At 45.4% G+C, this 57671-nt stretch carries 54 protein-coding genes and 1 pseudogene (1 of these 55 running past the window's edge); 5 read left to right on the top strand and 50 right to left on the bottom strand.

Features of this window, described 5'->3' with window-relative positions:
- The 17 genes from T504_RS13570 to T504_RS0101730 all read right to left on the bottom strand — a co-directional run.
- On the bottom strand, positions 1-192 hold the beginning of the coding sequence (locus T504_RS13570; protein ID WP_197018662.1) for a class I SAM-dependent methyltransferase. Its footprint begins 354 nt before the window's first position; the window shows 192 of its 546 coding nt (coding positions 1-192); it begins with the start codon at positions 190-192; the stop codon falls past the left edge of the window.
- Positions 193-549: 357 nt separating this feature from the next.
- A complete protein-coding gene (locus T504_RS0101810) occupies positions 550-1281 on the bottom strand; it encodes a 7-carboxy-7-deazaguanine synthase QueE (protein WP_033169354.1) in 732 nt (243 codons plus the stop codon).
- A 3-nt stretch (positions 1282-1284) separates the two neighbouring features.
- A complete protein-coding gene (gene queD / locus T504_RS0101805) occupies positions 1285-1662 on the bottom strand; it encodes a 6-carboxytetrahydropterin synthase QueD (protein WP_033169353.1) in 378 nt (125 codons plus the stop codon).
- 55 nt (positions 1663-1717) lie between these two features.
- The gene (locus T504_RS0101800; protein WP_051635174.1) at positions 1718-2953 is read right to left on the bottom strand and encodes a glycosyltransferase family 2 protein; all 1236 of its coding nucleotides are present in this window, start codon (positions 2951-2953) and stop codon (positions 1718-1720) included.
- A gap of 33 nt (positions 2954-2986) precedes the next feature.
- Complete coding sequence (pssA, locus tag T504_RS0101795) at positions 2987-3697, bottom strand: CDP-diacylglycerol--serine O-phosphatidyltransferase (protein ID WP_033169351.1); 711 nt, start codon at positions 3695-3697, stop codon at positions 2987-2989.
- Positions 3697-4329 carry a phosphatidylserine decarboxylase family protein gene (locus T504_RS0101790; protein ID WP_033169350.1) on the bottom strand — a complete coding sequence of 211 codons (633 nt, stop codon included), beginning with the start codon at positions 4327-4329 and terminating at the stop codon, positions 3697-3699. The genes pssA and T504_RS0101790 overlap by 1 nt, the downstream gene beginning before the upstream one ends.
- A gap of 77 nt (positions 4330-4406) precedes the next feature.
- Positions 4407-5084 (bottom strand): WecB/TagA/CpsF family glycosyltransferase, encoded by a 678-nt coding sequence (locus T504_RS0101785; protein ID WP_051635173.1) that lies wholly within the window; start codon positions 5082-5084, stop codon positions 4407-4409.
- 159 nt (positions 5085-5243) lie between these two features.
- Entirely contained in the window at positions 5244-7652 is a 2409-nt protein-coding gene (locus tag T504_RS13730) for a hybrid sensor histidine kinase/response regulator (RefSeq protein WP_051635141.1), read from the bottom strand.
- A gap of 150 nt (positions 7653-7802) precedes the next feature.
- The gene (gene aspS, locus T504_RS0101775) at positions 7803-9608 is read right to left on the bottom strand and encodes an aspartate--tRNA ligase (protein WP_033169348.1); all 1806 of its coding nucleotides are present in this window, start codon (positions 9606-9608) and stop codon (positions 7803-7805) included.
- A complete protein-coding gene (gene hisS, locus T504_RS0101770; RefSeq protein WP_033169347.1) occupies positions 9608-10873 on the bottom strand; it encodes a histidine--tRNA ligase in 1266 nt (421 codons plus the stop codon). Before hisS ends, aspS begins: the two co-directional genes overlap by 1 nt.
- On the bottom strand, positions 10867-12408 hold the full coding sequence (gene hemZ / locus T504_RS0101765) for a coproporphyrinogen dehydrogenase HemZ (RefSeq protein ID WP_033169346.1): 1542 nt from the start codon (positions 12406-12408) through the stop codon (positions 10867-10869). Before hemZ ends, hisS begins: the two co-directional genes overlap by 7 nt.
- On the bottom strand, positions 12405-12854 hold the full coding sequence (locus T504_RS0101760) for a Fur family transcriptional regulator (protein WP_033169345.1): 450 nt from the start codon (positions 12852-12854) through the stop codon (positions 12405-12407). The genes hemZ and T504_RS0101760 overlap by 4 nt, the downstream gene beginning before the upstream one ends.
- Before the next feature lie 184 nt (positions 12855-13038).
- Positions 13039-15261 carry a RelA/SpoT family protein gene (locus tag T504_RS0101755; RefSeq protein WP_033169344.1) on the bottom strand — a complete coding sequence of 741 codons (2223 nt, stop codon included), beginning with the start codon at positions 15259-15261 and terminating at the stop codon, positions 13039-13041.
- A gap of 13 nt (positions 15262-15274) precedes the next feature.
- Entirely contained in the window at positions 15275-17245 is a 1971-nt protein-coding gene (gene recJ / locus T504_RS0101750; RefSeq protein WP_033169343.1) for a single-stranded-DNA-specific exonuclease RecJ, read from the bottom strand.
- A gap of 150 nt (positions 17246-17395) precedes the next feature.
- Positions 17396-23956 (bottom strand): EAL domain-containing protein, encoded by a 6561-nt coding sequence (locus tag T504_RS13725; protein WP_051635140.1) that lies wholly within the window; start codon positions 23954-23956, stop codon positions 17396-17398.
- A gap of 255 nt (positions 23957-24211) precedes the next feature.
- On the bottom strand, positions 24212-25084 hold the full coding sequence (locus T504_RS0101735; RefSeq protein ID WP_072022687.1) for a DUF5131 family protein: 873 nt from the start codon (positions 25082-25084) through the stop codon (positions 24212-24214).
- Positions 25085-25088: 4 nt separating this feature from the next.
- Positions 25089-25517, bottom strand: coding sequence for an Rrf2 family transcriptional regulator (locus tag T504_RS0101730; RefSeq protein WP_033169342.1), 429 nt, complete (start codon positions 25515-25517; stop codon positions 25089-25091).
- A 207-nt stretch (positions 25518-25724) separates the two neighbouring features.
- Here T504_RS0101730 and T504_RS0101725 point away from each other — a divergent pair, with 207 nt between their 5' ends.
- From T504_RS0101725 to T504_RS0101715, 3 genes are all read left to right on the top strand, one after another.
- Entirely contained in the window at positions 25725-26081 is a 357-nt protein-coding gene (locus T504_RS0101725; RefSeq protein ID WP_033169341.1) for a cupin domain-containing protein, read from the top strand.
- Between the two features lie 164 nt (positions 26082-26245).
- Entirely contained in the window at positions 26246-26806 is a 561-nt protein-coding gene (locus tag T504_RS0101720; protein ID WP_173662996.1) for a DUF5662 family protein, read from the top strand.
- On the top strand, positions 26806-27141 hold the full coding sequence (locus T504_RS0101715; protein ID WP_033169340.1) for an arsenate reductase family protein: 336 nt from the start codon (positions 26806-26808) through the stop codon (positions 27139-27141). The genes T504_RS0101720 and T504_RS0101715 overlap by 1 nt, the downstream gene beginning before the upstream one ends.
- A 5-nt stretch (positions 27142-27146) precedes the next feature.
- On the opposite strand, the gene T504_RS0101710 is transcribed toward T504_RS0101715, so the two are convergent.
- The 23 genes from T504_RS0101710 to T504_RS0101595 form a co-directional block, all read right to left on the bottom strand.
- A complete protein-coding gene (locus tag T504_RS0101710; protein WP_033169339.1) occupies positions 27147-27908 on the bottom strand; it encodes a C39 family peptidase in 762 nt (253 codons plus the stop codon).
- Positions 27909-28053: 145 nt separating this feature from the next.
- On the bottom strand, positions 28054-28530 hold the full coding sequence (locus T504_RS0101705) for a flavodoxin (RefSeq protein WP_033169338.1): 477 nt from the start codon (positions 28528-28530) through the stop codon (positions 28054-28056).
- Positions 28531-28554: 24 nt separating this feature from the next.
- Positions 28555-29229, bottom strand: a complete 675-nt coding sequence (locus T504_RS0101700; protein WP_033169337.1) for a hypothetical protein — start codon at positions 29227-29229, stop codon at positions 28555-28557.
- Between the two features lie 14 nt (positions 29230-29243).
- On the bottom strand, positions 29244-29543 hold the full coding sequence (locus tag T504_RS0101695; RefSeq protein WP_033169336.1) for a DUF3737 family protein: 300 nt from the start codon (positions 29541-29543) through the stop codon (positions 29244-29246).
- A 75-nt stretch (positions 29544-29618) separates the two neighbouring features.
- Entirely contained in the window at positions 29619-30752 is a 1134-nt protein-coding gene (locus tag T504_RS0101690; protein WP_033169335.1) for a DUF362 domain-containing protein, read from the bottom strand.
- A gap of 56 nt (positions 30753-30808) precedes the next feature.
- Positions 30809-31429, bottom strand: coding sequence for a flavodoxin (locus T504_RS0101685; RefSeq protein ID WP_033169510.1), 621 nt, complete (start codon positions 31427-31429; stop codon positions 30809-30811).
- 34 nt (positions 31430-31463) lie between these two features.
- The gene (locus tag T504_RS0101680; RefSeq protein WP_197018666.1) at positions 31464-32294 is read right to left on the bottom strand and encodes a carboxymuconolactone decarboxylase family protein; all 831 of its coding nucleotides are present in this window, start codon (positions 32292-32294) and stop codon (positions 31464-31466) included.
- Positions 32295-32478: 184 nt separating this feature from the next.
- On the bottom strand, positions 32479-32781 hold the full coding sequence (locus tag T504_RS0101675; protein WP_033169334.1) for a YciI family protein: 303 nt from the start codon (positions 32779-32781) through the stop codon (positions 32479-32481).
- A gap of 4 nt (positions 32782-32785) precedes the next feature.
- Positions 32786-32941, bottom strand: a complete 156-nt coding sequence (locus T504_RS14510; RefSeq protein WP_197018661.1) for a hypothetical protein — start codon at positions 32939-32941, stop codon at positions 32786-32788.
- 112 nt (positions 32942-33053) lie between these two features.
- Complete coding sequence (locus T504_RS0101670) at positions 33054-33410, bottom strand: amidohydrolase family protein (RefSeq protein WP_051635137.1); 357 nt, start codon at positions 33408-33410, stop codon at positions 33054-33056.
- A gap of 41 nt (positions 33411-33451) precedes the next feature.
- On the bottom strand, positions 33452-34009 hold the full coding sequence (locus T504_RS0101665) for a flavodoxin family protein (protein WP_033169333.1): 558 nt from the start codon (positions 34007-34009) through the stop codon (positions 33452-33454).
- 40 nt (positions 34010-34049) lie between these two features.
- Positions 34050-34685, bottom strand: coding sequence for a TetR/AcrR family transcriptional regulator (locus T504_RS0101660; RefSeq protein ID WP_033169332.1), 636 nt, complete (start codon positions 34683-34685; stop codon positions 34050-34052).
- Between the two features lie 177 nt (positions 34686-34862).
- The gene (locus tag T504_RS0101655; RefSeq protein ID WP_033169331.1) at positions 34863-36611 is read right to left on the bottom strand and encodes a 1-deoxy-D-xylulose-5-phosphate synthase; all 1749 of its coding nucleotides are present in this window, start codon (positions 36609-36611) and stop codon (positions 34863-34865) included.
- A 76-nt stretch (positions 36612-36687) separates the two neighbouring features.
- Positions 36688-37209 carry a hypothetical protein gene (locus T504_RS14725; RefSeq protein WP_033169330.1) on the bottom strand — a complete coding sequence of 174 codons (522 nt, stop codon included), beginning with the start codon at positions 37207-37209 and terminating at the stop codon, positions 36688-36690.
- A 414-nt stretch (positions 37210-37623) separates the two neighbouring features.
- Positions 37624-38484: a hypothetical protein gene (locus tag T504_RS0101645; protein WP_033169329.1), complete on the bottom strand. Its 861-nt coding sequence runs from the start codon at positions 38482-38484 to the stop codon at positions 37624-37626.
- Between the two features lie 302 nt (positions 38485-38786).
- Positions 38787-39029: a hypothetical protein gene (locus T504_RS0101635; RefSeq protein ID WP_033169327.1), complete on the bottom strand. Its 243-nt coding sequence runs from the start codon at positions 39027-39029 to the stop codon at positions 38787-38789.
- 10 nt (positions 39030-39039) lie between these two features.
- The gene (locus tag T504_RS0101630; RefSeq protein ID WP_033169326.1) at positions 39040-40254 is read right to left on the bottom strand and encodes a hypothetical protein; all 1215 of its coding nucleotides are present in this window, start codon (positions 40252-40254) and stop codon (positions 39040-39042) included.
- A 66-nt stretch (positions 40255-40320) separates the two neighbouring features.
- On the bottom strand, positions 40321-41343 hold the full coding sequence (locus T504_RS0101625) for a tetratricopeptide repeat protein (protein WP_033169325.1): 1023 nt from the start codon (positions 41341-41343) through the stop codon (positions 40321-40323).
- 14 nt (positions 41344-41357) lie between these two features.
- Positions 41358-42476, bottom strand: a complete 1119-nt coding sequence (locus tag T504_RS0101620) for a hypothetical protein (protein ID WP_033169324.1) — start codon at positions 42474-42476, stop codon at positions 41358-41360.
- 13 nt (positions 42477-42489) lie between these two features.
- Positions 42490-44439: a tetratricopeptide repeat protein gene (locus T504_RS0101615; RefSeq protein WP_033169323.1), complete on the bottom strand. Its 1950-nt coding sequence runs from the start codon at positions 44437-44439 to the stop codon at positions 42490-42492.
- 16 nt (positions 44440-44455) lie between these two features.
- Complete coding sequence (locus T504_RS0101610; protein WP_033169322.1) at positions 44456-45535, bottom strand: hypothetical protein; 1080 nt, start codon at positions 45533-45535, stop codon at positions 44456-44458.
- A gap of 4 nt (positions 45536-45539) precedes the next feature.
- Positions 45540-47042, bottom strand: coding sequence for an AAA family ATPase (locus T504_RS0101605; protein ID WP_051635136.1), 1503 nt, complete (start codon positions 47040-47042; stop codon positions 45540-45542).
- A gap of 423 nt (positions 47043-47465) precedes the next feature.
- A complete protein-coding gene (locus tag T504_RS0101595; RefSeq protein ID WP_033169320.1) occupies positions 47466-48062 on the bottom strand; it encodes a recombinase family protein in 597 nt (198 codons plus the stop codon).
- 182 nt (positions 48063-48244) lie between these two features.
- Here T504_RS0101595 and T504_RS0101590 point away from each other — a divergent pair, with 182 nt between their 5' ends.
- On the top strand, positions 48245-48505 hold the full coding sequence (locus tag T504_RS0101590; protein ID WP_033169319.1) for a helix-turn-helix domain-containing protein: 261 nt from the start codon (positions 48245-48247) through the stop codon (positions 48503-48505).
- A gap of 167 nt (positions 48506-48672) precedes the next feature.
- Here T504_RS0101590 and T504_RS0101585 read toward each other — a convergent pair whose 3' ends face one another.
- From T504_RS0101585 to T504_RS15055, 8 genes and pseudogenes are all read right to left on the bottom strand, one after another.
- Complete coding sequence (locus T504_RS0101585; protein ID WP_033169318.1) at positions 48673-49329, bottom strand: PBECR4 domain-containing protein; 657 nt, start codon at positions 49327-49329, stop codon at positions 48673-48675.
- Positions 49330-49894: 565 nt separating this feature from the next.
- The gene (locus T504_RS14720) at positions 49895-50137 is read right to left on the bottom strand and encodes a nucleoside 2-deoxyribosyltransferase (protein WP_197018659.1); all 243 of its coding nucleotides are present in this window, start codon (positions 50135-50137) and stop codon (positions 49895-49897) included.
- A gap of 10 nt (positions 50138-50147) precedes the next feature.
- Positions 50148-50558 (bottom strand): hypothetical protein, encoded by a 411-nt coding sequence (locus T504_RS13560; RefSeq protein ID WP_231473841.1) that lies wholly within the window; start codon positions 50556-50558, stop codon positions 50148-50150.
- Between the two features lie 26 nt (positions 50559-50584).
- On the bottom strand, positions 50585-50686 hold the full coding sequence (locus tag T504_RS15060) for an NB-ARC domain-containing protein (protein WP_369793595.1): 102 nt from the start codon (positions 50684-50686) through the stop codon (positions 50585-50587).
- A 357-nt stretch (positions 50687-51043) separates the two neighbouring features.
- On the bottom strand, positions 51044-51700 hold the full coding sequence (locus T504_RS0101570) for a pentapeptide repeat-containing protein (protein ID WP_197018658.1): 657 nt from the start codon (positions 51698-51700) through the stop codon (positions 51044-51046).
- A 282-nt stretch (positions 51701-51982) separates the two neighbouring features.
- Complete coding sequence (locus T504_RS0101565; protein ID WP_051635135.1) at positions 51983-52768, bottom strand: hypothetical protein; 786 nt, start codon at positions 52766-52768, stop codon at positions 51983-51985.
- A 165-nt stretch (positions 52769-52933) separates the two neighbouring features.
- A complete protein-coding gene (locus tag T504_RS13555; RefSeq protein ID WP_072022686.1) occupies positions 52934-53782 on the bottom strand; it encodes a PD-(D/E)XK nuclease family transposase in 849 nt (282 codons plus the stop codon).
- Positions 53783-54118: 336 nt separating this feature from the next.
- Positions 54119-54280: pseudogene (locus tag T504_RS15055) on the bottom strand (1-deoxy-D-xylulose-5-phosphate synthase N-terminal domain-containing protein); the annotation flags it as partial.
- Positions 54281-54458: 178 nt separating this feature from the next.
- Between T504_RS15055 and T504_RS0101550 the strand changes: the two are divergent.
- Complete coding sequence (locus T504_RS0101550) at positions 54459-54830, top strand: MerR family transcriptional regulator (protein ID WP_033169315.1); 372 nt, start codon at positions 54459-54461, stop codon at positions 54828-54830.
- A gap of 77 nt (positions 54831-54907) precedes the next feature.
- Here T504_RS0101550 and T504_RS0101545 read toward each other — a convergent pair whose 3' ends face one another.
- The gene (locus T504_RS0101545; RefSeq protein WP_033169314.1) at positions 54908-55384 is read right to left on the bottom strand and encodes a pyridoxamine 5'-phosphate oxidase family protein; all 477 of its coding nucleotides are present in this window, start codon (positions 55382-55384) and stop codon (positions 54908-54910) included.
- Between the two features lie 168 nt (positions 55385-55552).
- Entirely contained in the window at positions 55553-57346 is a 1794-nt protein-coding gene (locus T504_RS0101540; RefSeq protein ID WP_033169313.1) for a sensor domain-containing diguanylate cyclase, read from the bottom strand.
- Positions 57347-57671 lie beyond the last annotated feature (325 nt).

Below are 57671 nucleotides of genomic sequence, written 5' to 3'. Positions count from 1 at the left end.
ACCCGTAAGATTTTTCTTCCGGGCAATCTCTATCATTTTAGGCGTCAAATCCAGGCCCACATAATGTTTAGAACTGTCTTTTGCGTGTAAAAGAGAAATCATCGGGCCGGTTCCGCACCCACAATCCAATAAATCCTGATAGTTTAGGTGCTCTAGCTCTGACTCAATATAGGGATAGTCTTCCTTACACATCTCATAAATCCCTGCATGATTCGACTCATATATGCCAGCGGCCTTTGTAATTCATCGATTGTCAATTTCTTATACTGCTCTTTGTTTTTCACGCTATCGCCTCTATTCCTACCGACATTATACATCATCTAGCCACTGTCCGTCACCAGTTAATCAGCCAATGGCTCAAGGAAGACATTTCCAACCTCATGACTCCACAGGAAAAAACCAAAGCCAAACACTCTTAAAATCGCTGGTTGCAGTACATTTGCTATACAACCACCCAAAAACACAACACAAAAGGCACCACGGAAAACTCCATGGTGCCTTTGCTGACAAGGATTCGTGCGATTTTGGATTTTTTCGCCAGACGGAAAATCACAGTTGCGCGATCATTTTGTGCGTCTGCGGGATTACGCGGACGTCCTGCAGTTTGGTTAAAGCATAATTCTGGCAAATCAGTATTTTCTCCGGGCTGGCGGCCTCACAGCCACCATATGGGGTTACTGGCTGAATGATGAACAAGGTCTCCGGAGCCGTTTCCGCGACGAGGTCGATTGCCTGCCGGAATTCTTCCTCGGTAGTTTCTGCCCCCACTACCAGTTTGATATAGAGGTCTTTTGCCTTGGCCACTTCGATGAAGCGCTTGTGCGCTTCCCACTGCGGTTTGCGGATGATGCTCGGCAGTTTGATATCCATGCTGATGATATCAACCACATCGAGGATATCTGCGAGCTGCTCCGGCAAGGTGCCATTTGTTTCCAGGAACACCGGCACCGTTATTTTTTTTGCCAATTCGCGGATGAAAGCGGCATGTAGCAGCGGTTCTCCACCTGTAAAACTTACCGCCTGATGCGGAACCTCCTTACACAGACGATTAATTTCGATAGCTACCTGCTCGACGGAACGAGGATTCGGGAGTTTCGCAAATTCGCGGCTTCCAGCATAGGTTTCTACCTCACACTGTGCGTGACTACCCGGCGTATTTTCTGTATCGCAGTAACGGCAATCGAGGTTGCATCCCTCAAACCGCACAAATACCTGACGGCAGCCAACGTATTTGCCCTCGCCTTGAATCGACGAGAATATTTCGATAAGATTTTCTTTCATGACTCAATCCTTTGTATAGGTTACACTAGACTTTGGTGATTCAAAAACCGTAATCGCATGAAGCTCGCTGTCGCGTTTAAATACTTCACGGCCAGCCAATTCCTCAAAGATAATCCGCGCCAGATTTTCAGCGGTAGGATTTACCCCGCCGGAAAATGGCTTCAGCTCGTTTAGATACCGATGGTCGAAGCGCTCAAGGACCTCCGCCAATTCTTTTTTCATGACCTTAAAGTCAATCAGCATGCCGAGCTCGTCAAGTTCCTTCCCTTTGACCACGGCCTCGACGACCCAATTATGTCCATGCAGTCGCGCACATTTGCCGGGATAACCTTCGACATGATGTGCGGCTTCGAAGGCACCCTCTATTTTTAACGTATACATACAATACTTCCTTTCAATTCTAAGGCAAAACCTCCCTCATAGAGGGAGGCTTCTATTAACGACCAATATTTTTGGTGTTTTTAACATTACCGACGATATCATCCATGCTCATAGCACGCGTATGCTGGGTATGGCTCCACTCATGGTCATTGCGGTTGATAAACCCGAGGAAGATGATGGGAATCCAAGAGTAAATGAAAACCGGATAAAGGAGCATATAGAGCCAAGATTTCCACTTGGCACGAATCTTGATCAGGATAATCATCGGCAGGATATACTGACCGAGCATGATTGCCGTCATAAGCTGTGACGGCATGAAGTTATAGATGTTCGTATAGAACGGTTCAAACCCGAGTTGAATATAGCTGATGATAATAAAAATGGTCGAAATCATCAAGAAATGCGGCTGCATCAAATAGATGCATTCATCCCACATGCGAATATCTTTGTGTTTCCAACCTGCTTTAAGCATCTTCGGAATAAAGCGGTTGCCGACATCGAACTGTCCCTGTGCCCAACGCTTGCGCTGGTTCCAAGACTGCTTGAATGTGAGCGGCTTCTCGTCGTAGATGATAGCATCGTGCGCCCAGCTCGTCTTAATGCCCTGAGCCATGCACTTCATCGTGAATTCCATATCCTCCGTCAGGCAGGTTGCGTTCCAACCATGTTCCTTGAGGATATCCGACGAAAAGCACATCCCCGTACCACCCAGGCAAGCCGAGAGACCGATGTTGGATTTAGCCAGATGCGAGATATAGCAGATCACCCAGAAAGCGATGGCAAACGTACCAGCGACCCAGGTATCGTACGGATTCTTCGCGTCCATATAGCCTTGGATAACCTTATCGCCCTTGCAAAGACGATTATTCATCTCCATAAGGAACTGCGGGTGCACGAGGTTATCCGCATCAAATACGCAAACCGCATCGTACTGTTTTTCCATCTTGAACAGCCGGTCAAACATCCACTCCAAGGCATAGCCCTTGGATTTTTTCGTCGGATGCGTGCGCTCATGAACAATCGCCCCGGCATTCGCAGCAATCTCGGCGGTATTGTCCGTGCAGTTATCCGCGATTACATGGATATCATACATATCCTTCGGGTAGTTGAGTCCCTGCAGATTCTCGACCAGCTGGCCGATAACCGCGTGTTCGTTATGCGCTGCGACAATCAGTGCGAACGTCTTTTTCGGCGTCTTGATTTTCGTCTCACCGCGGCGCCACATGCCACAAAAGCCAATGACGAAAAAATACAGCGTAAAGAGGAAAATCATGATCTGCATGGGAACCATGATGACATCAAAAGGATAATTAAACAAAAATCATCAGCCTTCCTTTGCAAAAAGTGCAATCAGTGTATTTACAATTCCAGCAACTGCATAGGTGCAGAAAACTGCCACTGCCAGCGCCGGCAGCAACGCCTCCCGGCCGAACCAAAGGATTGCGGCAAACATGACCACCGCCAAAGCCTTTGTGATGAGGAAAATCGGCTCTGCCCCATCCCCCTTGAAATTCGGATAATGGACATGGCTCACCATCAGCCAGCCGACAATAGCCATAATGACAGGATAGGCCAAACCGAAGCGTATCGGGTCAATCCCTAAAAGCACAAACAAAAGCGTCGTCATAGCAACAATATTGCCGCCTGCCGGAATTGCCAGTCCCATGAAGTAACCATGCACCACATCGGCATTGACATTGAAACGAGCCAGTCGCCACATGCCACAGACCGCGAACAGAATGACCACTGCCATGCCGAGTAAATCATAATGATGCAGCACAAAAGCCCACGCCAAAAACCCCGGTGCAATGCCAAAGGAACCCAAATCGCAAAGGGAATCCATCTCTTTGCCCATTTCACTGGACACCCCAAAGAAACGAGCCGTACGGCCATCGAGACCATCGGCAACTAAAGCCAGCAAAATGAAAATAGAACCCCAAACGAGTTCTCCACGATACGTCGCCAGAATAGAGCACATACCAAAAACCAAGTTCATCGATGTGCAAAGATTAGGTATAAACCGTCTATAATCCATCAGTCTTTAATCCTCCCGAGTATGGTTTGTCCGCCAGCAACCTTCTGTCCTTTTTCTACCATGATTTCTACATTTTTCGGCATGACTACTTCCAGGCAGGAGCCAAACTTAATCATACCGTAAAGCTCACCCTGTTGAAGCTTATCATCAAGCGTGACATAGGAAACAATGCGGCGGGCCAAAATGCCAGCAATCTGTTTGACACTGATACGAATGCGGTCATTCTCAATGCCTAGTACATGATGCTCATTTTCAAACCCAACGGTATCCTTATAAGCCGGACGGAAACGTCCACAGAAATATTTCTGCAGCGTAATCCGGCCTTCAATCGGGCTGCGATTGACATGCACATTGAAAACCGACATAAAGATAACGACCTTATTGCAAGGTTCTTTTACAAATTCATCCGTCTCTAAGGGTACGATATCCGTTACCGTGCCATCTGCCGGTGACAGGACTACCGAATCATCGCGCTCAATATGACGCTTGGGATTGCGGAAGAAATAGCAGAAGTAAAGCATGAATACAAAAGGAATCACCGCTACATAAGGATGCCAGGACAAGCCAAGCACTCCCCCCAGTACAGCGCAGCCAAAAATAAATGGATATCCTTCAGATATAATAGGAGTCAAGCTCCCACCTCCTATATAAAAACGAAATAATAACACAATAATTATAGGGAAAAAATGCGTCTTTGTCTATGCACACCTTACTTTTTGGCCGCATGAACCTTGAGTACAAACTTCGGCAGTGCCATGAGCCGCCCCGCCCGTTTCGGCTGCAGCATACCGCGGAACAACCATTCCAGTTTGGCTTTCTGCATCCAAAGCGGCGCACGTTTCATCACACCAGCCATAACATCCAGCGTACCACCAACACCGATGGATACAGGAACCCCCAGTTCCTCCTTGTGCTTATAGAGCCATTTCTCCTGCTTGGGCACGCCTAATGCGGCCAGTAGCAGATCCGGTTTGGCCTCCTTTATCTGGGCAATGATTTCCGGTTCGTCCTTCTCCGTAAAGAAGCCATTGCGAACCCCGACAATCTCAATCCCTGGGTATAATTCCTCGGCCTTTGCCTTGGCTTTTTCTGCTACCCCCGGTGCCGAACCGAAAAAGAACACACGGCGTTTCCTCTGCGGAGCAATGCGCATGAGCTCTTGTGCCAAGTCAAAGCCAGCCACACGCTCTGGCATATCATGCCCCAAGTGATGTGCCGCCCAAACCGTACCAGCTCCATCCGGAACAACTAAAGCCGCATCATTCAAAATAGCCTGCAGTTCCTTGTCATGAGTTGCCCGCATGATCATCTCCGCATTGGCCGTTGCAATGAGAACGTTCTTTTTTTCATCCATATAATCCTGCACCTGAGCCACCGCTTGCGACATCGTGACAGGGTCTACTTTTACACCTAGTATATCAATTTTGTCGGACACGCTGTTCCCTCCAATTAATCAAAACACTCATTTTGTTAGTGTACTACAAAAAAAAAGGAGCGTCAACTCCAAGACACTCCCATTTAGCGAAAAGGGTGTTACTGTGCGTATTTATCCCGAATGATCCAGCAGCGCTGCAATCGAACGAAGCAGTACCGGCATCTCAATGGGTTTGGCAATATGACCATTCATTCCTGACGCCAAGGCCTCCTGCCTATCCTCGGCAAAGGCATTGGCCGTCATTGCCAAGATTGGTATCCCCGCCTTTTCCGCATCGGACAGTGCCCGGATTGCCCTGGCCGCCTCGTAACCGTTCATTTGGGGCATCTGCACATCCATTAAAATCAAATCATAAGTGTTTGCCGGCGCCGCCTGCAGCATTTCCACACATCTTTTCCCATTCTCCGCCCAATCAATCCGCATCCCCGCTTCCTGCAAGAGCGTCATGGCAATTTCGGCATTAATCTCGTTGTCTTCCGCCAGCAAAATCGAAATTCCCGAAAGCGACGCCAGCACAGGCTCGGCATTCTGGCTTCCTGCCGCTTCGCTGTCCTTTGCCACACGATGAGGAATACTCACCACAAAGGTTGTACCGCTTCCTTTTTTACTGGTGACTTCAATTGATCCTTCCATAAAGGTCACCAGTTTTTTGACAATTGACATTCCAAGGCCTGTTCCTTCGATTTTCGTACTCGTTGTATTATTTTCACGGGAAAATTCATCAAAAACGTGTGGCAGGAAGTCTTCTGCCATTCCAATACCTGTATCCGTAATCGTTGTCCGGATTATCCCCCAGTCCTCTTTGTCGCCAGGCAATTCCTCATACAACAGCCGGACACTGCCCCCTGGAGATGTATACTTGCAGGCGTTGGACAAGATATTTAAAAATACCTCCCGCAATTTGGTGGTGTCTCCATAAAAAAAGGTATGCTGTACATGGACCTCACAGGAAAAAGCCAATTGATTAGCTTTCATCAGTTCCTCAACCACCGAATAAATGGTTTCGGCAAAATCATAAAGGTTAAATACCTCATTTTCCAGCGCCAGTTTTCCTTTTTCAATCCGTGCCATTTCCAAAACGTTATTGATGATGGACAACAGTACCTTGCTCGCTTCCTTGATTTTGAGCAAATAATGGCGGCAGCGCTCGGCATCATCCTGATGCTTTTCCAACAAATCGCGAAAGCCCATGATGGCATTCATCGGGGTGCGAATGTCATGACTCATGTTGAACAAAAAATTCGTCTTAGCGGCATTGGCAGCTTCTGCTACCCGACGGGCTTCTGCCAATTCCTGCTGCTTTAACTGCTCGGCCATGAACATGGACTGTACATCGCGAAAACCGGCAATGAAGCATGGCGTCCCCTTCACACTGATATCCCGCGCAAAACATGCCTGAAACTGGCAACGCCTTCCGTCGAGATTTGTCCTGGCATAATCAATTCGGTAAACACCATCATGCGGAATATGTTTTAAGAGCTCGGCAATGCTGGTTTGATGATATAACCGCTTGCGGTCTTCGGGTACGACATACTTATCGATATAATTTTGAATCGCCATTTCATAGCTGACTTCCTTGACTCCCTCTAAAACCCGTTTCGTTGTCACCGATTTTGTGTTGCTGCGTACCAGCGAAACCAGATTAAGGGTCGCATCAATATACCATACGGAGCTATATTCCCGGGATAGTCCATTGATCAGCATATTATATTGCTCGCGCTCATGGGCAGTCTTGTTCTTCTCCCTGGTTTCTTTATCGATGTTTTCGAAAGCACAAACGAGAATCGGACGCTGTGACAGCTTTATTATCTTCAAACGGAAATAGGTGTCGATCCCATTTTGCCGTGTACGGTACAGCTGAACCACGTAAGGTTCCTTGGCGAGCCGCCGTTGCAAATAATCAAGATCCGCCACTTTCATCATATCTGCCGCATCATCGGGATGCACAAAAGAGTCAATGTATGTTTTCATCAGCGCCCGTGGCGTAAGTTTCTGAGTCTGGCTGAATACAACATGTTTGGCAATATCATTCATGCGAACGGGCTGAACCGAATGATCGATTATATTCACATAATAGATGGCACTATAACACTCGGCTAGTAAATCTACGGTCTGCTGCATCAAGCCCTCGTGCTCTTTCTGGCTGGTGATATCCTCAATGGCAAAAATCACCCGCGAAACCGTTTTTTCATCCCCCATGCGGATAAATTCCAGCCGATACCACCCCTTATCCAAAATCTGCACAACCAAAGAGATTCGTTTTGTGCCATAAAGGCGATTGGCTAACGTTGACAAGTTTATAAATTCAACTACTTCCTGATGAGAACCAAGGACTGTTGCTGTTGCCAATAACGCCCTTAACTGCTCCTGCAAATTGTTCTCCATCGACGTGACTTGTTCCCATGAACGGTCAGACTTCACCGCATAAACTTTTCCCGTTTGGAGGTCGAGAATTTGGACCAATCCATATATTTCCGCCATAGCGACCAGTGCATCTTTGCAATCCTTCAGCCATTCCATCGTATCGCCCTCTTCGCTTTACCACCTGCTCCAATCTCCTTATAGTATTCGTTCCCTTCCGTTATTTTCCTTGTTCCATACAAATATAAAAAGCACCTTTCCCAAGTTTCCCTAGGAAAGGTGCTATATCAGCCAGCAAAAGCGAGAGGCTTACTGCTCCTGTTTATTCTCTTTTTTCTTGACAGCCGTGCGGATGGAAAGTTCGCGGAGCTGTTTTTCCTCAACCGGCGACGGTGCAGCCGACATGACGTCGCGGGCACTCTGGTTTTTCGGGAACGCGATGACATCGCGGATGGAATCGCGTTTTGCCATGAGCATGACGAGACGGTCAAGGCCGAATGCCAGACCACCATGTGGCGGCGTACCATACTGGAACGCATCCATCATGAAGCCGAACTTCTCATGTGCCTGCTCATAGGTAAGGCCCAGGGACTCGAATACCTTCTCCTGCAGCTCTGCATTGTAGATACGCAGCGAACCGCCACCGACTTCGACGCCGTTGAGGACCATATCGTAAGCCTTAGCTTTTACGCGGCCCGGGTCGGACTGCAGATACTGGATATCCTCGTCACGCGGTGCCGTGAACGGATGATGCATAGCCTTCCAGCGTTTCTCCTCGTCGCTCCACTCGTACATCGGGAAATCGACAACCCAGAGGAAACGCAGCGCATCCGGGTCAATGAGGTTGCGCTCTTTACCCATCTCGAGACGGAGCTGGCCAAGAGCCGTGTCAACGACGAGGCGCTTGTCAGCAACGACCAGCAGCAGGTCGCCGGTCTTGGCGCCCGTAGCCTCAGCGATTTTCGCAAACGTCTCATCGCTGTAGAATTTCTTGAACGGGCTCTTGATGCCTTCTTCGCTGTACTGAATCCAGGCAAGGCCTTTCGCGCCATAAATCTGGACGAACTTGACGAGATCATCGAGGCGGCGGCGCGGAATGTCAGCATAACCGTCAACCTTGATGCACTTGACCATGCCGCCGTTTTCGATAACGGCGTTGAATACCTTGAAGTCCGAACCCTTGACGAACTCGGAGATATCCATGAGCGGCATGTCGAAGCGGAGATCCGGCTTATCGGAACCGTATTTGTCCATAGCCGTATCCCAATCCATGCGCTCAAACGGCGTCTCGATTTTCGCACCGATAGCCTTCTCGAACATCTCTTTGGCGAGCTCTTCCATCAGGCCCAGGATCTGATCCTGATCCATGAAGGACATCTCGATATCGAGCTGCGTGAACTCCGGCTGACGGTCAGCACGGAGGTCCTCATCGCGGAAGCAGCGGACAATCTGGAAATACTTCTCGAAGCCAGCGACCTGCAGGATCTGCTTGAAGATCTGCGGGGACTGCGGCAGAGCGTAGAACTCGCCCGGATTTACGCGGCTCGGAACCAGGAAGTCACGAGCGCCTTCCGGCGTGCTCTTGCAGAGCATCGGCGTCTCGATCTCGAGGAAGCCGTTGCGGTCAAAGAAGTCACGCATGATCTTCGTGACGCGGTGACGCAGCATGATGTTCTTCTGCATCTCCGGACGACGAAGATCCAGATAACGATACTTGAGGCGAATCTTCTCATCGACATCGACACCATCCTGGATGTAGAACGGCGGCGTTTTCGCCTCATTGAGGATACGCAGTTCAGCGCAAACGACCTCAACTTCACCAGTCTCCATATTCGGATTGATGGTCTCTTCGCTGCGGGCGCGGATCTTACCGCGGACAGCGATGCAGAACTCGTTACGCAGGGACTCAGCCTTGTGGAACGTGCCCTCATTCATGGAAGCCTCATCGAATACGACCTGCACGAAACCAGAACGGTCACGCATGTCAACGAAAATCAGACCGCCATGGTCACGACGACGGGAGACCCAGCCGCACAGGACGACTTCCTGGTCAACGTCGGTTTTGCGAAGTGCACCGCAATGATGCGTGCGCTTCATGCCTTGTAATGTTTCCATTAACCTTTCACCTCAGCACATAGCTTTTCTATTATTGTATCAAAAGAAACCTTCTGTTGCTCGCTCTTTTCCATATCTTTGAGCATCACGCAGGATTCTTTGACTTCATCTTCACCGATGATCAGCGCAAAGCGGGCATTCGCCTTGTTTGCCTGTTTCATCTGGGCCTTCATACTGCGGCCCGCATAATCCATACCAGCCTTGAGGCCAGCCTGGCGCAGCTGCGTCAATAGCTTAAACGCAGGGCCCTGAGCCTCATCACCGAGCGCCACCACATAGGCGTCAGTCTTCTTGTCCATCTCCGGCAGCAGGTTCTGCTTCTCGAGGGCCAAAAGGACGCGCTCAAGACCCGTGGCAAAGCCAACGGCCGGCGTCGGCTTGCCGCCGATTTCCTCGATGAGGCCATCGTAGCGGCCACCGCCAGCGACCGCACTCTGTGCGCCGAGCGGTGCATACTTGATTTCAAACGCCGTCTTCGTGTAATAGTCGAGACCACGAACCAAGCGCGGATCGAGCTCGAACTCGATGCCAGCATCCGTCAGATACTGCTGTACCTTGTGGAAATGTTCCTGGCACTCGTCGCAGAGGCAATCCGTGATTTTCGGCGCATCGGCCATATACGGCTTATCCGCATCGGCTTTGCAGTCGAGGATGCGCAGCGGACTGCGCTCGAAACGGTCCTTGCAATCGTCGCAGAGATCGTCGAGCTTATCGCGGAAGTAGTCCTGAAGGACCTCGCGATACTTCGGACGGCAGTGCGGACAGCCGACCGAGTTCAGACTCAGCTTGAGGTCTTTGAGGCCCAGCGAGCGCAGGAAATCGATGGCCACCATGATGACTTCGGCATCGACCATCGGATTCTCTTCGCCGAGTGCCTCGACACCGAACTGATGGAACTCGCGCATGCGGCCGGCCTGCGGACGGTCATAGCGGAACATCGAGCCGATGTAAAAGAGTTTTACGAGCGACGAATCGCCATAGAGCTTGTTCTGCAGATACGCGCGGACAGCCGAGGCCGTGTTCTCCGGACGCAACGTAATGCTGCGGTCGCCGCGATCCTTGAACGTATACATCTCCTTATCGACGACATCGGTACCCTCACCGATGCCGCGATGGAAAAGTTCCGTATGCTCGAAGACCGGCGTACGGATTTCTTCGAATCCATAACGGCCGCAGAGCTCACGAATCTTCTGTTCAACATAATTCCATTCGCCGACTGTATCGGGCAGAATGTCTTTCGTTCCCCGAGGGGCATTGGTTAACATTCGTTGGTTTCCCCCTGTTTGCCACAGGCCTCCTCTAAGAGCTGCCTGCGTTTTTCTATATAGATATCTACATCACGCAGATATGTTACCAAGTCCTTGGCATTGAAGGATGACTTCATGCGTTTGCGGGCAAAGTCGACCACCTTCGTCGTGGCTGAACCGCCAATGCCGATGATGGTCTGATGTTCTTCCATAATCTGGATGTTATACATGCCCTCGGCTCCGTCGCGACAGCAGCCGATATTTTCCAAATCACCGGACATATATCCCTGTCGGTAGAGGTAATAGGGCTGATAACCGCCCTTTTCCATAAAGGACATCGCTACCTCAGACATCTTGCGGGTTTCCTCATCATCGGGCAAATCGACATGACGTTCCTCCATGATGAGTTTCAACCGGGAGCCTCGTTTCAAGGCTAAGGCATGAAGCGTGATATCGTCGGGATTTAACGCGACCACCTTTTCCATCGTATCGCGAACATCCTCGGCCGTTTCCCCGGGAAGTCCTAGAATGAGGTCCATATTGATTTCCGGTATGCCAGCCTTGCGAAGTGCCTGATACATAGCCACAACATCCTCTGGGGTATGCTGCCGACCGATGATTTTCAACGTACGCTGCTGCATCGTCTGTGGATTGACACTTACCCGACTGACATGGCAATCCACCATCGTCTGGATTTTCGCTGGCGTAATGCTGTCAGGACGCCCTGCTTCTACCGTAAACTCCACCAGCTGAGGCCCATAAAAAGCATTATATACCATCTGCATCATATTCGCAAAATATTGGTCAGGAAGTGCCGTAGGCGTACCACCACCAATATAAATGTTCTGCACGGTAAAGCCGTAATGTTCCACGGCATCCTTTGCTGCCATGAGATCCTTTTGCAGGACTTCCATGAACTTTTGCAGCTGCTTTTCCCCTGGCAAAATATTGGCAGGGAACGAGCAGTACAGACAGCGCGTCAAACAGAATGGGATGCCGACATAAATGCTGATTGTCTTTTCATCCGAAGTCTTTAAAAAAGGCAGCTGACGGAAAGCCATCGGCGTAATGATACGGGCTTTTTCCTCACTGCAGGCAAAATCCGTCATCAAACGTCTGACAATAGCTTCTTCCTTCATGCCATACGAAATCCAGCGATGAACGATTTTCGTCGGCCGGACCCCATGCAGAATGCCCCAGGGTGCCTGGGGCATATGAAGCTCCTCAATAAAGATATCATAAAGATTGCGCTTGATGGTTCGATTTACCGCAGCCCGCTCTAGTTCATCGCTTTTGCCGACTGACACGCGTTTCCATCGTGTTACCGTGCCTGTTGCATCGAACAATAGCAACGTGGTTTCCATGCAAACCAGCTCTCCATCATGTGCGCCAGGCTCAGTTACCGGCAGCCTGTGATTGACTACCGACAGCTGTTCATAATCACTCGCCCCACGCCGCCCAACGATTTCTACCTTAAACAGGCTTAGGACCTCGCGGGTAATCTTGGAGATGATTTCTTTTTTCGAATTGAGTGTAAACGTCCTTACCTTCAAGCCTGCTGACACTCCTTGCAGACCCCGTAGAACTTCACCTGATGGTTTTCCACATGGAAGCCCATCTTCGTCTCAATATCCGCTTCCAAATCATCCATCAAATCATCTTCAAATTCAATGACCTTGCCACATCTCGTGCAAATCAAATGATGATGGTGATGCTCCGACGGATTGGTCGTATTGACTTCGTAACGGCTGCAGCCATCTCCGAACTCCATCTTCTGTAAAATACCCAAATCAGACAACAGTTCCAGGCTCCGATAAACCGTTGCCAAACCGATCTCCGATTTGTTTTCGCGCAAAATGTTATAAACATCTTCGGCGGAAAGGTGTTCCCCCGGATGTTCCAAGAAAATCTGCAAAACCGTCTGACGCTGTGGCGTCATCTTATGCTGACGCGCCTGTAAACGCTCTTTCAAATCTTCCATCGTAAAAGTCTGTGCCATAAAACCCACCCCTTTATCTATCTATAAAACGTACCGTGTTCTCCGTCTTATAACACACAAATTATGATATGAATCAAATATATTCATTATAGCAGAAATCCACTCGTATGACAAACAAAACTCCAGCCTCTTCGTCATTTCGCAAAAATACAGTCTCCCCTCATAGAAGACTGTATTTTCGCCTTTAGCCATTGACATTACTGCTCATCTTTCGAACCACACTGTAAACATCCTTTACCCGACGAAGCTTCGTAACGATCTGGGTGACTTGGGTAGAATTGCGCACATCAAGTCCGAGCATAATCGTTGAAGTCTTGTTGCTGCGATTCGGATTCGCATTGATGCTATGAATATTGATTTTCATTTCGGTAGGAACTGCCAAAACACTATTCAAAATACCACTGCGGTCGTTGCAGACGATCTCGAGTTCAACGGTGTACTGCTTATCAAGGCCAATATCCCAACCAACGTCGATTAACCGGGAAAAATCCGTATCCTGCAATACATTGGGACAGTCAGTACGATGAACCGATACGCCACGGCCACGCGTGACAAAACCGATTATGGGATCCCCTGGAATCGGATTACAGCACCGAGCCAACCGAACCATAACACCACTTTCGCCTTCGACCAGCACGCCATGGCTCGATTTGTTTTTCTTGCCATGCTGCTGCGGATGTTTAAGCTCAGCCAGAATCTTTGAAATATCTGGCGGCGTACGCTCCTGGACTTCCTTCTTGTGCATCTCGATAAGCTTCGTCAAAATGCCATGAATGGGAACTCCACCATACCCCAGCGTAGCCAATAAATCCTCCTCGGTGAGAATATTGAGCTTCTTGGCAACCTCTAGCAGTCTGCCCTCTTTTAAGAGTTCTTTTGGCATATAGCCCAAGCGCTTGGCTTCATCCTTGATGAGTTCAAGACCGCGTTCGATATTTTCCTCACGCTTCTCCTTCTTGAACCACGAGCGAATTTTGCTGCGCGTCTCGGATGATGCTACGATATTTAGCCAATCGCGGCTCGGCCCGTTGTTGGCCTTATTGGTGATGACCGCGACAATATCGCCGTTTTTGAGTTTGTGCTCCAGCGGCACCAATTTGCCATTGACCTTGGCTCCCACACAGTGATGTCCAACTTCCGTGTGAATGCGATAGGCAAAATCGATAGGAATCGATCCTTTCGGCAAGTCGATAACATCGCCCTTCGGCGTAAAGACAAACACCTCATCCGAGAAAATATCCACCTTTAGCGCCTCGAAATACTCTTTCGGATCGGAAAGTTCCTGCTGCAAATTAACCATCTGCCGAAGCCAGTTCATCTTCTGATCCATGGCCTTTCCAGCCGTTGCGCCCTTGCCAGCTTCCTTGTATTTCCAATGTGCAGCCACACCGAACTCAGAAACCTGATGCATCTGGAACGTGCGTATCTGGATCTCCAGCGGATAGCCGCGCGTCATAACCGTTGTATGCAGGGACTGGTAACCGTTGGACTTTGGCATCGCAATATAGTCCTTAAACCGTCCCGGAATCGGTTTCCACATTGCATGGATAACCCCTAGCACGCCATAACAATCTTTGACACTATCCACCAGCACGCGTACAGCCGACAAATCATAGATTTCACTGATATCTTTGTGATCGCGCTTCATCTTTTTGTAGATGCTATAAAAGTGTTTAGCACGGCCTTTAATGTCTGCTTTGATATTTGCTTCCTTGAGTTTTTCAGCGACTTGCTCGATAGCCGTATCAATAAATATCTGCCGCTCTTTTCGTTTCTGTTTTACATTTTCCACCAAATCATAGTAAATATCTGGTTCCAAATAGCGCAGGCACAAATCCTCAAGTTCCCATTTTACATTGGATATACCTAAACGATTCGCCAGCGGCGCATAAATTTCAATGGTCTCCTTGGCAATGCGCTTTTGCTTGTCCTCACGCATATATTTGAGCGTGCGCATATTGTGCAGACGGTCTGCCAGCTTAACCATAATGACGCGGATATCCTTGGCCATAGCCAAGAACATCTTGCGATAGTTTTCCAGCTGAACTTCTTCTTTTGACTTATACTTGATGCGTCCGAGCTTCGTAACCCCATCGACAATCATGGCGACTTCCTCGCCGAACATCTCTTCAATCTGCTCTTTGGTATAGAGCGTATCCTCTACCACATCATGCAATAGTGCCGCACTGATGGTCACATCGTCAATATGAAGCTCTGTCAAAATTTGTGCCACATGCAGTGGGTGAATAATATACTCCTCACCCGAAACACGCGTCTGTCCTTTATGGGCAGCAGCAGCCAAGTCATAAGCGCGCTGAATCATCGAAATATCTGCCTTTGGTTCATAGGCCTTTACCGACGTAATTATCGATTCAATGGTAACGGGTGCTTTATCCTTATCGTTCATTTCTCGTCCCTCCTCAGCGATGACGTCGATACGTCGGCGAATTATCTAATTCCATCCGCCCCGAAGCTTTCGGCAGATAGTAGTGTTTTTCTTTCAAATCGAGCCGTAAAAGGCCTAATTCTTGAAAAATACGCAGGCCTGTGCTCATCGTATACAGGGAAATCCGTTTCCCCCGCCGGCAAAAGTTTACCGTGAGCTCTGCCGCGGTATACGGGATGCCGTTTTCCTGTTGCTGAATCCCATAAAGGAAGCGATAAATCGCTACCAACTGCTCGCGTTCTGGGAAAATCTTCTCCCCATCGGCCGGCCCCAACGTATCCACCATACACTGAAGACTGCGACGCCCTTGCCACTCATTGATCGCTGGACTGTATACCATATCTATGGACTCGGCATTGACAATACCAGCATATTCACTTTTATTCCAAAAGAGCGCATGAATCGGTTCGGACGGCTTACCTACTTGAAACCGCAAATGCTGCTTCTGACTGCCGATTGCCGCTGCCCCCATCGCCCGGATTCCTCGGCAACCGAAAAGCGGTTTTGGATTTCCCATCCCATAGGGTTCAAAAAGTTCCAATTCCTCCACCAAGTCAAAGGTGATATCTTCCGGTGCCAGTTCAAACTCCACTTTAACCTTTGGAATATAATCTTCCTCCGAAAGGGTCTCAGCTGCCACTTGCGAAAAAGCTTCCCGGAATGCTTCGAGTTTCGAAAGTTCCACCGAAAGACCTGCTGCCTGCGCATGACCACCGAACTGGATCAGATGCTCCCTGCACTTCTTGAGTGCCTCATACATGTGAAGCCCCTCAATACTGCGGCAAGAGCCCTTGCAAACGCCATCCTCCTGAATGCTCAAAACAATGGTCGGTTTGTAGTAACGGTCCACGAGACGAGAAGCCACGATGCCAATAACTCCAGGATTCCAATTTTCGCCAGCTACCACGATAGCTGGCATATTATCCGGATCTTTTCCCGTCAACTGGTTCTCTGCCAGCTTTAAAATTTCCTGCTCAATGGCCTGGCGCTGACTGTTCAGTAAATCAAGCTCGAACGCCAGTTTATCCGCTTCCTCTTTGCTTTCTGAAAGAAGCAGTCGAACACCTTTAACGCCCGAACCTATACGCCCCGCCGCATTGAGGCGGGGTGCCAGCTGAAACCCCACATGACCGGTATTTACCGCTTTGTCCTGAATGCCCGCTACCTTGATCAGTGCTTGAATCCCGGCAAACGAAGACTTCGGCATTGCAGCCAAACCTTCTTTCACAATGCGGCGATTTTCACCAGTGAGCGGAACGATATCAGCCACCGTTCCCAGCGCCACCAATTCCAAATCCTGCACATAGTCTTCGTCCTCCAATTCGCGCCATAGCGCCTGGCATAACTTAAAGGCAACGCCAGCACCACAAAGCTCCTTATCGGGGTACGGACAATCGGCACGATGCGGATTGACCACAGCCAATGCATCTGGCAATGTATCACCTGGCAGATGATGATCCGTCACAATGATATCCAGCTTCCCCTTCATTTTTTCCACATCATCTACCGATGCGATGCCACAGTCCACAGATACCAAAAGAGTCGTTCCCTTGGCTGCAATCTGCTGCAAAGCGGGAAGGTTAAAACCATATCCTTCCTTCACCCGGTCGGGTATATGAAAAGACACCTTCGCCCCCAGTGCCTTTAAATTATGCACCAACAACGAAGTTGCCGACATACCATCCACATCATAATCCCCATAGACCATGATGCGCTCCTCACCTTCAATCGCTTTTTTGATGCGCGCGACTGCTACATCCATATCCTTCATGAGAAACGGGTCGTAAAACGGCTGTTTCTCCGGATGAAGGAAACGATCGGCTTCCTCTATATTCGTAAGGCCACGATGCCACAAAATCCCAGCTGACATTTCGGTAATGCCAAGCTTTTTCGCAAACTCTGCCGACTCTGGCACAGTATCATATAGTTTCCATTGTTTTAACATTGTTTACAACTCCTAAGCTATATATTAACGTATTTTATTACTTTTATCCATATTTTTCTATCAAATAGAACATTTCACTCCTCGTGTGCACAAATATAATACAAAAAGACAGCAAACCGTCCACACACCGGACAATTTGCCGTCTTTTCCTTATCCTAGATATTCCTGCAATTTCAGTAGCAGCGTTGGCATATCCACCGGCTTGGTGATATAGTCATCCATTCCGCTGTCCATAGCCACGCGCCGGTCCTCGGCAAAGGCATTGGCGGTCATAGCCAAAATCGGAACACGCCTTCCTTCTTCGCCTTTACGTATCGCCTTAGTCGCCTCCAGTCCATCCATTACTGGCATCTGGATATCCATCAGGATGAGGTCAAACCGCTGGGGATCTTGCGAATATAGCTCCACCGCCTGCGCACCATTTTCGGCTGACACAAGTTTTGCACCGAAATCGCCCAACAGGGCCAAAATAATTTCTAGATTGATTTCATTATCCTCAACGACCAGAATCGTCTTGCCAGCAAAATGCCCCGCCACTGGCAAATGTTTCTCCTTTTTCTTCATAAAAGGTTCCATTGCATCCTCAGCCAGCCGCAGTACGAGTTCAATATGAAACGTCGTCCCACAGCCTTGCTCGCTATAGACACTGATGGACCCATTCATCATATCCACGATATTCTTGACAATTGCCATACCAAGGCCAGTTCCTTGAATCTTGCTGACGGTACTAGTCCGCTCGCGGGTAAAGGGTTCAAAGATATGACGAACGTATTCCTCGCTCATACCAATTCCCGTATCCCAAACCTCGAAACTGAAATTTCCATAGCCAGCTGGCGCATTATCCATCTGTACAATACGCAAACCAATGCTGCCACCACTTGCCGTAAATTTCATGGAATTGGATAGACAATTCAACAGGATTTGGTTTATTCGCAGTTTATCGCAAACCACCAGCTTATTTTGGATGCCCTCCACATCGAGGAAAAAGTCTAACCCTTTCTGTTTCATATCGCTTTGCAGCATATCGCGGATTCCCTGTACCAATTCCAAAAGATTTGTCGCTTTTTCCTCCAGCGTCACTTTCCCACTCTCGATACGACTCATATCCAACACATCGTTGATAAGCGAAAGCAAATGGCGGCTGGCCGTAGAAATTTTTTGCAAATACTCATGCACCAAGTCTAGATTATCCCGATGAGCCTCGGCCAATTCCGTAAATCCAATAATCGCATTCATCGGCGTACGAATATCATGGGACATATTCGACAGAAAATCCGTCTTGGCCTTGCTGGCCGCATTTGCCTGCTGCAGTGCCAAGGCCAATTGATCATGCTGTGTTTCCAGCTTCTTCTTCTGCTGTTTGACCTTACGGTCAAGCGCTAGTTGCTCCGCCTGTTTGAAGTCAATCGCCATGAACGACATGATGATGCGCGATACACGGCCATCCGACTGCCGATCCGTAACCTGCAAGATAACGCGACGCCAAGTATTGTCGATCCCCGGCACTTCGTAAATATACTCCCGCCGATTGTCCACCACTAACAACTGTTGCACATACTGTGGGTCACTGAGCTGTTCCCATAAATGCCGATAAGCGGGTGCCACCAGGCTGGCCAGCGGCCCAATCACCGTTCGATAATCTCGAGACTCCAGCTGCTGACTTTTAACATAACTGAAGGGCAAAAAGCCACGGATACGGCCGGATTCCAACTCGCAGACATAAATTGCACTATACTCCTTGACCAATTGTTCGTTGACATAGCGCAGGCGGATTTCATCATCACGGTCCAGGAATCCTAACACTACTTGACGAGGTATCCCTGTTTGCTTCATCCGGACAAACTTCAGCTCGCGGAACCAAAGCATCCCCTCCTGCCAAACACTGAATATAACCGAATACGTATTATTCTTCTCAAGCTCCGCCTGAACCTTTTCCAAGCTGCTCGCCGTAAGGACCCGCAAGCGTTCTGGTTCATAAACTCTTTGTTCCACGAAGGATTTCATGGCCAGGCTGTAGCCTTTGTGAAGGGGAAAAACCTCCTCCAGCAATCGTGCTTCCTGTTGGAAGGGAACAAGTTTCCCCGTATGCAAATCCAGCAAGTAAACCGCTGCATATTCCTCCGCCAAGCCAGCAATCATATCCGTACTTTGCCGCTTTTCCAAAGCATGCACACGTTCACGACGGATTTCATCGTCTTTATCCGCTAATGCCAGCAAAACATGGTTGACCTGACTTTCAGCCGCATCAATGCGAACAGCTTTCCACTCATAATACCGCCCCGCTTGGCTCTCAAAACTGCCGCGGATACTGTTTTTTTTCTTAAGTGCACGTTGCAAGGCCTTAACCGACAATTCATTCTGCAATTTCTCGCGATATTTTTCCTCTACCGCCTCCCGGCAAAAATCAAGCACACCGGTCGAGTAGCAATCGGTATCAAAGATTTTATGATAATCGAGCAAGGACATGTTTTCCGATCGATGCAGACACCGCTCAATCCTGTCCTCCTGTAATTGCAATTCGAGAATCAAACCATATTCCTGTGCAATCGCCTGAATAATTTGCCGGTCGTACATCTCACGCCGCGAATGTTCATCACACTCAGCAAAACCAATGAGGACCTGCATGTTCTCCCCCATACGGCTTTCGAGCGCAATTTTGATTTCGTAATACACCTGTTCATCGTTAAGATAAATCTGACTGTAGTACGGCGCTTTACAAAGCTGCTCAAACATATACCGCGTCGACATCGCCTGACGAACCGCCTTGCGATCACGCGCACAAACAATCGTATTGATAAAATCATCCACAATCTCGCGATACGGCCGATCGAGCAGCAATCGGCCAACTTTCGTCTTATGCCGATCATCCAGCTTGAGAATTTCAAATGTTTCCTCCGGTAACCGCAGCGAATACACCGTCATAAATTCCTGCGACAATGTCATAGCAATCCCAGCATCATAAGGCATTGTTTGATAATCCATAAGCTGTCGCTGCTGGGCATCATCGTAGAAAAACGAATAGAACACCTCCCCCTGCTTTGGATTGCGCATCAGTCTGCCAATCGCATGCACATAACGGACATTGCCCTTCCGCGTGACGATACGGAACGACGCAAAATCAATGCGACTGCCTTCTTGATGCATAATCTGATTCCAAATGCTCTTCTCCACAGCATCACGGTCCTCCAGCAAAATAAGATTGCGGAAACTCCCCTGCACAAACCGCAAGAGCTCTTCCATATCCCTGCACTCAACTAAATCAATCAAGCCCTGATTCCCGTAGAGAATTTCTCCCTGCCCAGTCGCTCGGTATACCAAAACAGCCCCAGGCAACCCATCCATGATTGCAATATCGTCGAGCCCCAGAGGAATACACCACTGACTGTTGCCCGTTGCCTCAAACACGAGATACGAATGCTTACCCTGTCCCTTAACCTGATAAAGCGCGGCATCAGCTTTGCGGCCTAACACCGGCAGATTTTTTCCATGAATCGGATACCCAGCCGCTCCAATCGAAAGGGTGACTGCAATCTCACTCCCCTCAAAGGCAAAGCTATGTAATTCCTGCGCACACTTTTTCACCCGAGGTTCTACCTGAGACCAATCCGCCTCTTTGATAAAGACCAAAAATTCATCACTGGCATTACGGCAAACAATACTATCCTTGCCAAATATCCCTTTAAGGTCATCGGCCACACAATGTATGGCTCTATCTCCCACTACATAGCCATAACGGTCATTAATAAATTGTAGATTGTCAATATCCACTACCAACAAAACCGCCGGCTTATCGTGGTGCTGCGCCAAATACTCGTACGCATAACGATCAAATCCCGTGCGATTCAAGAGTCCCGTCCGTTCATCCACCTCATGATAAGCGGCTTGTTCGTACTGCGCATAGATGTAGTTGAAATAATCCGCTAATTTATCCTGTGGCAGTTCCTGAATACAGAACAAAAATCGTTTGTTCGATTCCGTGGCAAGAATATTAAGCGCCACCCAGCGGCTGCCGCCCGCCGGCAAATTAATGCGGAAAAATTCCCGTAGACAGCGCTGTTCCTTTTTTTCCATCTGTGTCAGCCAGTCAAGCTGCATAAGCGTGACAAACCGTTTCTTATCCTCAGGGTGAATCACCTGCTGGGCGAACAGTCCCACGACTTCCCGAAACGACAATGCTTCTTCAAAACCACTCCAGTGCTTTTGCGAATAGACCTTTTCAAAACTATCCTGCTCCACATCGATGAGCGCAATGTCCTGAAACATCTCAATCAAATACTGCGAAGACGGATGGAACTTCGACAGTTCGCAACTCGAAAAATTATTGGTGGCATTATGCGTCATAAATCGATAAAACTGCTGACTGCCCCGTGCACCAACAAACTCAATTTTCAGCAGACAGAGATTTCCTTTCAACAGGAAATTATGCGAAACTACCTGTCCTTGACTCCGAGCTTCCTGACATAGTCCATAAATCAGACTGAGCCAGTCCATCGCACCACCATTCAGAACGACCTCCTCTGCCTGCAATCCTTCAAAGCCAAACATACGCAACAAATCGGTATAATACGAATTTGCTCCAAGATAATGAAACCGCGCCTGCCGAAGCTCTACCACTGCGATACCATTATCAATCAAAAAATTCGTCCGGCTAAGTTCCCGAAACAAAGCAACATCGGCTGCCTGCTCAATCTCGATTTCCTGCTGACGGATGAATTCAAACGCACTAAACAAAGGCTGCGGGCGTCCGAAAAAATAGCCCTGTACCATCTCGCAACCCATTTCCTGCAAAACCTGAAGCTGCTCCTCGGACTCCACGCCCTCAGCCAATGTTTCAAATCCAATGCGTTTGGCCATCGCCACCGTGTAGCGAATGATTTCTTGCGACCGCTCATTTAGATTCCTCACAAAGTTCATATCCAATTTGAGTACATCAAAATCACAGTCTTTTAGCGTGTTAAGCGAAGAATACCCATTGCCAAAATCATCCATCCACACGGCATAGCCAGCTGCCTTAAAACGGGAAATCTGTTGCCGAACGGTCTCCTCTCCCACCAACAGACTTTCTGTCACCTCGATGTGCAAAAGATTCCGCGCAAGACCATAGTTTGCGATTGCCGCTTCCACTACATCAAAAATATCACAAAGTAAAAAGTCCAGCCGGGACAAATTAACGGAAACCGGCACTACCGGTCGCCCCATATCCAGGCAAGCACGCAAATCCTTGCAAATCTGCTGAATTACATAACAATCCAACTTGTGAATCTGCCGCGTATTTTCCAACGTGCAAATAAAAGATCCAGGATTCAGCATGCCCCGCTGTGGATCCTGCCAACGCGCCAAAGACTCTAAACCGCATAGTGTACGCGTAAGCGTACGGATTATCGGCTGATAATATACTTGAATATAGCCTCGTTGCACCGCTTCATCAATATGTGCCGCAATATAATCATATAACTCCGCCTGCTGCTCCATCTCCGGAGCATAATACGCCCAATCCTTCTCTGGTGATGAGCACAAATAATCCGCGGCTAGCTTTGCCCGATCGCAGGCATGTAAAAAATCTTCCGCATCGCCACCATCGAGACAAATGCCGGCATAAATCCGAAGCACATCTCCTTTCTCTTGTTCCATGACCTGCCGCTTCACTTCCGCGAAAGCATCTTCAGCCTCACTAGCAGCACTCAGCACCACAAAACGTTCATCGCCGAAGCGGCAAACCAAGTCACTAGGAAACTGCTGCCGGATTTGATTGGCAATGCGCATCATAAGATTATCATCTTCGGAAAAATCATATCGGCTGTTGCGTGACGGCATACGACAAACACGAATATCCATAATAGCCGGCTGCCTGCCTTCACGCAATAATCGCTGCCCAACCACGTGCCCACGCAAGTGGAAGTAATTGCCATTAGGAAGATTGGTCCGTTCATCGTAAAACTTCTCATCCCGCAAAGCAGCCCGCAAGAGATAAGCGGGCTGCCCCTTCCAAAGCGTTCGTATCACCTGCAGCAGGATTTCCGTCTCACTCCCCGGCATTGGCACAATCGTCTCAGGACCATCTGCCAAATCATCCAGGGAAATGATATTCTTGTCATCTACTGGATAAAAAAATTCTTCAAACGTTATCCCACTGTCAAAAAAACGAACCGGCGGCCAAAGGACACGCATCGCATGATTGCACATAAAAAGTTCGTGTCCCTCTGCTCCGACGATAGCAAATGCCTCACCATTGCTATTAATCAATTCTTCCAACGTATGAATATAGAGTTTCTCATGTGAGTGAGAGGCATCGATCGCTTCGGTAACATCATCGTAAAATACCACAGCATACTCCGTACCATCTTCCAAATAGCAGTGAGTCCCACGGGCATGCAAAATGCGATATTCTTCCCTGCCATAGAGCCGTTCCCGATACAGCGCATCATAAATGCCGCCCTGCGTGCGGGCAAAGTCCATCGCCGCTACCGCCACATGCACCGTATCATCCGGATGAACATTCTTATACATGTCGTTCTCAAACTGCGCCACCAATGCCGCCCGAGTGCACCCAGGAGCCTGCAACGCCAACAAGCCATCTGATACCAACAGCACCTGGATCTTGCCCTGCAAAAACTGATACATCGCCAGGGGAATAGCAAGTCCTTCCAACGCCGCTCGCATTTCCGATGACACAATATAAGGCTGATTAAAAAACTGGCCTTTTTTGCTCATAGTAAGCTTCCTCTCTCCAGTAAAGCCCATCAAACAAAATTTCGTTTTTTCATTTCTGCATACTTCGTTTTTGACAAGTCAAAATCCTGCCTGTATCTGTAGGAAATCCCTCCTTATCCCACCAGTAACGAATCACTATTTATTTGCAAAAAATGACAAGTCAATTTGACTTGTCAAAATAACCGAAAAAAGCCAGCGGCATTAAACTGGCTTTTTACCGATATGCCGCTGGCTATCGCCGATCGATAATAATCATTACCCACATTTGCCGCAATGGCTGCAGCCATTACAGATCAATCTGCTGCCACAGGCATGGCAATGCGGACCGTCATAAGCGGCTCTATAGCAATCCTCTGACGTTACCGGAATGCCAATGGCATACCGCAGGTCAAAATGCATGGGCTTGCCCTTAAAATTCAAACCTGCCTTAAATGCCTGCTCCGCCTGTTTCTGCTTGCTGTTCAAGCGATAATGCTTGCCGTCCTTAATAAAATACGAACCTATTTCGATGAAGGAAAAGGAGACATTGGCTGCCTGACACTCTTCATGCAAAGCCAGGACCCAATCATAATTGCAAGGCCGTGACCCTTCATAGTTTTCGCCGCCGCAGATAACCTGCTCTATGAAACCATCCTCTAGATAGGGCTTCAAACTTACGGCGCCAATCAAGGGAGCGCACATAACACCTTTGTGCTTGAAGGGCAAATCCCTAAGCAAGGGTAATCTTTTATCGGTCATTTTTTGATTCTCGCAGGTGACATTGAACCAGATATTCTCCCAGCCGCTGCCAAAGTCCCGGGGCAGACAGTCCGCCACCCGTTCCGGGCGCTTGGTCAGCAGATAGAAAATGACATCCGGCCTCTGCCGCATGATTTCCCATGCCTCGTCCCGCCATTTGTCCGCCTCTTCCAGAAAAAAATCCGAAGTCATGCACACGCGGATAAGCTCGCCGCTCTTTACCTTATAACTGCCGTAGCGGTCTTTCTGCAAAGGATAGGAAAAATTGTCCGTACGATAAATGACCGCGCCATCTTTCCCTCTTTGCTTATCCAGCGTATACATATAGCAGTTGGCACAGCCAGGACTGATTTTCCTGCAGCCATGCCATGGATTCCAGATGTCATGCATTTTCTCACTCTGCTTCTTTCGCCTCGATAGACGCCAATAAATCGGCAATGGTTACTTTCTTGAAATCGGCCAGCATGTGCTGTCTGACCTCTTCGAGCCTGTCCCCTAGCACCCCATGGATATTCCTGCCCACCGGGCACTTCGGATTGGGGTTCTCCTGAAAATGAAATAGATCCTCGTCCTCTTCCACAGCCTGGAAGACATCCCACAACGTGATGTCTTGCGGGCTTTTTGTGAGTTTGGCCCCACCGACACCTGCTGCCACATCCACTAGTCCGTCAGCCTTGAGCTGGCCCAATGTTTTGCGGATGATAACCGGATTGACATTGACACTGCTGGCCAAAAAGGTGGAAGTGGTCTTGTACTCATCCTTGAACCGCTCGATACAAAGCAATATATGTGTCGCTACCGGCAGACGAAACGAAAACTGCATGAAAAAACCTCCGTTATGTAGTCGTTGTACCATACGATATTACATCATCTATAAAATGTCAACCAAAATCCCCCATCAGCCTATGACAATGAGGAAATCATGTGCCGCAAGATTTTTTATTGTAACCATTGACATTACATCAATGCAATGCTATTATCTTATTGTAATCGATATCATTACAACACAAACTCATTGAAGGAAAATCAAATGGCAAATTTTAACAAAATCACTGTGGCCAGCGATGCGAGAACTGAGCTGCATGACAAATTGAATCTGACGGGGGCAGAAATCAGCGTCAACAACCTGCCCGCCGGAGCCGGTGTTCCCTTTGTACACTACCACAAGAAAAACGAGGAGATTTACTTCGTCACGGCCGGTAAGGGCACAGCTGTGATTGACGGGCAGACCGTAGAACTCGCAGCTGGCGATTGGCTGCGCATTGCTCCGGCTGCGCGGCGTCAATTCTCTGCGGCTGCCAATGAAGGCATCAGCTTCATCTGCATTCAGGTGCGGGAAAACTCCTTGGAGGAATATACCGCAGGCGATGCTGTAGTAGAACAGTAATATTTGCACCGATTCAATCGGAAAAGCCAGCAATAAGCACAGATTGAGATATCTGCCTTATTGCTGGCTTTATTTTTGCGATAATCCATTATGACATTTGACGTTACAAAAAAACCACCTTATACTTGATTCAGAATTAGTATCAAAAGTTGGAGGCTTTGCTTGTGCATCTGATAAAACGAGTCTGTGGTCATACCTGGATGATCCTTCGCCATAAATACTGGGTATTTCGCTTTTGCTGTATTGCGGGAATCCCTTGGCAGGGATTTATGCATGACTGGTCAAAATTCTCGCCCATGGAGTTTGTGGAAAGCGTAAAATACTACAACGGCAAGGTTTCTCCCATAAAAATCTGCAAGCAGAAAAATAACGGCCTTTCCATGGCTTGGATTCATCATCATGGGCGAAATCTTCATCATTATGAGGCTTGGTGGGATAATTTTGACCATGGCGCCTATCCCCAGGATATGCCATACAAATATGCCGTAGAATTGATTTGCGACTGTCTGGGAGCAGGTAAAGCCTATGGGCGGGATAAGTTCACCTTTCAGGCAGAATACGAATGGTGGCAAAATAAGTGTGCTGACGGTATTGGCATGAGCCCCAATATGCAGGTCTTTGTGGAAACAATCCTCAGCCAGCTGGCCCAGACAGAGGATTTGACCTTACTGCGGCCCAAAACCACCCAGGCCATTTATAACAAAATCATGAAAGAGGGAAAATGATGAATATCCAGATTTTCGGCACCAAGAAATGTAACGATACCAAGAAAGCACAGCGATTCTTCAAAGAACGCGGAATAAAATTCCAGTTTATCGATATTCTGGACAAGGGCATGAGCAAAGGCGAGTTTCAGTCCGTAGCCAAGGCCCATGGTGAAATCGATGGCATGATCAATCCAGAGTGCAAGGACAAGGATGCACTAGCCCGTGTCAACTATATGGCGGACAAGCTGGAAACAATTCTTGAGAACCAGCAGGTTATAAAAACCCCTGTCGTGCGAAACGGCAAAGATTCCACCTTGGGCTATGAGCCGGATATTTGGAAGAGCTGGCAATAAGTATTTTATTTCTTCGGATAAGCTATAATCCAGGGCTGATAACGCTCCTTCTCAGGCAACATAGAATGGTCAAACCACATGGAGTAGAATTTTGTAGCATTACCAGCTGTGTATCCATCCTGTTTATGGTCACAAGTATCGTAAGGATCTGCAAAAATGAGCATATCATCCAGCATTGACTTCGTGCCCATGTTGTCATAGCCAATAATAGCCCGCCAATGACCGCCCCACTCTATATTTTCCACCAACACCGGTTTCCCATGAGCCAGCGACTCCAGGATAAAGGTACGGAAATCCTCATAGCGGCTAAGTTTATCGCTATTCAGACTGCTGTGCACTTCCCAACCGATTCCTTTAAAGAATTCAACCATATTTCTAAGCCCGGTACCGATCGGATACCCCTGGGTTTTCATAGCCTTTGTCAAGCTCATTTCATCATAATCCCTGTTCCCATACCAATAAAGCACGGTCAAGGCAGCTGCTGGGCCACAGGTATACTCTCTTGCCTGTTGATAGGTCTTATAGTGGGAAAGTACAATACGGCGTCCCGGGATACTTTCCATGTTGTAGAAATCCATTTTTGTAAAATACGGTGAATTCTTATGATTTATTTCGGCTGGGGCAGATGAAGCACCTTCTGTAACCGTATCAAGCCCAGCCGGATAGGGAATCACCTTCTCTTCTGCCATAGTCGTGGAGGCCGTAAAACATAGCATACATGCCAATGATAAAGCCAGTTTTGCTCTCATGCGAAAAAATTTCCTCATATCCACCACGCTCCTATTCCACTTATACGCTTTTGAACTCCATCTTCCGATTGTATAATTCAATTTTCACCGTCCAATTACCTGCCTCCCCAACGACAAAAGGCAATGCACATATTTCATGCACATTGCCTGATGCTTGTCACGCTTATAAGCTCTCCACCCAGTTTTTAAGGTCAGCAACCGAAGGATTCCCATTCAGCAGCTTGCCTTCCCGGATAGCGGTACTGTCTGCCACGCTTCCTTTCAGTCCTTCCACGGCCTTGCCAAAGCCGCTGCCGCCGGAGGTGGCGAAGAGAATAATGGTCTTGCCGGCAAAATCATAGCTTTCCAGGAATGTGTTAATGATGGTGGGCGCCACATACCACCAGATGGGAAAGCCCACAAATATCACATCATAGTCCGCAATCCTGGCATCACCTGCCGCAATCTGCGGACGAGATTTACTATCCCGCATCTCCACGGAGCTGCGGGAATTTTTATCATGCCAATCCAAATCAGCCTGGGTATAGGGCACTTCCGGCTTGATTTCAAATAAATCTGCCCCAGCCGCCTCGGCAAGGTTCTTGGCAGCCTTTGCCGTTACACCGCTAGCGGAAAAATAGGCAACTAATTTCTTACTCATGTGATTACCTCCCATATCAAATGTTCATGCTTTTAGATAGCGCTGCAATGCGGCTCCCAGCAAAACATAGAGTCCGATAGTTCCACAGAGCAGCAGTACATAGATGACCGCCGGTTCGTTGGTGGCTGCCGTGGCAAAGATATGTTTCATCAGCAGGCGGTCGCCGATGCGGTTCAGGAAGGACGCATAAATCCCTGCACTGAGCGCCGCCAGACTCAAAGCTGCCACAACTGCCCGTTTAGCCACAGCAGACAGTTTCCAGTCAAAGACCTTTTGCCACTGCCCCAGCCAGCCTTTGAAATGCAGCCCCCAATGGAGGCCGCATAAAATCAACAGGGCATAGGGCAGGGACACATGATACTGATGAATGACAATGCTGCGCTGGATTTCCAGCGGCATGATATCTTTCAGCAGGAAGTTGGATATGCCAAGACCGGCAAACACAGTCACCAGCACCACGGCAATCAGCAATATATCAATGACCGTGCCCAAAGCCCGCCGAAAATTCCATTTGCCCTGCCGCAAGCTTTTCAGCCAGTGACGATTCTGATAGAGATGAACGCCTGCCAGCAGGAACCAGACTACGCCTATGGTTTCATGCAGCAGCTTGGGGATATAGTGAAAACTCATGGTCAGCACAAACAGCAACGGCAAAAGCGCCGTTACGGCCATGCGCCGATTTATGCTCCGGTAATTCATAGGCCTACACTCCCTCAGGCGCAATGAGATTCTTCGGCAAGAACGATGCGGCCTTTGGCATCCACATCATCCCTAATGATTTCCTTCACGCCCATCACTTTGATTGTACCGGACTTTGGATTCTTGATGCTGTCCCTGACGGTCACGTTCTGCGCATGCCAAAAGGGATAGCGCAGATTGAAAAAGCAGTCCTGAAACTCAATGTCGCGGCTCTCCTTCAGCGCGCTTTCCCCATCTGCTGGACCATCAAAACGGCAAGCAATCAGTTGTACCCCCGTTTTGCCATACAAAGCCCGTTCTTTATATACGTCCATTTTCCCTTACCTTCCTGCTTAAATAATAAATTTTTCCTGCTAAAATCCACTCTAACACTTCGAGTGAACTTTAAGTCAAGCTTGGCCTGTTCCCCAGGTTCCCTTGATATCCTTTACGGCTTCGGCAGCCGTGATCACTTTGTCGCCATTATCAAGGTCAATCAGCTGATAGCGGTCATTGCCCATGCCCATTTCCTTCATATAGGTCAGTTGGCGCATGCTATGACGGGATTCCATGCGCTCCACCAAATCATGCTTGCTTTCCTCCGGCAGGGCGTAGACACAGTCCACACAAGCCTGGTCCGCAGCCAGGATATCCAGGGAGGCCACAATGCCAATATCCGGCGTGACGACAGGCTGAGCCGAGGTACCGGCGCAGTCACAATCCACACTCATATTGCGCATCACATTGATGAAGGCAATCTTGTCCTTGAAATGCGTGACCGTTGCCTGAGTGGATTCTGTCATGCGCTCCATGAACTCCTCATTAGTCACACCCCACTGGGAACCGCTTTCTCCGGCATGAATCATCTTCTTACCGATTTTTCCATCCGCACAGCCAATGCCGAGATTTTTATTGGAGCCGCCAAAACCGCCCATAGCATGCCCTTTGAAATGCGTCAAGGTCAAAAGCGAGTCGTACTTCAGCATATCCTTGCCCACGGACATCTCTGTGAACCACTTGCCATTTGGCACCGGCAACATGGCCGTACCTTCTGCATCGATGATATCCACCGTGGTGAAATCCGTCCAGCCATTGGTCTTCAGTGTCTCCCGGTGTTTCTCGGTGGTATCACGGCCACCGCCATAATAGGTGTTGGTTTCGATGATGGTGCCCTCCGATAGGCGGTTCTGCAGCAAATCTTTCACCCAGTGGCGGGGAATAATATTGGGGCCATGGGGCTCACCCGTGTGCAGTTTGACAGCCACCTTGCCGCCCAGCTTATCCTTCACCTTGTCATAGATTTTCAGCAGTCCGGCCGCCGACAGGTCGCGGGTAAAATAAACCACCGGCTCTGCCCCTTGCCGCTCCCTATAGGGAAGATAGTACTCCCCGCCGGTACCAGCGACTTTCGCCTTCCCCAACGGCTCATTTGCTCCTGCACCTTTTTCATCAGCGGCAAAGGTCGCACACCCTGGCAAAGCAGCTATAGCAACGGCCATACCTGCCAGCTTTACAAAATTCCTGCGGGTCATTTTTTCCTTCATTACACAATCCCCCCAGCCAATCTATACTGCTCATAAATTTCTTGATGATATGCCATTTAGAAACCTAAACCATTGTACCAGGCTTTGATTTCATCGGCCCCAGCCTGCGAGCTGAATAACTTGCCCGGTTTCCAGTTGGCCTTGCCTTTAGTAATCCTGGCCAGGTAATCTGCACTGCTGCCAATATCACTGCCACCGGAGGTGCAGATAGCCGTCATATTCTTGCCTGTAAAGTCATAGCTTTCCACGAAGGTATCCATGATGCGGGGAGCCTGGGCCCACCAGATGGGATAGGCCAGGATGATGGTCTTGTAGCCCGCAATAGGAGCATTCTTATCGGCCAGCTTAGGGCGGGCGCTGTCGTTCTTCTGCTCCACCGTGGCTCTGGTGGTTTCGTCATTGTAATTCAGGTCTTCGGCCGTATAGGGGGATTCCGGCCGAATTTCATACAAATCTGCGCCCAGCGCCTTGGCGGTGTTCTCCGCCAGTTGCTTCGTGTTGCCCGTCGCGGAAAAATACGCGACTAAAATCTTATCTCCCGTTGCATTATTATCAGCTGCCTGGGCCACCGTTTTCGCTGGCGGTGTCTTTTCCTCGGCCTTGCCATTATCCGTGCCGCAACCCATCAGCCCCAGTACCATCAGCATGGACAAGCAGGCAATCCATAATTTCTTCATGCGTTTTGCTCCTTTCTCAACCATTCATATCCATTTACGGCAATTTGTTATACTCCTTTTCCTCCACCGGCTCACACCACTCATTGGAAGTATTTTCGCCCGGCACCTCGATGGCGATATGCTGGAAGGCGGAGTCCTTGGCGGCGCCATGCCAGTGCTTGACACCTGCGGGGATATGCACGACATCTCCCACCTTCAATTCCTGAGCAGGCTTGCCCCATTCCTGATACCAGCCACGGCCGGCAGTGACCAGCAGCATCTGCCCGCCGCCTTTGTCGGCATGATGGATATGCCAATGGTTGCGGCAGCCCGGCTCAAAGGTCACATTGCCAATCACTACCTGGTCGAGGGAAACCATATGGAGATAGCTTTTGCCATCAAAATACTGGGCATAGTTGACATTTTCACCGCCAACGGGGAACAGGCTGGTTTCTTTGATGGTTTCCAAATCCATAGGATCGCTTCCTTTGGTCTCTGTCTTCTGGGTAGCTGGCTCGTTATAGACTTCCTTAGCCAGATTGAACGCCGCCCAGGCCTTGGGCCAGCCCGCATAGAACCCCAGCTGGGTGATGACCTCAGCCATTTCCTCACGGGTAACGCCGTTCTTCTTCGCCGACTGCAGATGATATTTCAAAGAGCTGTCCGTCATGCCGCTGGCCACCAATGCCGAAACCGTCACGATGCTACGGTCATGCAGGGACAGGACATCATTTTTTGACCATACCTCTCCAAAGAGAATATCATCATTATAGCGGGCAAAATCCGGGGCAAATTCCCCTAATTGCGTTCTGCCTGCGGTCTGTGTAATCTTTACTGCTTTTTTCGTCTGTGCCATAGCTGCCTCCATAAATGTAAAATTTGTCATGATCATGCCTGCAGCTATTGCTGCGGCCAAGATTTTCTTTCCCTTCACGCGACTCTCCTTCCTACCCGATGATATCCGGTTATTTCTACCTTAACACTTGAAGTGAACTTCAGGTCAAGCATTATTAAAAAAAAACTCTGTCTCACGCGGTCTGAACCTTTCGCGACAGAGAGCTTATCGGATTTCACTGGCCTGCAAATTCAGCAAAATTTGCTGCTACCTTGCCTGCGGTGAAAGACCGGACTTCATAGTCAGCGAGGCCATCTGCATAATACACATCTTCCTGCAGAATCTTCTCCACCGCCTCCTTGGATTCAGCCGGAGAGATCATGATGCCTGCCATTTCCTTATCGGCATAAGGCCCAACCAGAATAAAATTTCCTGCCTCAAAATGCCTGGTGAACCATGCCACATGCTGCTTAAAGAGTTCTTCCCCCTTACCTGCAGGGATTTTGTCTGCTTTAAGTGTCTGATTGATGATAAACATAACCTTATCCCCCTATCAGTCCATTCTGCATGGCCGCGTCAAAAATCGGCTGCAAATCTTCCTTTTCCAGACGATTGCCAAACACCTGATCACCGCCAACTGCACCAGCCCCCCAGGACCAGGCCCCCAAAGCTATTTTCGGCATTTTCTTCTCACTCATTATATATGCTCCTCTCGCGCTTTAAATGACACCGTGTAACTTTTTATTTGATGATTGTATCATATTCTCTAAATGACACCATGTCAATATTAAAAGTAAAAAATTTTCTCTATTAAGAAATTGATTTTTGCGAATTTTGACAATATATCTGTTCCAGCCATTCACGCTGGGCAAGTTCCCTGTCCAAAGCCGCTTTCTTCTGGAGCAACACTGGCGCTGGTACATAGGGATAATCACTGCCATACAGGATATGCTCCTGATCCGTGATCTTCAATAGCATATCCAGCGCATCGGGCATGGGATCTCCGGCTAGGTCAAAATAGAGATTGCCCATGCTTTTTTCCATATCCACCGGCTCCATCATCTTCATCCCGGCAAGCATGGCAAACATGGCAAACATGGCTTTTGCCCGCTGCTTCATATAGGGCAGGAAGGAGCCGCAATGGGGCACGAAATCGCGTCTTTTCATTATCCTATAGCTCCTAAAACATGAAAAACCGGCTTCATCCTTTAGTTTTTGCCGAGATTCTTCCCTATTTCATAGGCTTCCTGCATGGCAACACTTTCCTTTACATTTCCCGGAGCCAGTGCGCCCTTGCCCAGGATATAGCCGCCATTGCGGTTATTCTCGCCCCCATGCATATTGAAGCATTCCACATATTTCTGGAAATCCTGCAGCATATTGTCAAATAGCTTCGCTTCGGGTACGCCGCCTGCTGTAATCAGGTAGAAAGTCTTATCCTTGGCGATGGTCATATAAGGATACAGTCTGTCAATGCCACGCTTCATCAGGCTGGTCCAGGAAAAGAAATACATGGGAGAAGCAAAAACGATTGCATCTGCCTGCCCGAATTTTTCCAGCACCGCCGTCATATCGTCCTTCTGCACGCATTTGCCGGGATTTTTCCAGCAGGCCATGCAGCCCAGACAGTCACCGAACTGCATATCCCCCAACTCTACCCGCTCCACCTGATGGCCCGCCTCTTCGGCACCACGGATAAACTCACTGGCCAGCAGCCCCGTATTGCCGTTCTTGCGCTTGCTGCCATGCATTACCAAAACTTTCATTTGATTCGTCTCCTAAACATAAATTTCCAACAGATGCTCTTTACACGCTCTTATCCACACCCAGAAGCTTGCTCAGGCAGTTGTAGGTGATTTCGTAAATCGAATAGTAACAAAAACCTACATCGGCCTCCTCCATGGCCTGCCGCTGCTTGTCGGTCACCATCACATAGGGATAGATGCCATACATAAAAGGAAAATAGGCATAAAGAAAGCTCGTCTTTTCCTCCTCGCTCATCTCCGGACAATACTGATCCAGACAACGATGCACCGCCTTGATGGAAGCACCATAAGCTTTCTTGAATTCTACCAGATTCTCATGACGGCTGTTCTCCTCCATATCAAAGTGATTCATGGACAGAAGTTTCAGCAGACGCTGCCGTTTCTCCAGTGAATGTGCCAGCGCAGAGGCCAGTTCTTCCCGGCTCATAGTATCATGCGCTGCCATCATGCCCTCCAGATCTGCCACCCATAATTCATACTCCCGCTGCATCAGCGCCAGGAAAATTTCCTCCTTGGTGTTGAAATAGTTGTAGATGGCAGTGCGGTTGAAGGTCGTGACCTTCCCAACTTCCTTCAGGGTGATGTCCTTGAAACTCATCGTCTCATATAGTTTGGCACAGGCATCGACAATACTTTCCCGCCGTGCCAGCATCTCTTCTTCCGATATCTTTGGCATCTATATTCCTCCGTCGCAGTAAAATGACACAATGTAACTTTTATTGACACTTTGTATTATAATGTCATAATGACACCATGTCAATATACTGCGTAAAATTTTTGACCAGTCAATTGACTGGTCAAAAATCGTTATCACAGGCTTCCACACATTTTTTGCCACCTGCGCTGGATATTCTTACAGTTTAGCCAGAATATCCTCTGCAATCTGCTCTGCCGTAAGGTGGTTTTCTTTAGCCAGGGCATTATAGTCATAGCGGTCATAGAACTTCTTCGCCAAACCAAAGTTCAATACCTTCATTTTGTCTGCACCGTAGAAGCGGGCAATCTTTTCGCCGAAACCGCCATCCAGCACACCATCTTCCAAGGTTGCCACCAGTTCATGGTTCTCCTTCAGTTTTTCCAGCAATTCCTTATCCTGTCCGGTGATAAACAGCGGATTGATCAGCGTGGCCTCGATGCCCTGTTCTTGGAGTTTAGCCGCAGCTTCTTCCGCCAGATTATAGAAATTGCCCAAGCCGATCAGGGCTACATGGCTGCCTTCCTTCACCACTTCGTACCGATTGAGTTCGTCATAAGACTTGCGCACCGGACGCTTGGAGCTGCCCACCATGGCATGGGGAACGCGGATAGCCACGGGATATTTTTCCTGTGGGATAGCCCAGTCCAGCATAGCCTGATATTCTTCCGGAGAAGTCGGTGCCAGATACACGAGATTCGGGATATTGCTCATCATGGGAATATCGTAAAAGCCCAAATGCGTCACATCATTCATGCCGTACATGGAGGCCCAGAATACCAAAAAGGTTGCGGGGCTGTTGTTGACACAGACATCCTGCGCCAGCTGGTCATAGGTGCGCTGGAAGAAAGAAGCATAATCGCCAAATACCGGATGGGCACCGTTGCGCGCCAAACCAGACGCCATGGCCACAGCCTGTTCCTCGGCAATGCCTACATCCAAATAGTGGATGCCCAGTTCCTTGCGCCGTTCCGGCGTAAGATTCATGCTGGCAGGGGTAGCAGCCGAAATGGCGATGAATTTCTCATCCTCTTTGGCCAGCCGCAGGAAGGTCTGGGCAGTCTGCTCCGCATAGGGATCAACAAACGCCTGCTTGACTTCCCCCGTTTCGATATCAAAGGGCATATGCCAATGCCAGTCTTCCTTGTTTTCCTCCGCCAGCTTATAGCCCTTGCCCTTCTGGGTGACGATATGCAGTACCACCGGATGGTCAATATCCTTAACCTCTTCAAAAGCAGCTATCAGTGCTTCCGTATCATTACCGTCAGCGACGAACCGGTAATCAAGCCCCATCGCCTTGAACAGATTACGCTCTGACTTACCGTTGGTATCGCGCAACTCTTTGAAGCCCTTATACATGCCGCCATGAACCTCGGCAATGCTCTGGTCATTATCGTTGAACACAATAATCAGATTGGAGTCCATCTCCCCGGCCGTATCCAGTCCTTCCAAAGCCTCGCCGCCACTCATGGAACCATCGCCGATGATGGCAATGACGTTCTCCTTATCCCCCTTAAGGTCACGAGCTTTGGCCAGACCAGTTGCTAGACTGATGGATGTGGAGGTGTGCCCCACATTGAACATATCATGCTCACTTTCCTCGGGGTTGGTGTAGCCGGACACATCATCATAGTGCTCCTCATAAAGATAGGCATCCTTGCGGCCCGTCAGCATCTTATGAGGATAGGCCTGATGGGAAATGTCAAAGACAAATTTATCCTTGGGCGAGTCAAACACCGTATGCAGGGCAATGACCGCCTCCACAATGCCAAAGTCCGGGCCGAAGTGACCACCATGGACGCTGGCCCGCTTCAGCATGGCATCCCGCATTTCCTGCGCCAGTGTCTTGCACTGCTCTGCAGAAAAACCTTTAATATCCTGAGGACTATTGACTTTCTCTAAATACATGAATTTACTCCTTACTTTACCTAACAAACATCTTTCGTTCAGCTGATGTTTGTAAGTCTATACCCTTGAGTGAACTTCAAGTCAATACCCCTTCCGAAAAAAATTTAAATGACAACAGAAAACGGCACGAGCCTTTACCCCCGTGCCAATTATTAGCCTGATGCTCACGGAAATCCTCTTCCGTAACTAAAAACCGCTTGCTATACGTAAGTAAACTACGGAAACATCTTACCATCTGCCTATTATTGTTTGTGTTTTCAAAAAGAGATAGCTGCGCTGCATTCCTTCGATACACTCTTCCATGCATCCAGGCATGACCACATTCATGTATAAAGCGCATAAATCTATGCAGCCTATCTTCATTAGCCGTATCTTCATGGATTACCATCGTATTTGCCGGAACTCGGATTAGATGCATTTCCCCATCCTCTCCGTATACTGGCAAGCATTCATCGTTAAATACCATTGCTCCCACAACATTGTTATCCAGTGAAGCTATACGCTGATAGTCAATGTCAATCCCCAAATATGATTCAGCAAAATGCTCAGGATTCACAGGCATAGGGGACTCTAGCAGTTTCGGCTTATAATCCCTCATTAATTCCTCAACTAACGCTTCAATCTCTACGTCTCTGATAATTGGTGTTTAATCAGGGCGATGAACTTTGTTCCATTTAAATTTTATCATTCATTCTTCTCCTGTCGTTCCGCTTTTCTTATTACGCGATATTTCCATTTTACGCCTTATTGCGTAATTAAGTATGCAATGCGCAACAATAAAAGTCAATAGAAAATCAGACGTTTGTGGCAAACTTTACAAACTCATATTACAATATTACACTCATATAATGAAGTCAACTGTTCGAACCAATCCATATGACATCAAAATCATTAGTCATAACAAATATATTGACTTTACCAATTATCACCAGTAACAAATCCTGATACATGTAAATCTCCAAAATCCACAGGATAAACACGGCAAAGATTAGGTTCTGAATATCCGGGGTAATTATATGCAATTCATTCTATTTAAATCATTATATATTTCACTATAGTAGATCTCATCCTCCTTATTTCTATCATTTTGCGAATTAATCCAACATTTCTTTGCTAACTTCAGTACATTACTATCTGGTTCAAATTCTGGAATATCATATTTATTCATAATTTGCTTCCATACGTTAACTCTTTCTTCATTATCTTCCGGCCACTCAATCATTTTTCCACATTCCATATATATTTCTTCCATAAGTTCTTCAGACAGTGCTAAGCCATAATCATCAGCAAAAGTCATACTCATTTGTGTACAAAGCATCGCAGCATCCCAATTTTCTTCTATACGAAACTTCCATCCCAAACATCTATAAAACTGCATCATAGGTTTAAGACGATAGATATAAGAATATGCTTCTTTTAATACCACACTTGCAGCTACGATATCTTTTTTTAATAAGAGCAGCACTTTGAAAAGTTCAAATCTCAATTCAGCAGAACAAGGATTCCAGCGCAACGCTGCTTTCAGTGCACTAATCATATCATTAACACATTCATTTATTTCATCCTCGTTTTGATTAATACTTTCTATCAAATGCACATACAAATCATATAAATCTTTTACAGGTTCTTTCACCCAAATAATGTCATCATCATTTTTATGATGAATATACATTTCATATTCGAATAATTCATCGAAACAAAAACACTCTTTTTTGCCAGCGGTTTTATATTTTTCGACTATTCTTATTTTAGACATCACCACTTTGATTGCTTCATCATATTTTTCCTTTTCAAGTAATTCTTTAGCATATGAACAAACATTTACTATATCCTCAAAATATTCTTTTTTAGAATTATCATCACATATAATCATAATATTTCACCAATAACATATCGTAGGACTATACTAATTATCCACAACTTCCATCTGCGAATAGTATCTTATCAAGACTACATTCAATATCCATCAGTTTATTTTACACTCGTATTTAGTACAACCAAAGAATCCTTCAGTTTCCGTATTACGATTAAGACACATTCTCTTTGCTTTAGTATCATACTCCCAAATACCGATATTAGGCGCTTTATGGCATATACATGTATTATTGGGGTCATACCAATATTTACAAAAAGCACACTTACGCATTTTGCTATTCAAGCTGAATTGCTCCATTGTTACTCCTGCTTTCTCTTGAATTGCTCCGCCGCTTCAAAGTAAATATCCAATAGCTTACGTAATTCTCCTTCCATTTCCTTTTTAGGGATACCTATTGCACCATAAGCATCAACTAGCAACCCGCCCACCTCTATTACATCGTTATACAGTTTCTTTTCAAATTCATCGTAGGGGGCGACCTGCTGGTGAATTTCCTCCATCTTCTTGAGCGCATTTTCAATATTGATATAGCGGACTTTCATTGACAGCCTCCTAAGTTTCATTTTCTAGTAAATCAATAATATTGCCTTGATATTGTTCCAAATATATATTTTTTAGTAGTGAACGTTCACTTTCAGTAAACCCGTACTTTAAGTTGGAGCACAAATTACCCATAACCAGTATAAACAGTCTTAATAGGTATGGCTTCAATCCAGTATATATAACAAATCCCTTTTCTAAGTAAATACTCCCTTTTTCTCCGTATACATCTATTCTACCGCTTGATCGCTCTATCACTTCTTTTATATCGGAAAATTCACATTTATCCATCCTCCAATTAACAGTATCGATAAGTCTAATAGCTTGAAGTGTTATAATCAGTATTTTTCTTTGCACTAGCTGAAAAAACATTACTTTATCATTGTTTTCTATTATTTCTTCCTTAAACTCCCTGAAGAATGCACTATCTATTGATTTGTAAGAAGATATATCCCGTAAATTATCATAAGGTATTTCGCCAGTACAAGGTCTTATATCTACATCACTAATACTATCACCATTCTTCATTTTCCCATTTACAAAACAAGCTAACATTTCTGCAATAACTAAATTATAATCAACTTTATCATCTTTTTTCCCAACATCACTATAATTATCATCATTATCTTCATATTCAATCGATAAATTCTTACATAAATTAATATACTTATCACCAAAGCCTATATTAATAAACATAATATTTTTTTCAGTAAAATTCACTTCACAGTCACTATCAACACTCACTGTTACATTTCCCAAACCAACATACGTTACATTTTCATATTCTGGGGATATGGATAAATCTTTGCCACATAAGTATATTACTTTACTTTTCTGCTTGCAAAGATTTTCCAACTCTTCCTGCGTAGTTGCTACAGTTTCTATATTATTTAGCACATCCTCATCACTGGTATATTGTCTTACCAAATCCCTTTTCTTTATCTTTTCCATATCATCAACAATTATTTTATCTACAGTAACACTTTTACTATCAACCTTAAAAATATAGCAAAGCTTTTCCTTGAAATCAGCGGCATCCGGCTTCAAAGCACTCAATTCACTAGCCTCTGTTTCATAGTGCCGATCCTCTAGCCATTGTTTTAACTTACCATTCAAAAAATATTCCACCAGCTTAGCATAGTCAAAATGCTCACGAATTTCTTCGATACTATCAGAAGCCTTATATCCATCTTTTAATTCCAAACCAAATCTAATTTTTCTAGACATAAGATTACCTCCACGATAATTTGCAAAAATTATTTTCGTTTTTCGGTATTAACTTACAACCATTCATTATTCTTCATCATATATTGGTTTAGTCGATTCTATAAACCATTCAACATCATCAATACCATTTTCATGTGCTTTCTCATACCAGTAATCAGCTTTTTCTTTATCTCTTTTTACGTCATAACCATAATCATAGCATTGAGCTAAATTATACATTCCTTCAGCACTGCCACCATTTGCTGACTTTTCAAACCAAGTTAAAGCCATATCTAAATCTACATCTCTTCCCAGTCCTTGAAAGAACATTTCTCCCATTTTATTTTGCGCCTCTGCATTTTCACTCATAGCCGACCTACTAAACCATATTATAGCATCATCAAATCTATCTTCATTAAGATAATGAACGCCCAATTCTAACATAGCATCGGCATCACCGCCTTTTGCAGCCTCTTTGTACCAATACAGAGCCTTTTCCTTATTATTTTCAAATTCACTATAAACTTTTCCAAGGCCATACATGCCTTCTGCATTTCCTTTATCTGCAGCAATCTTATAGTATTCTTTTGCCTTTATTGGATTTTCATAATAATAATAATAAATTGCACCTAAGATAATCAAACTTTCTACATCACCAGCAATAATAGCCTTTTCGAGCCATTCTTTCGCAATATCATAATTGTAATCACTACCTTCGGTATAATATTCTCCAATCAATCGTAAAGCGACAGGATTTTGGTATTCGGCTGCCTTCATTAATAATGAAATGTATTTTTTTCTATCGTTATCCTTGCAAATCAATGCTAGCTGAAGTATTTCACCATCTTCTTTTTCACTATCTAAATTTGGAATTTCAATATTAAACACTGAATAAATTCTATTTCTAAAATCATTCATAGATATATCTATCGCAAGCAGAGTATTTGCTTCAGTTTCATAATTTCTATCTTTCAACCACTTTACTAATCTTCCATCCATAAAATAATGAATTATTCTGTTATAATCCCAATACTTTATTATCTCATCAATGTTATTTCGAGCTTCATATCCATCCTTTAGAATCAATGCAAATTTAACTTTTCTCGCCATTGTTATTCCTCTTATCATTTTATCAAATCCAAAACCGTGCAATTGGTGCTATCAAGGTAAACTCCTTTCAATATATTCTTTTCATCGGCCGTTAGTTTAAAATATGTCCCTGAACAAATTTCCGCCATAACATTTAAAAACAAGCTTACCTTACTTTTATTTTTCCTCGCAATCAATGAATCATCAACACTTTTCATTGCCTCTTTTCCATAATAAATATGCAAATCACGATCTACCAGTCTTATATCATCATATAAAATTCTTTTACTACCGCTTGTGCAATCTCTCATATATACAGAATTATTTGTTATAACAAATAATTTATTCCAGTGTTCACCTTTACGACTTTTTGATTCATGTAAAAAAATTATCGTTTCTTCATTTTTGGTAATCAAATCATTAATCTCTTCATAATTCTTTAATATGTTATCATTATTATCTCTGTGTATATTCACAATTTTAGAAAACAATTCCTCAATAACTTCTACGCTTGGTTTTTTCTCTGTTACACTAGTTAAATTTATTTCCACTATCTCTGGAAGAATTAAGTATGTTTTATCAATTTTTACATTGCTGAATTTTATATTCATTTTGTCAAAATTTATTTTCGTTTCACATTCAATTTTAACCGTTACATTCCCTAGTCCTACATATTTTACATTTTCGTATTTTGGTGATATAGATAAATCTCTACCACATAAATATATCACCTTATTTTTCCGTTTATAAAGCATCTCTAGTTCTTCCTGGGTAGTTGCCACACTTTCTATATTCCCTAACACGTCTTCATCGCTGGTGTATTGTCTTATAAACTCCCGTTTCTTTATTGTTATCTCATCTTCAATCATTATTTTATCTGCGTCAATACTTTTACTGTCAACCTTAAAAATATAACACAATTTTTCCTTGAAATCAGGAGCATCTGGCTTCAAAAAACTTAATGCAATCACTTCCGCTTCATAATGACGGTCATCCAACCATTTTTCTAACTTACCATTCAGAAAATATTCTACAATTTTAGCATAGTCAAAATGATCGCGTATCTCATCAATGTTATCAGAAGCTCTATAGCCATCCTTTAATTCTAAACCAAATCTTATTTTTCTGGCCATGTAAATCACCGCCGTTATCATATCTTATACATTTTTACAAATACTCTAAAACAGAATCCCCATCCAAAGTTTCTAATCTCATCTTTGAAAGACGCATTCTTTCATCATCATTGAATTGATATTTACAATCGCCACAAATTTTTGCCATCACTAGAAGAAATAGTCTAATACCATACAATCCGGCATATTCTTTCCATAAGTAAGACCTATTTCCTTCCAGTTCTCTTTTATCTCCGCCCTTAGTTTTGTACATCAATTTGTTATTATATTCGCCTTCAATACTTACATTTTCTATATCGCAATACTTTATTTGTATGATTTTTCCACTATAATCTCTAATAATCAAACAATAATCTTTGAAAATTAAATATTCATCAGAAGTAAGTATATTAGTTTCTCTCAGTCCACCAATCACACAGTCACTGCTTCCTTTGTAATGCTCAAAAAATTTTCTAACTGCTTCATCACGCCATTTTTGATAAGGAAAGTTGTATCTTTTTATCTCTTCATCGCCGTCTGTTTTCCACAAAAAAGTTCCATTTTTTAATTTCCCATTAATTAGCACGCCCAAAAGTTCAGCAATTATATCCGTTTTTCTTAGATCAGTTGTTGACTTGTGATGAGTTACAGTATTTTCAGACAATCTATTTATTGCCTCTTCATTTCCTGCTTCCGCTGATTTTTCATACCATTCTGATGCCTTATCCCAGTTCTTAATAACCCCATCTCCATTTTCATAACATTGTGCTAAATTGTACATCCCCCAATCATAACCTGATTGAGCCGATTTTTCATAATAGGAAAAAGCAATTTGGGCATCATTTTTCACACCCTCGCCATTACCGTACATAAGTCCTATTTGATTTAATGCTTCTCCATTATCACGATTATTATCAATTACTTTTGTAAACCACGCCAGAGCCTCTTTATAGTGCTTATGTTCTCTTTCGTATCGCCCCATTCTAATCATACCGTCTTCATGACCTGCATCAGCAGCTTTTCTATACCACTTCAACCCCTTCTTTTCATCATATTGGTAATATTCGTAAAAATATCCCAAGTAATACATTCCATAGGCATCGCCTTTTTCAGCTGCTCTCTTATAGTATTTTTCTGCATTGGTATATTCTTCTTCATTACAACAAATATGCCCCATTCTAATCAGGCCTGTATCGTATCCGTTCTTAATCGCTTTGTTATACCATCTTTTCGCCTCTGTAAAATTTTCCTTATCCTCACAATAAAAACCAATTCTAAACATTGCCTCTGCATTACCTAATTCTGCAGATTTTTCCATTAGCTCTATATATTTACCATCATCCTCTTCATAATACTCAAGTGCTTCTATAAATATGTCTACTGACTTATCTTCATCACTAATATTATTTTCTTCTTTCGCCACTGCCTCTTCGCACAATCTCAGATATTCATCATTGAAATTGACATTTTCAAAGATAATATTACTCTCTGTGAAATTTACCGGCTTGCTACTTCTAATTATCGCCGTAGGTCCAGCAATGCCGATATATTTTACATTTTCTGCCACTAAAGGAATAACATATTCGCCTCTACACAAGTATATTTCCGGCTCATTATTTTTTACTAACTCTAGCAATTCTTTTTGATTAGTTGCCACCTTAGCAATGTTCTGCAGTACATTTACATCAGCGGTATATTGTTTCACATATTCCAGCCGCGCTACCAATTTTGCATCCACAACGCTTTCATCTTCATCGGTGGCCTCAGCATCTACCCCTAGTATGGCAAAAAGTTGCTCTTTAAAATTACCATCTTCTACATTTAGCTTGCCGATTGCATCAGCTTCTTCATCATAGCCACGGCGAGACAGCCAGCTTTGCAAGCGTCCGTCTATAACATAGGCTACGACCTTGCCGTAATCAAAGTATTCCCTTATCTCTTCTATACTGTTACGCACCTCATGCTCATCCTTCAAGTACAGAGCAAATCTAACCTGTCTCGCCATTTCCCATTCCTCCACCTTATAACCCGAAAAATTCCAGAACCTTATTCCCGATATTCTTTACGCTTTCCACAACCTTGTTGACGGCCTTATAGGCAGTTTCCGCCACTTTCGTAACTACAGGTTGGATTTTCTTAAAACCTTCATATACCATCTGGGTAACTTTATGGTTAGCCTTCTTGGTTATAGATTCACCAACAGCCACCCCCACCACAGGACCGACAATGGGAATTGCCGCCAAAAATTTTGCAGCAACGCCAGTCGTGCATAATTCACCGATAGCCGCTGAGGAAACCCTGCCCATGCGTTCTACGGCTTTTGCCACACTTGTCTGCCCCCGAAATACCTGTCCTACCGTTCGAATGCTCTCCATGCCCCAGCAGGCTATGGTTGATATTACCGATAGCGGCGTTTTCTTGGTCAAGAAGGGAATAATCCCTTTGTCACTCGCCACTTTCAAAGCACCGGCGGCAACAGCCTTAAAACCTACATCCACCGTGGAGCCTACAGGTTCTACGGTGGGGTCTACTCCCTCTGCCAACGATTCCCCATCACTTTCCACACGATCACAGTTTGCGGCTAATGCCCCGCCGCCGATCCCGGACAAAACGACTTGCTCTGTCAGATTTTTTGCTATGGCCTTTAATGACAACTCATTCCAGTCTTTTTCTTCACCGACAACATTCTCGTAACTTTCCTTTATCTCGATAACTTCACCCGGCGCATGAAGGATTTTTTGCGCGGCGGTATTGCCGATAGCTAGAGCTTTATTGACAGCCGACAAGTATTCACCCTTGGACTGTTCGCTATCGGCAGGCATGGCGTTCAGCTTGTCCTGCAACCATTCCTCCTTGGTGCTACCGGCGGCACAAGCTTCCTCTACTTGTCGTAAATTTTCATTGAAGCTGTCAATCCCCGTCATAAGAGTTGAAGCAACTTCTTTTGCTCCCTCGCCGATATGTTCTGCTAATTTGTCGGAAAGCCATTCCCCCGTACTTTGTTCCTTCGGCCTTCCCAACCATGAAGACAACATATCCTTTGCCGTTGAAAAAAGTCCGGTCTTTTCCTCCTGACCAAATCCCTTGATATTTATGCCCATATCATCAGCCCCTTTCCAGAGAAGCGTTGGCAAATTTCTTGTTCTCGTAGGTCTTTTTCATGGCCTGCAAGGAATCTTTCATGGTCTCCGAGATAGGATGTGTACGCTCGATAGTCGCCAGCAAATCTGCCGTTTCCAAGTGTTCCTTTTTCGCCACAAAAGCTTCCTCGATAGCTTCCCGCACAATTCCTTCTATATCGGCACCGCAGTAGCCCTTCGTTGCATCAACCACTTTCCGCAAGTCAATATTTGCCAAATCCTGCGGACGGCGTTTCTTGATATGGATTTCCAATATTTTCTTACGTTCCTCATCCTTGGGCATATCCACATAGAAAATCTCATCAAATCTTCCTTTACGCATAAGCTCCGGCGGCAATTTGGAAATATCGTTGGCAGTGGCCACCACAAACGCCATGCTATCCTTTTCCTGCATCCATGTGAGGAAATTACCGAATAAGCGAGTTGTGACTTCCGAACCGGTGCCGCCGGACTGAATACCTGCAAAGGCTTTTTCAAGTTCGTCTATCCATAGGACGCAGGGAGAACTAGCCTCCGTGAGATGAATGGCGCGCCTCATATTGCCTTCGGACTCGCCTACATATTTTCCCATAAGCCGCCCCATATCCATTCTGAGCAGGGGAATATCAAAGGTTTTGGAAGCCGCCTTAGCCGCCAACGACTTGCCACAGCCGGGCATACCAGCGATAAGCACGCCTTTTGGAATATCCAACCCATACTTTTTAGCTTCATTGACCCGCGCATAAATATCTGCTTTCTTGCTCAACCAATTTTTTAAGTTTTCCAGACCACCGATATCTGCCAGTGTTTCCTTGACATTTATCATTTCCAATATGCCAGATTTTTTTATCATCTGCTGCTTCTGTTTGCGAATAAGGGGCATATCACTCATATCCAGACGACCATCATCGGATATGGCCAGTGCCAGTATATTATCAATTTCCGTTTCCGTCAGCCCCCGCAAAGATGTAGCCAATGTTTCCATAAAGTCCGGCACTGGTTCCGTACAGTCATTCTCCTGACAAAACTCCCTCACACGCTCTTTTATCTGTTCGCCATCAAGATAACCGGTACTTATCAATGTCACATACAGTTCCAATTCCCTTGGAATGGTCTGCAGCGGTGCTAATATCACCAAATTGCATTCAGCTAAATTGCCTACAGCTATTTCCTCGGCGATGTGTCTCAGGTGGGAAATTATTTCCGGCCTTTCCAGCTGACTATTTATATCCTCAATGATAAAAACCTTTCCCTCCAAATCGCTTTCAATAGTCTGGACAGCGGTGAGTAAATCACTATTCATGGATAAATCCGCAGAGCGAAGTCCACCATGCAAGCTCCAAGTCGCACACTCTCTATGCTTGCGCTTTGCCACCTCTCCTATGAGATTTCTATACATCCCTATCTCAAGTGTATCAATGTAAATTATCGGCATTCCGGAATCCACATATCTGCCGATCTCTTTTTTTAAATCTTCCTGTGATTGCATTTTCTAAACCTCCCATACCTCCATAATAAACAAGGCATAACGGACAACAGCCGATACGCCTATTTTTTTACGCTGGTTAACGCTTTATGTATCAAATTTTTTGTTCACCGTCCACGAATGTGGTTTCCCGTTCCCCTTCCGCGGGCACTTTCCCGGCTGGGGCTTACCCATAGATACAAATCTGATTTCCTTCTTGCCACACTGGCTACACATATACTCAATTCTTTTCGTTGCCATAACTGCAATCCCTCCCATACAGATCTCTTCATTAGTGGCAGATATATCATGGTATTTCTGCCACCCGATGAATCCTTGATTTCGCGATTCCTTAAATATTATTGTAATCTTTTGACAAAAAGCGGAAAATTCCTGCTGGAACAATGTGAATTTTAGGTGGCAAATAAGCCATGGCTTTTTTGCCACTTATTCATGTGTCCATTTGTGGAAGGTAGGCCTAGATACTCCTAGAAGGCGTGCTGCTTCACGCTCAGATATCACACCAGCAGACCACTGACGGCGTATTTCCTCGAACTCTGCCGGTCTTGACAGCGTCTTCCTGCCGAACTGTACGCCACGAGCCTTGGCTGCCGCTATGCTTTCGGCAGTTCTCTGAATATTGAGTTCCCGTTCCTTCTGCGCCACATACGAAAAAATCTGTATGACCAAGTTCGAAATCAGCTTACTGGTGATGTCATTTACATACTTCTGCCGTGTGTCTACCAATGGCAGATCAAACACCACCAACGCAACATCCTTCTTGCGGGTAATAATATCCAGCTGCTCAATCATCTCATCATAATTACGCCCAAGCCTGTCAAGACTTTTAACCACTAAGGTATCGCCATGCTCCAATCGGGCTATCAGCCTGTTGTATGCAGGCCGGTCGAAGTCCTTGCCACTTTGCTTATCAGCAAATACGCATTCTCTGGGAACGCCAAAGTTTTCCATAGCAAGCCACTGCCGGTCATCCTTCTGCGCAAGTGTCGATACCCGGATGTACCCATAAATATTGTTCTCCATAAGAATTCCTCCCCATCTAGCTAAATAGTTAACGACATTTTCATTTTAGAGGAATCCTTGATTTCGTTATAGTGATTAGTCACTTATATTACCATAGTCTTCCTTGTTAGTGAAGTATCACTTGAAAATATTTATGCCATGTGCTACAATGCCTGTAAATATCATCATACGAGGTATACCATATGGACACACAAAAAGTTATTGCCAACCGCATCCGCCAGCTTTGCCGGGAGAGCAATGTAACGCCAAACAAGATGAGCAAGATATCTGGTGTGCCCCAGGCCACGATCAAGAGCATTCTTCTCGGCGAAAGCAAGAACCCCGGCACGGTCAACATAAAGAAACTCTGCGATGGTTTCGGCATTACGCTGGGAGAGTTCTTCAGCACTGCTGAATTCGATGCGCTGGCCATTGACATGCGTGACCACATTAACCAGACCTAAAGTAAGCCCCCTGTTTTCCGTTAAAATTCCAGGAAACAGGGGGCTCTTATTATATTCGTTTGTGTTTTCCGCCGGAAGATGGCAAAATTTCTCCCCATTCTTGCCACCATGAAACCTTATCTATCAAGCCTTAACTTCCTGTGCCGAACCAGATGCAAAACCATATCCTAACAATCAATAGTTCTACGCAACTCCTCATTCATGAGTGCAAACACATACTCCGGCAAAACCGAAGCATTCTTGTCTTGAAACAGCAACTCTCCATATAATTTGGCATCGTTAGGCTTTACAAAGATATGTGATACGGCAAAAACATCCTTCGACTTCTGAAAGCAATCTTCATCCCGGAGCGATTCCACTATATAGCAGTTACCTTTTTCATTTCCATCCGCATCCTGCTCCTTATTCATACAAAGCGTGAACTTCAAATCCGTGGTACCAAATTTATACGAACGGGTCTGTGTTGTAATTTCCTCGAGCAGAAAACTTTCTGCTCCGGCCAGATTTGCTACTTCCTCCAAATGCTGAAGTTTACGGCAACAAAGTTCATACGGATGTCTAGCCGTAAAGCCTATCTGATTAACCTGTAATTGCCTACGCACAGCTGAGCGATAGAATTCCTTAGCCGACAACGGAGAGTCTACCCCCGTTAGATGTTTAAAATTGGCGGCCTTGTATAGCACTTCGATGTAACGACCATCGAAAACATACATAAAAGTTTTACCTACCAGATGTTCCTTATAAATCCTTGCCGCCTGCTTGATAGTTTCGACAACACGCCTGCGATCAGCCTGCCTACGTGTGCCTAAATTGCCATGTGCCATACTCTCCCCATTCTCTACACACAAAGAAAGGCACCAGACTGTCTGGTGCCACAAGATTCCAATGAAGCGGTTTTATGCTGGCTGTCAGCCTCAGCACCCTTGCGAGTGCCTGTTGTCGCCGGTATATTAAGTCCCCGGCGCGGACTCGCCTTATCTCCCCGGCACGGGCTCAATGCCCTGACGGACATCTATAAGTCTCAGTCTTTAACCTGCCTGAGCACAGTACAGCTTTTACATGCCGCTACACGGAGCTTTCGCTCAACTATATTATACATGATGATATTCTCGATATCAATATCTGTCTGATAATTTTCATAAAACTTCTTGTAGGTTGGTGTCGCAGAGAAGCGTTACAAACAGGCTATATTTCCTGGCCACTTGCTCCGTCAGCTTTACTATCAGGCATCCGCATCAGATATGTCTCACCAGTGCCAGTATCTCTGCTTCATCAGCATATCGATGTATATGGAATCGTTCATTTCCAGCCAGCATAGCCGAAAGCTGCGTTTCTTTAGAGCAGTAGAAAATATGTACTTCCTTGCCATGAGCTTCAGCATAGGCCAGTTCATATCCTACGCCCAGCGATACCTGGGTACCATTCTGTCACCACAACATCACACTCTCGCAGCCACGCCGTATCCTGTTCATAGATGGCCTTGTCATCTTTGTCTTCCACCGTGGACAGGCTCAGGTCACCCACATGCTCGGTAAGCACCTGATGCTTCTCTTTCAGGGCCGCTATCAATTTGCGGTAAAGTTCAGCATCTTTTCTTCCACCACGGATAGAGCCTGCAAAATATACCTTCATCACCACAACCTCACTTCATCTTCAGATCCAGTAGTACCTTATCTGTTTCCCACGGAGATATCATTGTATAGCTAATCCCCGCGCCTTCCAAGACTGCCTTGATTTCCTCAGCCTTTACCTTGGCACGTTCCAGGTTAGTCTCCTTGCGCCCATCTATGCTGATAAACTCATCATTGCGGCGCAGAAGGTATTCCTCATTATCGAATTTGGCATGCTCGTGCATCACCAACTGATCAAAGAGTTCATCCGGCGTGTTGTTGTAGATGATGTTCAACAGCAAAGGAGAATCACAGACCGCATACTCGACACCATATCGTTCCAATGTCTTCAGTCGATGCACCTGCTCAGCAAAGAGATACAGCTGATCCTGCACAATGTCCGTGACATTCTGGCACCAAAGCCACTTGGCATATTCACCCACTAGCTCCGTCTTGTGGCCTTTGCGTTTCAACTTCGAAAAATATCTGCGGCAATAGTGCTCTTGCCAATGCCAGCACCGCCATAAAAATTTATTACTTTCAAATCATTCGCCTCGTAAAAATAACGCATGATCTAAAACCATGCGTCACATACCATCAATACTGTCTTTCTTGGCTTCCTTCATTATTCATTCTTCAGACCAATTTGCCATATCTTTAATACAATCAACATCTATAACTTTCTCAATATAACATAAAAACTCCGCCAAGACAATATTTTCTCGCCAAAGCCAATTTTCATTACCCCAAACAATCGGGGGAGTTAAGTGTTAACAGTCTCAAACCAATAAAACAAGTAAAACTCACTACTGTCGAAATATCTGCTACCATAGACACCCCTCCTCGAATGTTAGCCATCATGTTACAGTCCCCGATCCTTGTTGCCAAGACCATAAGCATCGCAATCTCTCGATTGCGTGGGGCAGGACTATTTAAGTATACTACTTTTTTTGAACTTGTGCAATCCAATACTGCAACACCCATACGTTATTAGCCTTTTTTTCTCCTTCTCAGTCAAGCACTTGAGATAATCAATAATTTGAGCCTCATTATTTTTTCTTAGTAATAAGTATAGATTTAGATGGTTTGGCTTTTTATTGGATATCCATAGAACCTTTGTCTTTAGCAAATATTTATTACTTTTTAAGGACTCAAGAACACTCATTAGATTTTCTGAGTATTCCCTCTCAGGATACCGATTAAGTATCTCTGTCGTTTCTCCTATCTCTATCCCCTCGCATTCCTTTAGGTTAGTATTTACAATTGCAGAATATTTCAAATCAGCTCCCACAAAATCACAACTTTTAAATTTACATCCTTGAAATACACAATCAATAAATACAGCATTTTTAAACTTGCATTTTTTGAAAGTCGTCCCCCAAAAATCACAATTCTTAAACAGTGTTTTATTAAATGAACTCCTTGAAAAATGAGCACCTCTAAAATTAATAAATTCGAAAGACTCATTATCACCTTTACAATTCACAAATATACTCTTCGATAAATAACGATATTTCATGGCTTTCAATTTTTTTACTTTTGAATAGCCTATTACCATCATCCGTTTTATCTTTTTTCCAGCCACTATATCCCTCGCTAACATTTCAAAAATCTTTAACAATCATTTTTATGACATCTTACATTAGAAAAATAGCTTCTTACAAACAGAACACATTGCTTGATATTATACTAAAGAGATCATCATTTATATATTCATTCACTACACTCATTATCTGTAATACAGGTTTCTTCATCAAAATGTACTTCAAAGTAGTTTATAGGGATGTTTTCCTTACCTCGAAATATATGATAAACCGTATACGCCCTCAAGTTTGTGGTGTATTCGCATGGAATATCACAACATTTTTTATCTCTTTCCGTTGGATTCAGCAATTATATTATATCCATTAGTATCCGCCCCTTTATTTGATTTAACCAAGAACTTCATGATAACACTTGTTAACTCTATCACATATTCCATTTCATTCTTATTCACAGAGTCATTATGTTTCACATGATGATTTTGAAAATCAGTATAGTATTTGATGATTGGATGAATCATGTTCATCAATTCTTTAGATGCTCCTAATTGGTGTAAATATATACAAATACCAGGTATTTGATTCTCTAAACTCTTATCATTATTAAGTAGATTTTTCACAAGCAATTCAAAAGCTAAGCGAATATCATCAAGTGCATTCCTTTCGAAGATTCCACCTTCATATTTACTCAATGCACTTTCATACTGCTTTAACGCCTCTGGATAATTAACAAGCCAATGCTTTGTTTTTTGAATAAATTCCGTATCACTTAAACGCTCTGTGGATAAATTTCCATATCTAAAAAATAGTTTTCCTCGTAAGGTATTAACTTCGTCATTCATAATAAAACACGGGAGGTCACATAAGTCCTTTATAATTTGGAACTGTTCTTTAGAATTAAAGCATTTAATGTTTTCAACAAAAGCTGTTCGTTTATTCGGTGCATCAAACGGATACTCATCAAATGGAATATTTTTCCCATAATCAATAGCATAACCATTAAAATATTCAACTATTTTCGACCCACTTAGGCCTTGATTTGTATCTGCAAGAATGTTAGCAGAAAAAATAAGGAAACTATTATCCAATGTATCACGGGATTGGTTATTCAATGTTTTTTCCTCCTGCCTACTTCAGCACATATCTGTTAGCCAAAAACTGTACAATTACAGAAAAGCGCACGGCATAACACCATGCGCCATATTTCATCAGTTCTTATCTTTCTTGACTACTTTTATTATTCGTTCTTCAGTCCACTTTGTAACATCCTTGATAAATTAAACATCCATGCCCTTTTCCCACAGATTTTTTATAATCTCAATGGTTTTATTCTCTGCTCCACGTTCATAGATTCCTTCACTCAAGTTGCACATCGTTCTCAACTCCTCTTCCAGCTCAGCGGTAACTTCAATATCAAACTTCTTTCTGAGGATTTCACTTTTCTCTTCAGCAGATTTCGTTGTTTCCTGAAATATCAACTGCAACATGGACAACATCCTGTTCCGCACCGGCCTTTGCGCTAGATAGACCATCACAATGTTAAGCAGATCATAATTCGCCTGTTGTTCCTTGTATTTGCCGACTAGATGGTGCTCTGTCATACGATAATGGTTGATGACACTCTTGTCTGTAGGAGATTCCATGCAAATCCATATAGTGTATACCTTCTTGACCTCGCTGTAGTCCGAGCCACTAAATTCTGTTTCCTTCTGTGACGATATCAGTCTGCTGCCGTAGAACAGAGCCCTTTTCATGAGAATATACTTCAGCGTTGATTCTGAGAAGGTTTTCTGAGTCTCTATGTTAATTATGAGACGTATACGTTCGCCGCTTTCCGGGGTAATGGCATGGAAGATGATGTCAAAGGTAATCCATCCCTCTGTTACGTCCCCTGCCTCGTTCTTAAGCCCCTTTATTTTCTTCGGCTTTTTCACCGCATTCGTCTTACCAGGATTCACCGGCACCTTACTGATCTGAATATCACCTTCTATACACTTTTCGGCAATTTCTTTAAGACCTACGTTCTTGAACTCCGGCACGGTTCCTTTCAGAAGGTATGCCGCTACAGAGCGCTCCGACAAGATATTCTTGGCAGCAAGATCATACTGCGGGATTATTGAAACCAAGCAGTTCTCCTGCTGGCGTTTGACTTTGTGTCATGGATGGTGACTCCTCTATTTCTTGCTTGAATTATACCACAAATCCTCACCCCCATAAAGCCCCCTTAGCCCAGGTAACTAGCTTCATGCCTATTTTGCATACCCTACAAACGATTTCCTTATAATATACAAACGATTGCTTTTTACCTTATGCACCCCCTTGATTCAATCAATGCTTCCTCATCCCCTCTCCAGGACCAACCTACCGTTTTTATATATACCCCAAAATGTACTAAAGACCTCGAAGCCCCTTATTTCATAGGGTTTCAAGGTCTTTATGTTTTCGTATAATTGTATCAAACAGGCTATAATTTTGTCCACAATGCCAAAGTCCGGGCCGAAGTGACCACCATGGACGCTGGCCCGCTTCAGCATGGCCTCACGCATTTCTGCCGCCAATGCCTGGCGCTGCTGAGCAGTGAAATCCTTGATATCTTCAGGGCTGTTAATCTTTTCTAAGTACATAAAGTCGCTCCTTTTCGCTAATGTCTTTGGGATGGCTATAACGATACACCTTGGAGCAAACTTCAAGTCAAGCAACTTTTTTCTGTCCTGATGAAAAAAATTTTTCCCTTGACTTAGAGTGCGCTCCAAGTGTTAAACTGAAGTTGTATAGACGAACTTTAAGCGCGAGGTGATATGCATGACCATCAAGGAAGTCAGCGAAAAATACGATTTATCTGCGGATACTATCCGCTACTACGAGCGTATCGGCCTTATCCCCCATGTGCCCCGCAAAGAAAACGGCATCCGGGATTTTGACGAGACCGCCTGCGGCTGGGTGGAGTTTTCTAAATGCATGCGCAATGCCGGTGTACAGGTAGAGGCTTTGATTGAATACGTTGACCTATACTTCAAGGAAGGCACCGAAGAAGCCCGCAAAGATATTCTGGTGGAACAGCGTGCCCGCCTCCAGGAACAGTACGAACAGCTCAAGGCCACCATGGAACGGCTGGACTACAAAATTGCCCATTACGAAGAACTCATGGCCAAGAAGTGCCCTAATTTGAAATAAATTCGCCGTCAAAAAATGAAGAGGACTGCTGCAGCAATCATTGCAACAATCCTCTTCATTTTTTTGGCCACACATGCTTATGATTCATTGACCAGCTTCCCGGTCATATGTTCCGGCACTAAAGCCAAGCACTGCACTCGGGGCAAGGCATACTTCAGCTCTTTTTCCAGATAGGCTTCATCATCGGTAAATTTTTTCACCAAAGCAGTGCCGATTTCCCTGGCTTTCGCTTCATCTGTCACCAGCTTCATCCTGCCAAAGACCACCACGCTTTTGATATTCAGCGCCCATTCGCCAGGATTCCTGTAACCTTCATCATGAACACAGAAACTCACCTTATCGCAGGCCTTGATGGCATCAAGCTTATGCCCCGCTTTGGCACTATGAAAGTAAATCACGCCATCTGTCTCTGAGAACCAATGGTTCATGGGAATGCCATAGGGATAACCATCATCACCAAGCAAAGATAATACTCCCCTTTTCTGCTCCCGCAGGATTTTTCTGCATTCTTCCTCACTAAGCTGCTGCTTGAATCTGCGCATTTTCCTAAACATATAATCTTCCTCCCTATAAAAAACGCCACTTCCTTATCTTCCAAGACCTAACGATAAGAAAATGGCGCTTCTCCTGCTACCCGGTGGCAGCAGGTACCTGTTGAAATTGTCTGCTTACAGCATACGGCAAAGAAACGATACTGTCAACATTTCTTTCCTCCATGCAAGTTAGGAACCATTCGTTATCGTTTTTTTGCTGATGCCAGCTTTTCCCACCACACGATTCCGGCCACCTTCTTTTGCCTGATAAAGCGCCTCATCGGCCCGCTTGACGAAGGAATCCATATCATCTGCTTCCATGATGCTCGTAACCCCAAAGCTCATCGTTACATGGCGCACCACCACATAACAATTTGCTTCAACCTGCCTACGCAGCATTTCTGCAAATGCTTTTGCCTCTTCCAACTCAGTATCTGGCAGTGCATATAAAAATTCCTCTCCGCCCCAACGGCCGAAAACATGCGCAGGCTGCAGATTTTCTTTGATCAACGCTACTGTCTCCCGCAGCACCATATCCCCCACATCATGTCCATAAGTGTCATTAACTTGCTTGAAATGATCAATATCCATAAAAATCAACGAGATTGGTGCATGGTCTTCCGTTCTGAGTTTTATCATTTCTTTTATTTTATGTTCAAGCTCCCAACGGTTATAGATACGCGTGAGCCGATCCGTATAGGCAATTTTCCCTAATTCTTTGTTCCGTTGATCCAATTCCAAGGATGTTGTCTCGAGGAAATGTAGGATCCGATCTACAAAGGGAATATAATCCCGCTCCTCTTCTTCACGCTTATCTTCTTCCGCAAAACGAATGTTGGCACGAATCGTGTCCTGCACCAACGGATCTTCGGTAAGCCCGACAGCAACCAGTGCACTATTTAGGACTCCGCCGCCAGCTACCGCAAAGAATAACTCTGCATAACCTACCGCTACCGAAAAATCCGGCGATAACGCACAATAACGATCTGTTTCGCGTTTTGCCTGCGCTTTGAGAAAGCGGACACGATTCCCACATTCAAATAGGAAAATGGCTTCCGGCTTAAATTCCTTCATTTTTTGTACCGACTGGTCAATAATGTAAAAAAGATTGTCCCGATTGCCATAAGATAAGCGAAACGTATCACCTTTTTCCACATCCGCAATAAGGTGAATGGCTCCTGCTGAATCGTAGGCAAAAGGAACTCTGGCTATCACGCAATCCTGCCGGTGAAAAATCAACGGAAATTCACATACATTATGCACAAAGTATTTATTGGGCCGCACATTCAGATATTTCGAATAAACCTCTGTCGCTGGCTTGTGATCAATCTCGGTTATGATATTATCGTTGTCTATTTTGGTTACCAGCATCTCAACGCCAATTTCCTTGAATCCCAGGCAGTTATCCATATAGAGCCGTAAGTCATCCCCCGCAAAAATAATAGCGGTTATTCCATTGGCATTGGCAGTTTTCCCATATACCTTAGCAATATTCAATGCCCGAATGCTGCGTCCTGCCTTGGCCCCAAAAACAGGCAATTTATGATGGCTGAATTCCGTGATGAACGCATTAATATCAGAGCTGCTGCAAGAATAACAAACCAGCATACAGCGAGCATCATAAATATCTTCTAGTTTATTATTCAGGATACGTCCAGCCACAAACCCGGTTTGCTGCGCCATATCAAAATCAAACGCAAATAATCGTGTCGTTTGAAAATAGGTGACATTCAATTCCACAGGATTATCCTGAATATCAAATTCCACATCTGCGATATTCGCACAGGTAATTCCCACCAGACAAGCCTTTGCGCAGTGTGCATGGATATACCCCACAATTCTCGTGTCATCCATATTGACCTTTGGATTATAAAGCTGCAAAAGGACTCCGGATGCTTTATCATAAACCTCACTAGTTAATATCTCTGCGATTATCTCTTCTAATCCAGCAAATGTCTGAAATACATATTTTTTCTGGAGCATTATTATCACTCCTTCGCCATCTTGCCACATCAAACAGCTGACTAATCAGCAAGCCCCGCGTAGCTATGCAATCGATTACCTTTTTCACATACTTCCTACTAACAAAATTCGCCTATACACAGTCGGATACCTTCTTATCCCTACGACTTTTCCTTATATTTTCCTGTCCGAAACTCGAATATAAAAAAGGATTACCCAGTTCATGTTCGAGGTAAATCGCCGGCGGCGGGGACCCCAGTACCAACGCTCCACCGGTGACAACCCGCTACAAGAAATTTTTGCCTTTTAATTAAGAGTTGGAAAACAGTTAAACGCGCTTCGCTTG

This window comes from Selenomonas sp. ND2010 (assembly GCF_000702005.1).
In the GTDB taxonomy this organism is placed as follows: domain Bacteria; phylum Bacillota; class Negativicutes; order Selenomonadales; family Selenomonadaceae; genus Selenomonas_A.
Note: the sequence above shows the minus strand (reverse complement) of the source record. Positions and strands in the feature narration are given on the sequence as shown.

Bases quoted from the DNA above. Each gene is read 5' to 3' on its own strand.
- T504_RS0101810 (WP_033169354.1), bottom strand. From the start codon at position 1,281: ATGAAAGAAAATCTTATCGAAATATTCTCGTCGATTCAAGGCGAGGGC.
- queD (WP_033169353.1), bottom strand. From the start codon at position 1,662: ATGTATACGTTAAAAATAGAGGGTGCCTTCGAAGCCGCACATCATGTC.
- T504_RS0101800 (WP_051635174.1), bottom strand. From the start codon at position 2,953: ATGGTTCCCATGCAGATCATGATTTTCCTCTTTACGCTGTATTTTTTC.
- pssA (WP_033169351.1), bottom strand. From the start codon at position 3,697: ATGGATTATAGACGGTTTATACCTAATCTTTGCACATCGATGAACTTG.
- T504_RS0101785 (WP_051635173.1), bottom strand. From the start codon at position 5,084: ATGTCGCAAGCGGTGGCTCAGGTGCAGGATTATATGGATGAAAAAAAG.
- T504_RS13730 (WP_051635141.1), bottom strand. From the start codon at position 7,652: ATGGAATGGCTGAAGGATTGCAAAGATGCACTGGTCGCTATGGCGGAA.
- aspS (WP_033169348.1), bottom strand. From the start codon at position 9,608: ATGGAAACATTACAAGGCATGAAGCGCACGCATCATTGCGGTGCACTT.
- hisS (WP_033169347.1), bottom strand. From the start codon at position 10,873: ATGTTAACCAATGCCCCTCGGGGAACGAAAGACATTCTGCCCGATACA.
- T504_RS0101760 (WP_033169345.1), bottom strand. From the start codon at position 12,854: ATGGCACAGACTTTTACGATGGAAGATTTGAAAGAGCGTTTACAGGCG.
- T504_RS0101755 (WP_033169344.1), bottom strand. From the start codon at position 15,261: ATGAACGATAAGGATAAAGCACCCGTTACCATTGAATCGATAATTACG.
- recJ (WP_033169343.1), bottom strand. From the start codon at position 17,245: ATGTTAAAACAATGGAAACTATATGATACTGTGCCAGAGTCGGCAGAG.
- T504_RS13725 (WP_051635140.1), bottom strand. From the start codon at position 23,956: ATGAGCAAAAAAGGCCAGTTTTTTAATCAGCCTTATATTGTGTCATCG.
- T504_RS0101735 (WP_072022687.1), bottom strand. From the start codon at position 25,084: ATGCATGACATCTGGAATCCATGGCATGGCTGCAGGAAAATCAGTCCT.
- T504_RS0101730 (WP_033169342.1), bottom strand. From the start codon at position 25,517: ATGCAGTTTTCGTTTCGTCTGCCGGTAGCGACACATATATTGCTTTGT.
- T504_RS0101725 (WP_033169341.1), top strand. From the start codon at position 25,725: ATGGCAAATTTTAACAAAATCACTGTGGCCAGCGATGCGAGAACTGAG.
- T504_RS0101715 (WP_033169340.1), top strand. From the start codon at position 26,806: ATGAATATCCAGATTTTCGGCACCAAGAAATGTAACGATACCAAGAAA.
- T504_RS0101710 (WP_033169339.1), bottom strand. From the start codon at position 27,908: ATGAGGAAATTTTTTCGCATGAGAGCAAAACTGGCTTTATCATTGGCA.
- T504_RS0101705 (WP_033169338.1), bottom strand. From the start codon at position 28,530: ATGAGTAAGAAATTAGTTGCCTATTTTTCCGCTAGCGGTGTAACGGCA.
- T504_RS0101700 (WP_033169337.1), bottom strand. From the start codon at position 29,229: ATGAATTACCGGAGCATAAATCGGCGCATGGCCGTAACGGCGCTTTTG.
- T504_RS0101695 (WP_033169336.1), bottom strand. From the start codon at position 29,543: ATGGACGTATATAAAGAACGGGCTTTGTATGGCAAAACGGGGGTACAA.
- T504_RS0101690 (WP_033169335.1), bottom strand. From the start codon at position 30,752: ATGAAGGAAAAAATGACCCGCAGGAATTTTGTAAAGCTGGCAGGTATG.
- T504_RS0101685 (WP_033169510.1), bottom strand. From the start codon at position 31,429: ATGAAGAAATTATGGATTGCCTGCTTGTCCATGCTGATGGTACTGGGG.
- T504_RS0101680 (WP_197018666.1), bottom strand. From the start codon at position 32,294: ATGACAAATTTTACATTTATGGAGGCAGCTATGGCACAGACGAAAAAA.
- T504_RS0101675 (WP_033169334.1), bottom strand. From the start codon at position 32,781: ATGTTTATCATCAATCAGACACTTAAAGCAGACAAAATCCCTGCAGGT.
- T504_RS14510 (WP_197018661.1), bottom strand. From the start codon at position 32,941: ATGAGTGAGAAGAAAATGCCGAAAATAGCTTTGGGGGCCTGGTCCTGG.
- T504_RS0101670 (WP_051635137.1), bottom strand. From the start codon at position 33,410: ATGAAAAGACGCGATTTCGTGCCCCATTGCGGCTCCTTCCTGCCCTAT.
- T504_RS0101665 (WP_033169333.1), bottom strand. From the start codon at position 34,009: ATGAAAGTTTTGGTAATGCATGGCAGCAAGCGCAAGAACGGCAATACG.
- T504_RS0101660 (WP_033169332.1), bottom strand. From the start codon at position 34,685: ATGCCAAAGATATCGGAAGAAGAGATGCTGGCACGGCGGGAAAGTATT.
- T504_RS0101655 (WP_033169331.1), bottom strand. From the start codon at position 36,611: ATGTATTTAGAGAAAGTCAATAGTCCTCAGGATATTAAAGGTTTTTCT.
- T504_RS14725 (WP_033169330.1), bottom strand. From the start codon at position 37,209: ATGAGGGATTATAAGCCGAAACTGCTAGAGTCCCCTATGCCTGTGAAT.
- T504_RS0101645 (WP_033169329.1), bottom strand. From the start codon at position 38,484: ATGATTATATGTGATGATAATTCTAAAAAAGAATATTTTGAGGATATA.
- T504_RS0101635 (WP_033169327.1), bottom strand. From the start codon at position 39,029: ATGAAAGTCCGCTATATCAATATTGAAAATGCGCTCAAGAAGATGGAG.
- T504_RS0101630 (WP_033169326.1), bottom strand. From the start codon at position 40,254: ATGTCTAGAAAAATTAGATTTGGTTTGGAATTAAAAGATGGATATAAG.
- T504_RS0101625 (WP_033169325.1), bottom strand. From the start codon at position 41,343: ATGGCGAGAAAAGTTAAATTTGCATTGATTCTAAAGGATGGATATGAA.
- T504_RS0101620 (WP_033169324.1), bottom strand. From the start codon at position 42,476: ATGATAACGGCGGTGATTTACATGGCCAGAAAAATAAGATTTGGTTTA.
- T504_RS0101615 (WP_033169323.1), bottom strand. From the start codon at position 44,439: ATGGCGAGACAGGTTAGATTTGCTCTGTACTTGAAGGATGAGCATGAG.
- T504_RS0101610 (WP_033169322.1), bottom strand. From the start codon at position 45,535: ATGGGCATAAATATCAAGGGATTTGGTCAGGAGGAAAAGACCGGACTT.
- T504_RS0101605 (WP_051635136.1), bottom strand. From the start codon at position 47,042: ATGCAATCACAGGAAGATTTAAAAAAAGAGATCGGCAGATATGTGGAT.
- T504_RS0101595 (WP_033169320.1), bottom strand. From the start codon at position 48,062: ATGGAGAACAATATTTATGGGTACATCCGGGTATCGACACTTGCGCAG.
- T504_RS0101590 (WP_033169319.1), top strand. From the start codon at position 48,245: ATGGACACACAAAAAGTTATTGCCAACCGCATCCGCCAGCTTTGCCGG.
- T504_RS0101585 (WP_033169318.1), bottom strand. From the start codon at position 49,329: ATGGCACATGGCAATTTAGGCACACGTAGGCAGGCTGATCGCAGGCGT.
- T504_RS14720 (WP_197018659.1), bottom strand. From the start codon at position 50,137: ATGAAGGTATATTTTGCAGGCTCTATCCGTGGTGGAAGAAAAGATGCT.
- T504_RS15060 (WP_369793595.1), bottom strand. From the start codon at position 50,686: ATGCGTTATTTTTACGAGGCGAATGATTTGAAAGTAATAAATTTTTAT.
- T504_RS0101550 (WP_033169315.1), top strand. From the start codon at position 54,459: ATGACCATCAAGGAAGTCAGCGAAAAATACGATTTATCTGCGGATACT.
- T504_RS0101545 (WP_033169314.1), bottom strand. From the start codon at position 55,384: ATGTTTAGGAAAATGCGCAGATTCAAGCAGCAGCTTAGTGAGGAAGAA.
- T504_RS0101540 (WP_033169313.1), bottom strand. From the start codon at position 57,346: ATGCTCCAGAAAAAATATGTATTTCAGACATTTGCTGGATTAGAAGAG.